Raw genomic sequence first — 51,439 nt, 5'->3', positions numbered from 1 at the left:
ACCGTGAACAGGAATTCAGCGGGCAATCCTTCTGAGGACTTGGCCTCAATCTGGTCCATCGCTGAACGAGAGGCGCTTAGGTCGCCGACAATGTGTTCGCTCTTGCGTGCTTGCTCGATGCTGATGGAGCGGATGGCACTCGCGGCTTTACGCAAATCGATGGGACTGTCATCGGCCGCGAGGGCTTGGAGATTCGATGCCCAATCCTCAATCCAGTCGCTGAGTTCTTTCTGCGCGAACTGAATGGAGGCTGCACGCTCCAGTGCCCGGAACGCAGCAGTTTTTCTCAAATTCAGGGTGGCGGTGAAGTCGCCGTGCCCTGGTGACTTGGTGTCGCCCAGGTTGAAAATGACTGTGCACGACATTGCCTCGGCGTCCACAAAACCAGACGCGACAACCTCGGCGCTTTGCGTCATTACGTAATTGCCGAAGTCCAGCAGCGAATGAGTGGTGAGCGCGCCGCGGAACCGGCTACGAGCAGCTTGAAATTTCTCGATGCTGTGGATCTTCTGGTCAGACGGCAATACTAGCGCTGGGGTGAAAGTATCCAGCGGCTTGGCATAGGCCAGTACGGCGGTGTCCTGAATCAACTGAATTGCTTTGGCTTCCATTGAATCGACTTCCTTTGGTGAGAGGTTTGGAATCGAACGGTTTAGGACTTCGCGTGAATCGGCGCGTCGTCGCGGTTGAATAGCTGACCGGCGCGGGGGGCTTCGGCGAACAAAGTCAGGCGCCCGCCCTCATTGACGTGCATCGGGGTGTCGAGGGTGGTGTCCTCGGTACGACTGCCGCGCTTGGTCGGCACCTTGTAGGCGAGCTTGTGATTGATGGTGACTTGATGACTGTTGGCGATCTGCTTCAAGGTGAAGGTCAGCGTGACCGAGCCGACCTTACCGTTATCAACAACTCCTGATGCCACTTCAGAAAGGGCGTGACCGATCTGATTGGCGAAGACGCCTGCGTTGAGTTCGCCGATGAATTCGGCCGTATCCGTAGGTTTCATGTGCTGTGCCTATTGATGTGCGATTTGTTTGCCTCTGGACGGCAGAGGCGACCGTTGAAATCAAGCCGCTTGCTTCGCCGCTTGGGCGTCGAGGAACTCGGCCAGGTCGTGCAGGTACACCACTCGTTGAGCGCGAGCCGACCCGTGCAGCCGCTTCACGACCAGCGCGATACGACCTGCCTTGATCTCGGCCAGTAGGTAGCGGTCGGTGCGAATGTGTGCGAAGTACTGTTCCCGAACTGCCGCCAGGGTCGGGCATGGAGTAGCGAACTGACGTCGCAATTGTTCAAGTGTGTTGCTCACGCTGCGTTCTCCCCGAACCCCTCCGATGGGGGCAGCAACTTGAAGCGAATCAGCTCGGCGAGGCCTTCCTTACTTTTGCCCATTGCAGCCGCACAAATGTTGCCCTTGGCGTCAGCCACCACCGCGCCGAATGGGTACTCAGGCGAGTTGGTCGGAGTAACGTAGGCGACTTGCCCGTCAAGGATCACGTTGTTGACGCAGCGAAATACCTCGGCCAGCTCGGTGCTTAGTACGGGCATGCTTTCCAGTAATTGGATGGCTTCCGTCGAGGCGCCAACGAGCGTTGCGCGGCTGACTACCCCCGGGCAGTTCAAGTAGATCGGGATCAGCTTCAGGGCGCCGAGGGCTTGCGTGTAGGCATTGAGGTTGTTGGTTTTCATGCAGCGGCGTCCTTTTTGGTAATGATGATTCCTAGCTTCTTGGCCAGCCATTCGATCCCTTCTTCTTTCACCATCACCACGGAGTAATGACGGCACTTGTTGAGGGACGGAATCACGGTGCTGCGCGGATCCGAATACAGATAGCCGCGATCACGGTGCTGGCTGGCTAGATCGCCACTGCTGTTGAGAATGCCCAGCTCGCGCAACCTGGTGCGGAAGGCGCGGGGCTTGAGTCCGAGCAATGCAGCGGATTCGTCCAGGGTGCGGTTTGTCATAACGCTGCCTCAGGCCGCCGCCGCACGGGTGTGCAGGGTGTCCACAATACGGTTTAGGTTGGTGAACAACTCTTCGAAGGGCCCATCATTCGGTAGCCAGATATCTCCCGGCGCGCGCACGACACCGTTTTCACTGCTGTGCTGGTTGACGGTGAGAGCAGCTATCCGCTCCATGTGAATCACCACGCCGCCACGCTTACGGATGAAGTCCGCTTCGTTTTCGAACCGCACGTCGCTGACTACAAAGCCGCGTGTTTCGTCGTGGGTGCGAGCGAGTAGGTCGAGGTTCTGTTCCGCAAGCAGCAGCCAGAGTTCGGGATGCACGTTGTTGCGACCCCACTCGGTGCCAAGTGATTGCATTAACTGGCGAGGGGATCGGCCGAGCCATGGCAGCGGCAGTTCCTTCTGAGCACCTTCGAAGTCGCAAGGGCTCAAGTTGAGGATGTGCATCAGACCGTCACGCAGTGGGTCAGCGAACGCGTAAGCCTGGAATCCATGGTGGCTTACCAGATGCTGCGCGGCGGTGTCTTTACCAGAGCGGGCGACGCCAGCGAGGCCAATTAATAGAGGCTTCATGCTGCATCACCCCCGAACGGTCCGCATCCGTGAGTGATGACATTTACTTTTGCCGGTGCTAAGCGAGTGCCAGGCGCGACGATTACCAGTAGGCCGGTGCGTTTTTGAATCTCTTTCACGGCTTCTGGGTTAGTGCAAGCTGATGGGTGTAGGTACACCGGGCAACGAGTGTTGCTGTGCTGTGTTGTTTGCATGTTCGTACTCTTTGGTGAGAGATTTACGATGCAAACGATACAAATACGTATTGATTCAGTCAATACGTATTTGAATTGATTTTTTCACGATGCAAAAAAAGCCCACATCGCTGCGGGCCTGTTTTGGGGTTATGTATTAGAAAATTTCTAGCTTCGAAAATACTACGCCACAAATGATTGCGTCGGCCCCTAACTCAATGATCGGCTCTGGCCATGCTGGATTCAGCGGTTTCAGAAACCGGCGGCTGCCCTCCATCACCAATTGCTTGAAAGTTGCTTCTTGGCTATCCATGAGCTTCGCAATCACAAGAGAACCATTTTCCGCATCTTTCGCGGGATCAACAAAGATGATGTCTCCGTCTCGAAAGGATCGACGTTCATGTTGATTGAACATGGATAGTCCACGTACTCGCAAGGCATAGCTTTGGCTGCTATGGGAAGCGGCGCATGGCAGCCATATCTCTGCATCATCAAGGGTCCTAACGTCTTCAATCTCACACCATGCGCCTGCCTGAACCCATGAGATGAGAGGGACGTAGCCTTTAATAGCTGGCCCAGGTTCAACGTTGGTCTCATTCGCAGATGGAGCGCCCTGATCAATCATCGGGTCTTTGTGTTCGCCTCCCTTCCAAAGCCAGTTGCTACTGACCTTCAAAGCTTTGCTGATCTTTTCGATATTTTCATGGCGTGGGCTGGTTACCGCGTTCGTCACAATTCTATGAATCGTCGGTTGCGGAACGCCGGAGCGTCGGCCGAGTTCGCCTTCTGACAGCCCCAATTCCTGCATGCGTTGGGCGATGCGGTCTCCGATCACTTTTTCTCTGCCTTGATTCAAAAACGTATCGCCGAGTGTATTGAATCATTCAATACGTTTGTGTATTGTGGCGACCAATGCGAAAGCGCATCGGTGAACGATATGACTATCCAAGAAATGCTTGCGGAGCTGCTGCGGTCTGGTTTGTCCCAGAGAGTTATTGCAGATCGCGTAGGAACAACACAGCCGACGATCAATCGCGCCGCGAAAGGTGCAGATGTTCGGTACGTAACGGGTAAGGCAATCGAATGCCTATACACCCAAGAGAAAGAAGCGGCCGATCTTAAGTCGGCAGCTTAAAAGGTGCTGAGCTGGGGCCTCTCACCAAAGAATCCCCCAGCCCAGCTACGACGATACACAGCACATGCACATCGGTCGTGGTCGTAGGATAGGGTTTACCCTGAGCTATGGCTACACCGTAAATAGGGGATTTACGGTTATGAGTCGCACAGATCTTTTGCCGGACGCTGGTCCGGTCCTGCCTCTACGCCAAGCGATCTATCGCGCTGGTCGTGACTATAAGGGCGGAATTACCGCCCTTGCCTTTGAAATGGTGTTGGACAACGACACCCTCCAGAAAAAACTCAAGCTCGATGAAGAACGCCGCTGGCTGAATCCAGATGAGCTTGAGGAAGTGATCAGGCTAACCGCTGATCCACGCCTGCTGGACGCATTGATGCGTCCAGCAGGTGCGGTTTGGTACCGGCCCGTGCCCGTACCGGCAACCCGTGATGCCTTGAAAGCGGTTGGTAAGCTACTCGGGGAAACCGGTGAATTCGTGGCCAAGATGCACGACGGCGCGGCGGACAACGTCTGGGAGCTTCATGAAGTCGTGGATCTCGAAAAGTACGGGATGGATGTGATTCGCGAAGTCCTTGGCATCATGGCCGGTGCTCGTCAGGCGATGGAGGATCGCATCAATGGCTGATGATATCGACCGCGCAAACGAGCAGGCGCAATACCTGCTTGATGTTGCTATTCATCGCAATCGCCGCGTGCCATCGAGCCGCGTCAGCGCGCAGTTCTGTGACGACTGCGACGAACCAATCCCGTTGCTTCGACAGCAGAAGGTTGAAGGTTGCGAGACCTGCGTCTCTTGTCAGGAGTTGCGGGAGGCCCGGCGATGAGTGAATCGGGCAAAGGAACAGCCATCGCTACATGGGCAAAGCGTTACATCAGTACTTTTGACTTGGCACTCGTATCGATTGATCCAGGTGAAAAAGCTCCGAAAGGCCTAGGGTGGAATAAGCCCGGAGGCTATATCACCGACGCCGAGACGGCCGAGGCGTTCTGGCAACGAAACCCAAATCACAATCTTGGCGTCGTATTGGGGCCGAGCCGCGTTTGTTCCTTGGATGTTGATGACGTTCAATGGACGCGACATGTTCTGTATGAACTGTTGGGTCTTGATCTTGATGCGATGGCAGTGGTGTTCCCAACCATCGTCGGGAATCCCCTGCGATTCCGGGTGGTGTTCAAGGTGCCGGAAGGCATCGAACTCACGCGTCACTCACTTTCATGGCCGAATGAAAAAGACCCTGACGGTACGATTTTCAAAGGGTTGATGGACAAGGCCAAGGCCGCGAAAGAGCAGGGTGATATAGCAGGAGAAGCTGCTGCACGAAAAGAAGCCGAGCCGTTCAAACGCTTCACGGTCTTTGAATTACGTGCGGGATTGGTGCAAGACGTATTCCCACCCTCGATTCATCCCGGTACCGGCAAACCCTATATCTGGAAAACCGCACCAAGTGCTACTGAGGGGCTGCCGACGCTGACCCACGAGCTGCTTACCATTTGGCAGAATTGGGAGTTTTTTAAGCGAGATGCTGAAGCTGCGTGTCCATGGGCGGTTGCGCCACCGAAGCCACCGGTCAAAGCCCAAAAGCGTCCTGCACTCGGTGGCGGCAAACGGCCCTCGGTAATTGATGAATTCAACCGTTGTCACGATGTTGCGGAGCTTCTTCGCGCCCATGGGTACATCAAGCGAGGCAATAAGTGGCTGTACCCTCAAAGCAGCACCGGTCTGCCAGGGGTAACGATCAGTGAGGGCAAGGTTTACTCGCACCACGGTGCTGATCCTCTCGCGAACGGACATCAGAACGACGCCTTTGAAGTGTTCTGCTTACTCGAGCACGGCGGCGACCAGTCGAAGGCTGTGAAGGATGCTGCGCGAATGTTGGGCATGCAACACGCCGCCCGTCCAGATCCGAATGATCTTCCCCCGACCCCATCGGGTGAATTGAGCGGACCGATCTCCGACGAAACATGTCTGTCCAGCGAGGCCGCTCCTGCTCCTGACGGGGGGGCGGGGGAGGTCATAACGCTGGACCACATTCTTCGTCGTTTTGCGTTGGTCGAGGGCACCACGCACGTGTGGGATTGCGACCAATCGAAGGTAATGAAGAAGTCGGCCTTCGAAGCTCGTGTGGGCAAGCCTCTGGCCAAAGCCTGGTTGGACGACACCGGAAAGAGGCTGATATCTGACGACCATGTTCGCGACATCGAGCAGGCGCGCCGCATGGCTGGGAAGAAAGGCGGCGCATTCGGGATGTCTCCAACCGATCGCTACGTTTACATTGATGGCACCAAAGACGTTTGGGATCGCGAAAAGAAGCGGCGTATAGCCGAGGGCGCGGTGAAAATGGCCCTGGGTGACACTTACCCGTTGTGGCTGAACAGCAGCGAGCGGCGCACCGTTGACGTTGAACACATTGTGTTTGATCCGACAATGACGAAGGATCCAGCGGTGTACATCAATACCTTTGACGGGTTGCCGCTTGAGCCAGTGAGGGATGACGCATCCTGTGCAAACCTGCGCTGGCTGATCTCATTTCTTTGTAACCATGATGAAGCCGCAACCGATTGGTTAACTCGCTGGCTGGCGTATCCGCTGCAGCACTTGGGCGCCAAGATGGACACCGCTGTGTTGATGCATTCGATTATGGAAGGTTCAGGCAAGAGCCTTTTGTTCGCTGACGCGCTCGGCATGCTATACGGCCAATACGCGGCGACTGTTGGTCAGACGCAGTTGGAAAGCAGTTTCAATGCGTGGCAAAGCCGCAAATTGTGGTCGGTCTTTGAAGAGGTTGTCAGTCGCGATCAACGTTACAACCAGGTGGGCAAGATCAAGCACTTGATCACTGGTAAAACGGTGCGGATGGAGTCGAAATTCATTAATGGCTGGGAAGAAGCCAACCATATGAACGCGGTGTTTCTCAGCAACGAGATTCTTCCGTGGCCAATCAGCGACAGTGATCGGCGAATGCTAGTCATGTGGCCTATGGAGACCCTGCCAGTAGCCCGGCAAAAGGCGATTGGTCGTGAGCTGGAACAGGGTGGGGTGGCGGCGCTCTACGGTTGGTTACTGTCGGTCGATCTAGGGGACTTCAACCAGCGCACGCGGCCACCATCGACCGAAGCGCGTGAGCGTTTGGTGGCCTTGAGTAGGGCGGGCTGGCAAACATTCTTGCACCTGTGGAAGTACAGTGAACTGGGCCATGGTCTTTGGGGGCCGTGTCTATCGACCGACCTTTATTCGTTGTTTCTCGAATGGTGCCAGCGCAACAAAGAGCACGTGATGAGTCAGACGAAGTTCTCTCTGTTCATCAGTTCCGAGGTGGATAAATCGCGAGCAATTCCTTGGACTGACGGCAATAACCGTCGCTTCGGCGCTTTTTTCTTTCCAGTGGATCTGGATGCTTCCCTGCCCCCATCACTCAAGGCGGCAGAGCTGGGCAAGCAGGTGGAAAACTGGCGGGCCAAGGCCAAGCTGGCGGGCTGGCACGTGGACAGCTGGGATCACATCAAGGCGCTTGCAGCATGACTATTTTCAAAAGTGTGTTGGGTGTGTTGAGTGTGTGTCGGGTTGATTTTGAATACCCCACACAATTTGAGCGCCCGAAATACATGCCTTCGCGGGTGTTGTGTGGGGTGTGTTGGGTTTTGTGTCGCGCACGCGCATGCATGACGTTCTTTGCAACGAATTCAACGGAAGGAATTTTTTCTTATGCGAAGACTGATAAACCCAACAAACCCAACAAACCCAACACACTCAACTCAAGTTTGATGGAAGCATTGAATTTAAAGGGATTTATCTGTGTTGGGTTTGTGTCGGGTTGCGGTTTTTCTGTGTCGGGTTGGGTTTTACGGGGGCAGAGCAATGATTGAGGCGATGGAGTTGTTGCTGAAACATTGGGGCGAGCAATGCCGACACGGCGGTGAAGCCGGAGGCATGGGTAGCCCGATGGCGACGATCATGGAGTGGGGCGGTTGTGCGCCGCGGGGCACACCCGGTTCTCGGATCCTTCTCGGCGGTGGTGCGGGTCCAGATGCAATTGCGCAGGAAATTGGTGCCGCCCTTTCCGAGATTGCCCGGCAAGATGGTCGGGGTGAAAGGTTGCAACAGTTGGCGGTTATGCGTTATGGCTTTGACCCTACACCGACATGGGCAGCGCAGATGCACGAGCTGGGCTACGTCTCAAAGGCGAAGCAAACCTACTACGATCTTGTGCACCGCCTTCATGTCCGACTCTTTGAGGTGCTGGCCGAGCGCAAGGACGCACGTAAGTGGCTTACCGTTGGTCGGGGCGCCTTACCTCAAAGTCTCCTCAAGGTTGCGTCAAAGTTGCGTCAAGTTGGATAACCGAAAATGCCCCCTTTTCGGTTCCGTACTCAGGGGGTAAAAAGTCCCCACGATATGGATTCTGCGCCTTGGCGCTTCCCCGAGCACGTGCTGTGCACTTCGTCCTGGCGTATGCCGCGACATTGGAAACCCTGCCCTCCGGCGGGGTTTTCTTTTTTGTGTTCGGCATGCTCCTTCACTTGAGGCACAACATGACAAATGAGCAGCAAGCGCTGGCAGAAATGCCGATCTGGTTGGTGATCGTCCTGGCTCTGGTCGGCGGCGTATCCGGTGAGATGTGGCGAGCAGACAAGGATGGTGCCCGGGGCTGGGCGTTGATGCGTCGGCTTGCGCTTCGATCCGGTGCCTGCATTGTCTGCGGAGTCTCGGCAATGATGCTGATGATCGCGGCGGGCATGTCGCTCTGGACGGCGGGCGCCTTGGGTTGTCTCACGGCAATGGCCGGTGCAGACGTTGCCATCGGCTTGTACGAACGCTGGGCAGCCAAGCGGCTTGGCGTGTGCGATGTCCCGCCGAATGGCGGCGGACCGGCCTGAAACCGCCGGGGACCCTGGGGTTATTCGGAGGGTACGGGGTCGGAAACCCGCGGGATCTTGCGACTGGCCGGTTTTTTCACGTTGGTTGACAGAGGTTGACAGAGGTTGACGGCCCTAGGTTGACAGGAGGTTTACATGACCGTTTTGAGCCGAACGGAATACGCGGCCAGCAAAGGTTGGTCCCGCCAGTACGTCGGCAAACTGGCCAAGCAAGGCCGATTGATTTACGCCTCGGATGGCAAGATCGATGTCGAAGCCACCGATCAGTATTTAGAAATGACGGGCGATCCAGCGCGCAGCAATTCGGGTACCCGAATCGCACCGGTCGCCACTACATCGGTCCAGCAGCCATGGATCGCTCCCGCACTTCCCACTCCCGCCCCTCAAGCTACGCCGGACTATCACCAGGCTAAAACACGGTTGGCTCTTGCGCAGGCTGAGAGGGCCGAAGCTGACCTTCAAAAAATCACCGGTGAGTTGGTTGATAGAGAAGTCGTCGACGAAGCTGCTTTTGCTACTGGGCGCATGACTCGTGATTTGCTTTTGAGCTTGCCACCCAAACTCGCCCCCGTGTTGTCGGCTATGACCAGCGCCTGGGACATTGAAAAGCACTTGCTTGGTGAGATTCGACAAGCGCTTGAAGAGGCTGAGCGCCTGTCTGCCGAAGACTTCAGCCACGCCTTGACCCTCGGGAACTGATCCTATGGACGCCAAACTTGCAGACGGTGCCGAGGTTTACCGGGCGGCGTACTTCCGTGGCCTGCGCCCAGAGCCTGAGCTGTGGGTAGATCAATGGGCTGACGAATACATGCGCATTCCGCGAGACACAGGTGCTGCTGAACCTGGACGGTACCGCACCTCCCGGACCCCATATGCTCGCGAGCCTATGCGTTGCCTGTCGCCGGCACATCGCAGCAAACGAGTAGTCACTATGGTGGCTTCGCAGTTAATGAAAACCCAGATTGCGCTGAACTGGATCGGTGGGCTGATCCATATGGCACCGTCAAATATCCTTACCTTGCTACCCAGCTTAGGCCTGGCCAAACGGGTGTCATCACGGATCGGAAAGACCATCAAAGCCACTCCTGTTTTACGTGAGCGAATCGCGACCGGTCGTGATGCAGTTAACACGATGGACACCAAGGAGTTTGAGGGCGGATCGCTGTATGTCACTACAGCTGGCTCTGCAGCAAACTTGTCAGAGTTGTCGGCTCGCTACATTTACGGCGATGAAATTGACCGCTGGGAAGTCGACATCGGGGAGGAGGGGGACCCCATCGAGTTGGCGGAGACGCGAGCGTGTTTAGGACTGAGATAAATACCAGGGTAGCTGTGAGGTAAACCCGAGATAGTCCGGGATTCGATGGTCCATGGTGGTATGGGGATTGTAATTGAGTTGCAGCCAGTGCAATTAGATATGACCCCGGTCTGTTGCTGGTGACCGGGGTGCAGTGTAGGCAGGTGAGGCTCTTTTGTTCCGGTGTCTACTCATCCAGCTGGGTGGTGAACAGGTCGCCCTGGTCACGAGCGATTACTGCCTGTCGCATCCTTTTAACCACCTTGTAAACAAACGCCAGCGAGATGTTGTGCTTCATGGCGATCTCACGATGGTTGCGCCCCTTCCACTCATCAAAAATCTGTTGATGCAGTTTAGAAGCCTGTACGTGAATACCTTTCGGCATGTACAGCTGCTGTCCGCCCCAAACCGTAGCCATCTGCATGGCTACCTCAATACCGTGTGCTTCGGCGAGTTCATCACTGACGTGAAGTGTTTCTTTCGCTGACTGGGCAACATGGTCTGCCAAGGTCTGGAGCAGCTCACCTGCTGTGCTGCTGGGCTCTTTCATACACCCTCCTTATTGGTCACACGGCTCTGCCATTGCTTCAAGTTTTCAATGACTCGGCTGGCCTGGACGGCGTTGAGCCATTGCAGTGCGGAGACCTTTGTCATGTTCAACACAAACTTACCGAGAGCTTCCTCGGAAGGATCGCGGACGGCACCCAGACCATGCAGCGTCAACCACAGTGAACGGATCTTCTTGGACTGCTCGTCGTTGGCCTTAGGCCGCTTTCCTGCCGAGTTTGGACGAACCTTAAAGCCCCGCTGCTTGAGCTGTTCCAAAACCTTCACCAGATTTGGAACGCTCAAGTCAGCGGTCGATGTCGCGCCGTCCAATCCCTTCATTCCAGCCAGCATCATTCGATAGGTGTCGTCATCCATGCGCAGCTCGCGCCGTGCAACATGAATCAGCTTGATGTAACGCAGTCGGTCTGGATTGGAAGACGTCATAGTGTTCATGTCATCCCCCCATTGTCAGAAGTGCGCGTGGCTGATGGTTCACAGCTTTATGCAACTGGGCCGACTTACCTGCTTGGTAACCGGCTGTTGATGCGCCCTCATCACGCGCCTTGACCTTGCGACGTTTGAGATCCGCCTTTTCCAGATCCGGATGATGCTTGGCCATGTAGGCCTCGATTGCCTCTGCGACGTTGTCCTCTACACCGGCAAATTCATCGACCTTGTGATACACGGCATCAATCCAACCATTGGCAAAGTGATCACCCCTTGCCACCTTCGTGGAGCGCTTGCACCGCTTCTGTGGTGGCAGAGCGAGAAAGTCTCGCCGAGCCTTCTGTAATTGCCGCTCCAACACCTCGTAGGCATACCCGGTAAGTTCTGGCGCCGCAGCACAACCAACGAAGATGAAACCACCACCGCTGTACCAGCTGTGGGTGATCAGCATGCGTGTCCCGAAAGCATGAGCGCAGACATGCGCAAGCCGTACGCGCCAGGTCGGCGGCTGCCCTTCAGAACCCGCAGCGATCTTGACTTCACCAGCCATGCTGGCCAGCACATCGCCCATCTCCAGGTTGTACAGCTCCATCAGCTTATGGGCCTGACGCAGAGCGATCTCGGCCTCATGTGGATTGCTGGTTTTGGACTTGGCCATCTCCAGACACTTTTTGATCTTGTCGAGGGTGCGGTTCTCTTCCATCTCACACCCCCGCAATATCGAGGCTAATGGCGCGGTACTGATCCGAGTCGCCGATCCGCTCATAGACGCGGATATAGGATTTGGAGCCGACCACCTGGCATGCTTCGCCGATTGCCTTCATAGCGCGCTGCCAACGCTCGTCCTTGATATCCAGACGGCGCAACGCAAGCACCCGAGCGGTACGAATCTCACCTTGGGAGTCGGTGCGGAATGCGTCATTGGCCAGGGTGGCTACCTCTGGCCGAGCACCTTGTGTCCAGTCGCGCAGGCATTCGTCGATTAAAGCGCGTGCAGCCTGCAGACGTTCATCGAACGCAATTGACTCCTGCACTGAACGCTGGATTTTGAAGCGGCCATCGAAGCTATAAAGAGTGACATTACCCTTCTTGCCGCCGAGTTTAATGTCGTACTGCTCGGCGCTCAGTTCGATAAAGGCCTCAATGTCACCAAACGCGACTGCCTTGAAGTCGACCAGTTCGGTGTTGAGTTCGCTGGCGCGATCCACCAGATGACGTACCAGACGATCCCGCTCGATGTCGATGGGCTTGATCAAGCTTTCAGGCACCAGTCGTCCCTGGGCATCTTGCCAGAAGCCAGCTGGCACCGTGTTGCGTTGGGTATCAGTCATGGTTCTCTTCCTTTAATAGAGCTTGGAGTTGCCGCGCAGCTCGCTGGGACGTTTCTTCAGCACCCATGCCGCTCACTTGAACAAGCACGCGTTCAGTACCACCGGCTTTGTCGTAGATCGTGATCATCCAATCACTCACTCGGTTGTAACCAATTTCAAGCCACAGAAAGGGCCTCACCGACAGCGCCTGGTCAAAGGCATCCAGAAAATCAGCTAGCCGAATGACGTGCTCTGATGTGGAGTGGGATGGAGTCATTGGTCCTGCTCCTTCACCAAGCTGTACCAAGCGACATCAACGCCACGTAGCCTCACGGTGTTGCAGGTAAACCGCCCCGCAGGCGAGTAACGCATTGCGCGTAACTCATGACCGAAGCGCCGCGAGAACACCTCGACGCTGGCCGGATCGATAAAGATCTTGTTGTCTGGAAACGCCAGAGCTTTGATTACGATGCTGGCTTCGCGCATGTCACGAGTCAGATCGTTGAAGGCCGACAGTTTTTCGGAGAAAGCCTCGGCCAGAATGCTCAGCGGCTGCGCCGCTGGCGGTGGTACCAGGTGCAATGCGACCATGTCACACCCCCTTCACGACATCGGCGGTGATCATTGGCACACCCAATTGAGTGGCTAAATTCATCGCTGCGATCATCAGGTTGCCGATAGCCAGCGGGTACAGCAGCGAAACGGTCTCGTCGCGAACGCCGCGTCGGCTCGGCTGAGACAGTCGTGCAGCAATTGCCTGAATGCCGGTGGCATCAATAACTTCACCGAGTGCTTTGCCCGCCCGGTCAAAACGAAACTTCAAGAACTCTTCCAGACGGCTGCCTTCGATGGGCGTCAGGGTGACGCGCTCGCAACGCTGAACGACTTCACGGACGTCGGCATTGCGTTCGCTGAGTTTCACACCCAGCTCCGGCTGCCCGATCATGATGATGCTGACCAGCTTGGTGAACCCGACCTCCAGTTCCAGAATGCGCTTGAGGTGTTTCAGCGTCGGGATCGGCAGGCTGTGTGCTTCCTCAATCACCAGGCAGTGGCGGTAACCGGCCGCATGCGACTCTTTCAGAGCCTTGTGCAGTTGAGCAAAGCGAGCCTCAGGGCTGCTCTTGGGTTTCGCCAGTGGGGCGACAGCCGCCATCATCGACTCAGCAATGTGAGTGCTTTTCAGGGATTTACCCTTGGTGTCGTTGTCTTCGGAAGCCAGGACATAGGGCTCGATGATGATCACCGGGTCATTGTTCTCAGCAATACGGTTCACCAGGTCACGGCGAAGAGTGCTTTTACCTGCACCAGATTCGCCCTCGACCGCGAGGAACCCGCCGTGGCGAGCAGTCTGATACATGATCTCGCGGACATAGCGGATGTCTGGACTAACCCACATGTCCTGGGCGCACTGCAGCTCATCAAACGGATCGCGGAACAGGCTGAAGGCTTTGCGGGTATTTGGCTGCAAGGTCTGTTTAGGCAGTAACATAGGTTCGTCCTCCCCGGACGGCTCTTTTTTAAGGGCCGGATCTGCCGTGTTGGCGCACGGCAGATCCACTTCTTCAAAGGCGTTGGCGATATCGGCATCGTTGGCGCCGGATTCGGTCAGAAACACACGAATGCGCCCCTGCAGTTCGTCGCAGTCCAGGCTGCGCGGCCAGTGGCCGTGGTTCAGCAGCTGGGCCACCGTGGCTCCGCTGAGACTCAGCGACTCGGCTAAGGCCGATTGAGGGCGGCCCACCCCCTGTAAAATTTGCTTAAGCTTCAACATCACTCACCTCCAACCGCAGCCAACACCAGGCTGAACGGCTTGCGCATGACCTCAACAGGTCGTTTCAGCTCAGCCTCAATGGCATCAAGCCGCTCTTGTGGAATTCCCTCCGGGTACTTCTGTTGCAGCCAGCTGAAGCTTTCGGCGGACCAGAGATTGGCCAGGCGTGGTTGCAGCCACTTTGCCGCCTCGACATGGGTCAACAGTGCGTGCTCCACGGTTGGAGCATTGACGTTTAGCGATGTACCGCGACGAGGCAGATACGACGGAAGCACGGTGTCATTGACGTGTTTGTGCGGATCGATCAGGCCACCGAACGGCACAGCCTTGGCCTTGCGAGCGGCTTCGGCGTCGGCTTGATTGCTGGTGCCGGTGGCGAGCTGTTCCAACACCTTGCGCGATACCTGAGCCGGGGTTTCGGCATGGCTCTTGTATTGCTCACCAATCGTTGCCGAGGTTTCGGCAAAGCCAAACTCGTCCATCTCAATCCGTTCGATGACGTGGTAGTTTTCGCGGCCGTCTTCACCGATCAAGACTGCGATGGCAGCATCCTTGTCGCGCCAGCAGTTGCGGGTGATCAGCAGCTTCTCACCGACCATTACGCCCGGTACCGAGCTGACATCGAACTGAGCGCCACGGAACGAAACACGCAACAGGTTGCTGACCTTGCGGTACTCCGGCGTGCTGACCGCCAGTTCCCGGCAGACCTCAATGCTCGGAGCCAAGCGCAACTGTTCCTGCTTGATCAACTGCCACACACCGTACCGGGTGCGCCGTGTGCGGGTGTGAATCGCGGTCGCGTTGTAGTAGCGCATCCACTGGCCCGCCCAGGTGTTGATCTGTTCCAGGCTGTTTGCCGCCTGAAACTTCAGCGCACTCTCAAACTCACGTTCAACAATGTTGTGAGCCTGTTCGACCTGGCCTTTGGCCCGTGCATTACCGACCTGGTTGATGATCAAGTCGATTGACATGGCACGACACAGGTTGCGAAAGATGCCACTGGTCATGGCAGCACCTGGGTCGGTCATCAGCATCCAGGGCACGCCATGAAACGGATCTGACTCATGGCGCTTCTGCATCGCATTGATCAGCACGTTGCAAAGGTTCTCGGCCGACTCAGCGCCCAGCACGTACTCCAGGTACAAGGTGCCGCTGGTGTGATCGGTGATCACATACCGCCATAGCCGCTGGCGCTCGATCTTTTTCAAGTTCCCCGGCTTGCCGTCATAGAACTCGGCCTTATTCATTACCCGCGCTCCATCGTCGGCGAGGTAGAACTGAGTCGAGATCGATGCGTCCACCTGCCAAACATGGTTGGGGTGATTGCTGGCCAGCGATACCGCAGGTGCGTCGTGCAACAGTTGTTCCGGGTGCAACTTGTAACTCTGAAGTGCCCGACTGATAGCGCCGCTGGTCAATGGGCGAAACAAGCCAGTGGCTTCATCCACTCGACCAGCCGCAATCAAGCCATTGCTGCGCAGCCGTTCAACTGCGCGCTCGATAGTGGACAACTGTTTGTTGTTGGCGCGGATCGACTCCAGGAGTACGGCTGATATCAAGCGTGCTTCTTCCAACGGCAAGGCGCTGTTACCTGCATCACTGCGACGTTTACGCGGCTTGGCCACTCGGACCTCCTTCAGCTTGCGCTGAAGTGTTTGGAGGGAAACACCCAGTTCAGCCGCGCCCGCCTTGTAGACGGCTGTACGCTGACCGTGCGGTGCGTTGTCGGCGCGCAGGGCGATCTGCGCCAGTTGCTGGGTCTGTACTGGGTTCATAAATTAAGCCTCTGCCTGATTCAGCCATACCGGGGTGTCACCCTGGTGTTCGGGCAGGTGAAACTCGCTGCGCACCGATGCCAAGGTAATTTCGAGTTGGTGAATCAGAGCAGCTTTAAAGGTGCGATGGTCTTCACCACTTTCTGCGGCGTGCGCCTCCAGTTTGGTGAAGCCTTCGCGCAACGAACCCAAGATGTTGGCTTCCGCTTCGTATGCAACGGCTGCGACTTCCTGGCGTAATTCTTTCGCGGCCTCATCGGCAGGCATCGACTGAATGCGTTTGCGGGTTTTCTCCAGCTCTTGCTTGGTCTTGTCCAGTTCGGCGGTTTTCTTCGCCATGACTTCGCTTTGCGCTTCGTAGTCGGCGTTAGTCTCATCAAGGCGCTGAGTCAGCTCATCTTTTTCCTTGGCGTGCTTGGCGATGATCTCTTCGGCGAGATCAACAAACGCGTCCTTGTCACCGGCTTTGGCAACTTCGATTAATGCGGCTTGTGCATCTTCAGGCAGACGTCGGTACTGTCGCATTTCGCGGTATCCGATGCCCATGCGGGACATTGAGTCGAGCGCGTCTTCACCGAACTGACGAAGATTATTTATATCTTCGTTGACCTTAGGCGCCGAGGTTCCAAGAAGGCAGCAAAACTCCTCCCACGTACCAGTTAAACCGCGACCGTCGCGGTTATGCATACCTGCCAACGCCCGATAGAGCTTGTTTTCTTTCACATAAGCCATCTTGGAAACCGCGACCGTCGCGGTAAATTTTCCAATTGAATCTGCCATTTGTGCTTGGCCAAGCAGCTGATTGACCATGTCACGCTCATCGCTGTGCGAAGCCAGCATCGTCGTCATCATGTTCTGATCAGCAGTCAGTGCAGCACCATCCAGTGCGGGCAGATCAATTGCCTCAGCGACTTCCTGTAGTTTGCGTCCCATATTTCTCCCCTTAGTTCATTGAACCAGCAGCGATACGTTGATTAATTTCCTGCATCCGGTCAGTCAGCCTGGCCATGTGTTCGGCATGGGCTTGGGCGATTTGCAACATGCCTACTGAGTGGGCGAATCGTCCGTTATCCAACTTCACCGCCAGCCCTTCTTCGATCAGGGTTTGCATGGCGCGGGTGATGTTGCTGGGACTGTCCTTGGCCAACTGAGCTAATTCGTTATTACTGAGGCCGGTTACCGTGTGGCCCTTCAGCGCCTTGAGGACGCGCAATACCCGTGCAGCGGCTGAGACGGTACGGCTCATGGCTGCTCCTCCAGTTCAAGTTGTGGCTGTTGGGTTTGGCTGACGTTGCCCCGGTGCCAGGCAAGTCCCTCCATCGCCGCCTGAATGGCAGCAAGGGTTTCATCGGCTTCGCAGTTGTTGGCATAGAAGGCCAACAGCTTTCCGGTTGCGGTGGTCAGCATTTCCTGCAGGGCTTGAGTGTCCTGCGCTGTGCACTTGCGGCCGGTGGGAATGACGATGGTCAGACGCCCCGAGCTAGCCGCGATCCAGCGGGTGACGAAGTCGCAACCGCAGGCCCGTTCATAAGGAAGGATAAAATTGGCCGGCATGCGACCAGTCTGCAGCCACTTGTAAACCGACCAGTGATCGGTGACCCCCATCTCATCGGCGATGCGTTCCACGCCTTTGTTGTGAGCCTCCTTTGCGAAGTCCTTACACAGCTCCATTGCATGGCGCAGGGAAGTCGGTTGGGCGTTCTTCCAGCGACGACGGTTCATTGGAAAGCCCTCGGCGGAACCATTTCCAAACAATTCCCGCGTTTGCAACTAGGCAAAAGGATTACTCCAGGTGCAATCTTTTCGGGTACATTCGCCGACATGGATACGAGATATGACCGACCGAATTGAAAAGCTGGAAGCGCAGGTGAATGCTCTGGCACAAGGCTGGTTACGCCTTGTTGCGATGCTTGAGGTTGAAGGACTGGTAGCACCTGAACGCATTGATCAGGTTTTGCGACCAATTCGCTGGCCAGGGCAACCGATAGAAAGCGAGGCAATGCAGACGCTGGCATGGCTATGCGATCAGTTGAGCGCAGCACGGGACGTTCGCCGGAATTCCGTTGCAAAGTAGCCATTACGCTGCCAACGCTACGGAGGGCTTAAGGCCGAGCTTCACCGCTATATCGTGAGCTTTGCCGTAGTGGGCTTTGGCCTGGCCATTGAGTACGCGGTACACCTCATTACGGGTGTAACCGTTTTCGATGGCCCATTGAGTGATGGTTTTGCCGACTTGGCGGAAGTTTTCTTTCACCTGGTCGGCGGTTAGGGCTTTGGCATGGGTGGCCATGGTGGTGGCTCCTGTGATGCAAAGATGGTTAGTGTTTGTGTGGCTGATTATGAGAACTCTAGTTCTCATAATCAAGGGGTTTATGTGAACTTTTATTCTCTTTCTACGGAAAGGCTCAAAGCTGAACGGAAGCGACTCGGCCTCAATCAGGCTGGCGCAGCAGAACAGTGCGGTGTATCGAGAGAGATTTGGGGGCGTTACGAGCGAGGATTAGCAGTACCAGGCGGTGAGGTTCTTTTTTCTTTTGCCAACGCTGGAGCGGATGTTCAGTACATCCTTACAGGTGTGCGCTCCTCTGTGTCCTCTGTTGAGGAGCACTTGGTGCTAGAACGGTTTCGCTCCAGTCCTCAGAACCTTAAAGATGCTGCGCTACGGGTGTTATTGGGGGAGTCGTCAGACGAAAATACGCAGCAGACTTTCAAAGATGTTGGCCAGTACATTCACGGTTCGGTCAATCAATCGGGCGTCACGTTCAATGTCGGCGGTAGTAAAGGGAAGAAATAACCATGAGCCAGGACTTCCATGGTGGTGTAGGTCAAGTGGCCGAAGGCGACATTAACAACTACGGCATCAACATTAATCTTGCGGACAAAACTGAGGCGCGGGGGCTGGTATCAGCCCAGCGCAAGGAGTTGCATGAAATACGCGCCAGATGTGAGGAACTGGGCGATGACCCTCGCGATGTTTGGCGCAGCGTGCATGCTCAGCTCGGAGTAACCACGATTAGCGAGATCACTGCCGAGCAGTTTGTCGATGCGCGAAATGTGATGAAAGCAAGGCTTGAGTTTCTGCAAGAAGAAGCCGACAAACGCCGCCTAGTGGGCAAGGTCTTGCGGGCTATAGCGGAGAAGGATGCGAAAGCCGAGATGAACAATTTCTGTGAGTTGAGCTTCGGTCGCACTCAGCTCAAAAACCTTCAGAAATCGCAGCTTCAACAAACGTTGGAGTATGTTCAGTGCTTTCAACCTACGAGACAGCTAGACGTGACTCAAATCACGCCCAGAGTAATCTCGATCAGAGAGTTCTTGGTCGCGCATAAACAGCATGCAGCTGCTTTGTTTTGTTTTGGTGTTCTGGTCGGTGGAATCTGGTTTTGATAAAGCTTTAGAGTCTGGTTGCAAGTTAATGGGTTATTCGTACAGGGAGTGTGGTCGATGAAAAAAATTTTTAGCGTGTTGGTATTGGCGATGGCTGTAACTGCTCACGCGGAGCCTTTCAAGGCGGCAAGCGCAGAGTCGTTTGAGCAAGCGACCAAGCAAATGAATGCCCTGAGCAAAGCCATGACTGACGGAGCTGCCATATTAAAGAGTGGTGATCTAGCTGCCGTTAGCGCTCACAGCAAGTACATCTCCTCGTTGGTGGATTCCGGTAAGAGCGAGTTTGGCAACACTATCTTTGAACCGCTAGGCAGCTGCTTCGCGGCGGGCAACTCCTCTCGTACTTGGTGGAATGCCCAACTGGCTGCCACTCACAACGGAGGTATTGAAAAAATCCCTGGCTCGATCAAAGGTGCTCTTGATGAATATCAGGAGAAGCGAGATGACTGCCTTCACTCTGCTAATCCTGTGACTTCAGCGAAGGCAGATGCAGAAAGCGATGCTGATCTGAAGCAAAAAACTGGTGGTGGTCGGGAGTGCCTCACTGTCTTTACTGTTGATCCCGCGACCAAAGAAGTCGTTGCGAAACCCAAGCCAGCCCATTGTAAAAGCTGAGTCAGGTGGGCTCGTAAGATCGCAACGGTAATGGCAGATGCTAGTCAGGCGAAGGCTGTGACTGAATGGTTGTGCCAAACAAACTAAGAGTGCAAATATGGGAAATCAGTCATTCAATGGCGATGTGGGACAAGTGTCTGGCGGCGACATCCATAACTATGGCGTGGGTGATCTGACCAGCCAAAGCCGCGAGCAAGTGGCAGACCTACTCATTCATCTGCGCGAACGCCTGAAGGACGCTCGCAGAAAAACTATATTCAATCCCATCGTGGGGTGGATGGTCTTAGGTGCGTTGACGTTTCTCATAGAGCTATTTTCCGGCATCGTTCTTGGCTATCCAATCCTGCTCGCGGCAACCATCTTGTTTGGGATGATAGTGCCGTACTTTCTGTTCTTACGAGTCGAACGTAAGTACGGCCCTATGGTTTATGCGTATCGAGAAAGCATCGCTACCGTAGAGATCTTTCAACACAGCCGAGGCTGGGCTTAGTTAAACAGAACGTAAATATCACCAGGCCAGCAATCTCTTTAAACTCGATTAAAAGCCCTCCTGTACCACGCCGCCCATCATGGCGGCGTGTGTATTTCTGGCGTCCGAAAGTGGCGGCGCCATTACAGGAGGCGTCCCATGCGACCCGAAACCCCTCGCGGTATCCGCAATTTCAATCCCGGCAACATTCGTCATGCCAAGGGCGTTCGCTGGCAAGGCATGGCCGTTGCTCAGTCTGATACCAACTTCGTTCAGTTCAATGGCCCACGCTGGGGTATTCGGGCTATTGCCCGTGTACTGATCACCTACCAGGACAAGCGTCTGGCCGCTGATGGCAGTCGGATCGACAGCGTGCGCGAGATCATTGAGCGGTGGGCCCCAGCTTCGGAAAACGACACCAAGGCCTACACGCTGCAAGTCGCCCGTGCCATGGGTCTCGACCCAGACTTTGAAGGCGTCGACGTGTATCAGTACGACACCATGCGCGCCTTGTTACTGGCGGTTATCCACCATGAGAACGGCTCAGGTCCACTGCCAGGCGGTCAGTGGTACGGCGAGTCAGTCATCGCGGATGGGCTGGCGTTGGCCGGCATCGAGCGTGGTGTCCAGCACGGTGCGGGAGTCCCCGCATGAAACTGATCTGCGATTGGCGATGCTGCTACAAACTCTACAGCGTCCAACTCGGCGTGCTGATTGCCTTGTTTGGCTTCGCTCAACTTGAGCTGCTGCCGTTGTGGCAGGCGCAGCTTTCACCCAGGGCTTATGCCGCGTTCAACAGCGGTTTGGGCCTGCTGCTGTTCGTCGCTCGCCTGATCAAACAAGGCCCTGATCAGGAGGTTCAGCCATGAGACTGAATCTGTTTGGTCGAACCTTCACGGCGCTGATGGCGGGCTTGTTCGGAGCCTGGCGCTGGACCATTCCCAGTACAGCCGCTGGCACCTGGATCAGATCCAGCGTCATGCCTCCAAGCTCCCATGGCAAGACCGGCATCACAGCGGCCAAGCGCCGCGCACGTAAATCACGCAATCGCTTGAGGCATCGTCATGGGCGCGCTTGAACAGCTTGTCTGGCCGTTACCGGCTCGCCTGACTGCGGTGGCTTTGGCTTGCACCCTCAGTGCAGCGGCAGTGGGCTCAGTGGCCTACGGCTTCGGGTTTCGTTATGCCGAATCGTTGGGCGCCACCGGTATGGCAAACCTCAAGAGCACTCACGCGCAACAGGCGCTGGCCGTCGAAACCGCCAACCGTGTGCAGCTGCTGCAGCAAGTCAACCGAGCCACCGAAACCGAGGCCCTGCTGTATGCCACGGTCGACCGTTTCACAGAAGAAAAACGCCAGCTCCAGGAGCGCATTCCCCATGTCACAACCCAATACATTGCCGCGCCTGGCGCTGCTGCTGAGCCTATCCCTCGTTGCGTGTTCACTGCTGGCTGGTTGCGCGACTACAACACCGCACTTGGTGTGCCCGCCTCAGGATCAGGCACCGCTACCACCACTTCTGAAAAAGCGACCTGGCCCGCCACCGGCACTGACGCCGAACTACTGGAAAGCGGCGTCACTCCCGCCGACATCCTTGCCCACGCCCAGGATTACGGCGTGTGGGCCCGATCCAACATTGCCCAACTCAATGCCCTGCTGGATCTCCAAGAAAAGGACTGAAGCCCTATGGATGTAGCTGAACACGCTACAGAAGAAGACGACATCGATGAGGCTGTACTGCGAGTGCGCAACAGCGGGTTGCAGCGGCGCTCGGGCCATTCGGCTTACCGCTGCGAGGAATGCGGTGACGCCATTCCCGAAAATCGTCGCCAGGCGGAGCCTGGTACCGAACATTGTTTTGATTGCATAGACGCCTTGGAACACTTGGCCGCTTGGGGTTTTGAATGAACTTGAACGAACTGAACTTCGGTTTCCAGACCGTGCAGTGGCTGATCCTCACGGTACTCGGCATCTACACATGGATGACCAAACGCCAGGCCGCCAGCGCCCAGGAATTGCTGGAGCTGCGCACCCGCATCGTCGCCCTGGAGGAGCACGTCCGACACCTTCCAGACCAGACGGCCGTGACCGATCTGTTAGGCGACATGAAAGCCGTACGTGCCGAACTGTCGGGGGTCAAGGATGCGCTTGGCCCTTTAGCCCGTTCGCTGGATCGGATCAATGATTACTTGTTGCGAGAAAAAACATGAGCCAATACGCCGACTTTATCCGCCAGGACGTTCGCCTGGTGATCCTGCGCCTGCTGGTCGAGATGACGGCTTATCGCGCCAACAGCTCCGTACTGACCATGGCGCTGGACAGTTACGGTCACACACTCAGCCGTGACCAGGTGAAAACCGAGCTGCATTGGCTGGCCGAACAAGGCGCTCTGACGGTTGCCGATGTCGGCCCGGTGCTGGTGGCCACGCTCAGCGAGCGCGGCCAAGACATTGCTGCCGGGCGTGCTCGCGTTCCTGGTATCAAACGGCCGGGGGCATAACCATGGCGGGCAAGTCCTCCATCAATCGTCTGCCGTCGATGGTCAAGGCCTATATCCAAAAGTTGTTGCGCGAAGACCGCATGACTTTGGACGACATGCTGACCGATATCCAGGCGCGCTTTCCCAACGAAAAAGCCCCCAGCCGCAGTGCGCTGGGTCGCTTTAAACTCGGTTTCGACGAACTGACAAGCAAGGTTCGCCAACAGCGCGAGATGGCCGAAGTCTTTGTTGGTGCCTTCGGCGAGGATGCCTCGGACAAAACCGGCGTGCTGTTGGTGGAAGCCATCTCGACACTGACCTATCAAGCAGCCATGGGCGCTCATGAAAAGGACGAGGTGACCATCGCCGAAGTTTCGGCGCTGGCTCGCGCAGCCAAAGCCACCATGGAGGCGCGGACGATGAGCGTGAAGGAGCGTCAGGTCATCGAGAAAGCGGCCCGCGAACGTCTGCTCCAGGAACAAGCCGCAGAGCTGGATAGCGCCGTGAAAGCCAAAGGCATGACCGAAGATCAAGCCCTGTTCTGGCGCCAGAAATTCCTGGGCGTGAAGCGATGAAACCCTCTGCCAGCACACTGCGCGTCATCGAGTGGGACGAGCTTCCACCGAGCGTCCGGGAAATTCCGTCGGGGTACAACCCGTTGGATGAGGGCATCTTGATGGCCCACCAGTCGGAATGGCTGGGTATCGATGCACAAATCAAACTCTGTGAAAAAGGGAGACGCACCGGCATTACCTTCGCCGAGGCATTGGACTCGGTCATCACCGCGGCTTCGCAAAAGTCTGCGGGCGGCATGGACTGCTTTTACATCGGCGACACCAAGGAAAAAGGCCTGGAGTTCATTGGCTATTGCGCCAAGTTCAGTCGGGTGATGGCGGAGGCCCAGGCGTCGGGCGTCAGCGAGATCGAGGAGTTTCTGTTCGACGACCAGGACGACGCGGGCAACACCCGGCAAATCAACGCCTACCGCATCCGATACGCCTCGGGCTTCAAGATCGTTGCGTTGTCCAGTAACCCGGCCGGTGTGCGTGGCTTGCAGGGCAAGGTCATCATCGACGAAGCCGCGTTTCACCGTGACGTGTCGGCCGTGCTCGATGCCGCCACCGCGCTGCTGATTTGGGGCGGTCGAATCGTCATCATCAGTACGCACAACGGCAAGGGCAACGCGTTCAACCAGATGGTCAACGACATCCGGGACAAACGTTATGGCGACAGCGCCGAAGTCTACCGGGCCACCTTTGACGATGCCGTGGCCAACGGTTTGTTTGAGCGCGTGTGCTACATGGCCGGCAAGGTGGCCACAGCAGAGGACAAGGAAGCCTGGTACAAGAAGATTCGCAACGCCTACGGCCCCCGCAAGGCGCAGATGCGCGAAGAGCTGGACGCCATTCCCCGCGACGGCAACGGTGTGTGCATTCCCGGCGTATGGATCGATGAGGCCATGCGCCCCGGCCGAATCGTACTGCGCCTGGCGCTGCAAGACGACTTTACCCAGCAGCCCGTTCAACGCCGCGATGCCTATGTTGAGGACTGGATACAGCGGAATCTGGCGCCGCTGGTAAGCCAGCTCGCTCCAGATCTGCGCCACTACCTGGGCATGGACTACGCCCGCCACCGTGACTTTTCTATCGCTTGCCCGATGTCGGTCGACCAGTCCCGCCACCGGGATGTGCCCTTTGTCGTAGAGATGCACCGTGTCCCTGCGCGCCAGCAGAAGCTGGTGCTGTTCTACACCCTGCGCGGGTTGCCTCGCTTTAGCGGCGCGGCGCTCGATGCTTCGGGCAACGGCGAAACGCTCGCCGAAGAGACCGCCGACGAGTTCGGCCACAACCTCATCAAACAGGTCAAAATCAGCCGGGCCTGGTACGGCGCGTGGATGCCGAAGTTCGTCGGACTGTTTGAAGACAACACCATCACCATGCCCCAGGACGACAACCTGCACCAGGACGTGCGCGCCATCGAGACGGTGGACGGCATCCCGATGATCGTGAAGGCCCGTTCACAAGACCTCAAAGACCCGGATCTGTACCGCCACGGCGACTTCGCGGGGGCCGGCTCACTGGCCAACTTTGCCACGCTGGAAGTCACCTCCGGCCCGGTATCGGTCAAATCACGCCGCCCTCGTCAGGGCAGACGCATCACTCAGGGGTACGCATGAACAAGAGAGGCTTGTGGGTCAGCCCCACCGAATTCGTCAGCTTCGCCGACGCCAAGCGCAGCTCGACGCTCAACCAACATATTGCCACTCGTGGGCGATCCAGCGCGGGCGGCTTTAGCGGCGCCAACCTGCCCAATCCCGACCCAATCCTCAAAGCCCAGGGCAAAGACATTACGGTCTACCGCGACCTGCGCAGCTCGGCGCTGGTAGGCGGCAATGTCCGACGCCGCAAGGCCTCTGTGCTCTCACTGGAGCGCGGTATCAAACGCGGCGTCGCGCCAATCAAGGTCGAGAATTTTATCCGTGATTGGCTCACTGACCTTGATCTGGATCGCATCATTCGCGAGCTGCTCGATGCGCCGCTGTTTGGTTATCAGCCCGTTGAGTTGATGTGGCAGCCGGTAGGCATGAACCTGGTTCCAGAAGACCTGCTCGGCAAACCGGCCGAGTGGTTTTTCTACGACAAGGACAACGAACTTCGCTTCCGCTCCAAAGAGGCCGGCCAAGACGGCGAACTGTGCGACCCGCAGCGTTTCATCGTGGCCAGGCAGGACGCAACTTACGCCAACCCCTACGGCTTCCCAGACCTGAGCATGTGCTTTTGGCCGGCGACCTTCATGAAAGGTGGCTTGAAGTTCTGGGTCCAGTTCACGGAGAAGTACGGCAGCCCGTGGGTTATCGGTAAACACCCACGCGGTGCCACCGATAGCGAAACTGATTTGCTGCTCGACAGCCTTGAAGCCATGGTGCAAGACGCTGTCGCCGCCATCCCGGACGACTCCAGCGTGCAGATCATCGAAGCCGCCGGCAAGGCCGGCAGCGCCGATGTTTACCGCGAGTTGTTGGAATACTGCCGCAGTGAAATCAACGTAGCCATGCTCGGGCAAAACCAGACCACAGAGAAAGACAGCAACCGCGCCAGCGCGACAGCTGGCGCCGAAGTTGCAAAGGACATTCGCGACGGTGACGCGGGTATTGTCGCCGCGTCATTGAACGCCTGTATTCGCCTGGTCGTCGACCTCAACTTCGGCACCGATGTCGTGGCGCCGTTGTACGAACTGTGGGAACAGGAGGAAATCGACAGGACACTGGCCCAACGCGATAAGGCGTTGACCGAGTCCGGGGTGAAGTTCACCAGTGCCTACTGGAAACGCACTTACAACCTGCAGGACGGCGATATCAATGAGGCGGTGGCCACCACCGAATCGCCTGAGTTTGCCGAACCGACTGTGCGGCCGCTCCTGGATCAGATCGCCCTCGATCAGGCCATTGGCAGTTTGCCCGCCGAGGTGTTGCAACAACAGGCCGAGCACGCCGTGGCGCCATTCATTGAAGCATTACAGCGCGCCCGCGATGACTCAGAGGCGCTCGGTCTGCTTGCTGAAGCGTTCCCACAGATGGACGGCGAGGCGCTTCAGCAACAGCTTGCCAACCTGTTGTTCATTGCTGACACCTGGGGCCGGTTGAGCGCCAGCGCTGACCGGGAGGATTGATATGGCTGCCTCGGATAAACGTCTTAGCCCCACCGACCTCAAGGCTATCTTTGGCCTTGAGCCCGAAAAGGCCATCGCTTACCTCAAGTTCAAGGGTTACGCGATCACCTGGAACTGGCAAGACATGCTTGATCAGGCGCATGACCAGGCCTTTACCGTGGCCAAGGCGATGCGCCTCGATCTACTATCGGATATTCGGGCAGCGCTTGAAACCGCGCTGCAGGACGGCCAGACCCTCAAGCAGTTCATCACGAACATGCAGCCGACTCTGGAAGCTCAAGGCTGGTGGGGACAACAGGTCATTGTCGACAGCGAGGGCGTCGGCGAGCTGGTGCAATTGGGTAGCCCACGCCGGCTTAAGACGATCTATCAAACCAACCTCCAGAGCGCTTACATGGCCGGCCGCAAGGCCAGCATGGAGGAAACCACCGACACCCATCCGTATTGGATGTACATCGCCATCCTGGACGGTAAGACACGACCGAGTCACCGGGCGCTGCACGGCCAGGTATTCCGTCACGATGATCCGATCTGGTCGGCGATCTTCCCGCCCAACGGATTCAACTGCCGCTGCCGTGTTGTTGCCTTGAGCGAAGCCGCAGTGAAACGTCGGGGTTTGAAGGTCGTGTCGAGCGAGGGGCGTATGTTCACCGAGACCGTGGAAACCGGCACCGACAAACGTACCGGCGAGGTCAGAACAGCGCCGGTCACAGGCATCCGTACCACCGACGCGGCAGGCAAATCCGTAACATTCCGCACAGATCCAGGATTCAACCACGCACCCGGCACTGGCCTTGCCGACATGCTCAAACGCAAACAGGCAGCCGCTTAGGAGGTTTTTAATGTTCACCGTCGAACTGGACCACCAACGATTGCAGACCGCTCTACGGAAGGTTGAGTGGGCGGTGGGTGATCTGGCGCCACTGATGCGCGGCATCGCTGCCGAGCTGGGCAGCCAGACTGAAGAAAACTTCGAAGCGGAAGGTCGCCCCGATTGGGCCGACCTGTCAGATGTCACCACCACACGCCGCGAAAAAAATGGCAACTGGCCTGGCCAGATGCTGCAGGTCAGTGCGGCTGGTTTGGCGGCCTCGGTCACCACTCACGCGACCGATAGCTCGGCACTGGTCGGTAGTAACAAACCCTATGCAGCGATGATGCAGTTCGGTGGGGACAAGTCTGACTTCCCTCATCTGTGGGGCGACATTCCAGGTCGTCCGTATTTACCGATGAACGCCGATGGCGAACTGCAGCCTGAAACGGAGGAAGCTATTCTTGAGTTGGCTGTGAATCACCTGGAAAAAGCCGCCCGCCTGTAACCCCTCTAGAAGCCCCCAGCAGACCTAGCAGCTCCGGTTCATCATCACAGCCACTGAAAAATCGTCGTAAAGGCTTTATAAAGGCTCATTGGGCCTCTCTTGGTGCGGGGCCGCGCATAGAAGGGAGATTGCGGTGAGCCAGATGAACAAAATGGAGCAAGAGGTCGTTTATCTTACTGCCGTGGTTGAGCTGATTAGCTCAATGGTCAATAGAGCCATGTTCAGTGTCAACGGTGAGGGGGAGCACAAAAACGTTTGGTTCGAGTCGTCTACTCATAGGCAATTTTTTTCAATCGCGTTGGTGGATTTTTTATCCACCACAGACAAAGATGCCCCTGTGCCGAAGACCTCCTATTTGAACGCACTACGCACCATTGCCAACGATCCGAGCTTTGAACAATCTGGATCGGTGGCACACCTGAAACAGACCGTTGATAATTTTTCGAGCTGGCTGAATACAGAGATCGAGGTAGACGCTTGGCTCCCGTCTATTGATCAGCAAGTAGCTCTGCAAATATCTCGAAGCTTGCTACTGAAAATCGGCGGCAATCTATCCAAGCATAATTTCCTACGCTCGGTGGGCGTTGCGAAAGATCTGCAGCGCCTCCTGTCGAACGCCGGAGCAGACGTGGAACTGCACCAAGCGATTCTCGCGCAGCCGGAGATTTATGAAGTCTTTCACATCGATGTCGCCGCCTATCACGCAAGCACAATTGCCGAATTCCTGAATGAGCTTTGGTGGGGCATCCAGACCTATCTCACACCCGAATTTCATCGAAGCATAATTCGTGAATACGACGGCACTGGCAGATATCGGTATCAGTATCCAGCTGAGATAGCGCACCCCTTTGGTAAAAGTTGCTATTGGAATCTCCTGAATCAGATTCGCTCGGGACCGATCTTTGAGCGTTTCAAAATCACTCCCCACCTCAAAGGTAATTACTGAGCTATCAGCCAGCTCACTCTTTAAACTCGATTAAAAGTCCTGGGCCATTCATTGGCCCAGGCTGTGCGCATCACCTCCACGCAGCGCACAGCCATGAAACCACTGCACATCTTCAAGCCCGGTTCGCACACTGCAATGAGCGGCGTCAGCTTTGACTTTAGCGAGTCTGATCTGGCTGCCACAGTGGCAGCGTATGACCCAAGCCTTCACGAAGCCCCGATGGTCATAGGCCACCCGAAGCATGACGCCCCAGCCGCTGGTTGGGTCAAGTCGCTTACGGCTACCGCTCAAGGCTTGATAGCCGAACCACAACAGGTCGACCCGGCATTCGCTGAGCAAGTGGCCAAGGGCAGCTACAAGAAAATTTCCGCCTCCTTCTATCACCCCAGCGCCGCCAACAACCCAGTGCCGGGCGTGTATTACCTGCGCCACGTTGGTTTTCTCGGCGCTCAGCCGCCAGCAGTGAAAGGCCTGCGTCCCATTGAGCTGGCCGACGGCGAGGAAGGCGTTGTCGAGTTCGGTGACTACGGCCACGAACTCAACTCCGACATGTGGCGCCGTTTGCGCGAGTGGTTCATCGGCAAATTCGACAAAGAAACCGCCGACCAGGTGGCCCCGTCGTGGGCCATCGACAGCCTCGCCGAGATCGCCCGACAGCCTGAATCAGGAGATCAACCCGCTTTCTCCGAACCCACCCGATCCACCGAGGTAACCAACATGTCCGACAAAGACCCAACCGCCCTTGAGGCGGAGAACAAACGACTGAAGGCCGATATCGCCAAGCGCGACAGGGCCGCCCGAAATGCCGCGCAGGAAGCCATTCACGGGGCGAATGTCGAGTTCGCCGAAAAGCTGGTTGCTGCGGGCATGAAGCCGGTACACGCCCCGGCCGTAATTGCGGCGCTGGACTACGCCGATTCCAGCGAAACCCCGCTGGAGTTCGGAGAAGAGGATGCCCGCGAGCCATTGAGTGACGGCCTGAAGGCGATCTTCAGCGATCTGGCCGGTGGCGTCAGCTTCGCGGAAGTCGCCACCAAAGACCGCGCCGGCAAAACCGTTCCCCAAACCACTAACCCACTGCTGGCCGACGCTGAAGCCCGCTCGAAACGATAGGAGGCCCCATGGCCACGTTCACTCAACCGAAAGATCCAGGCGATTTACTGCTGGTCGAGGTCTGCCCCGGCTGGACGAAAGACAAAGTCATTTTGCTAGGTGGGGCGAATTACCCATTTGGCCAGGTTCTGGCGAAAGTCTCCGGCAAATACCAAGTGCTTGATCTCGCCGGCACTGGCGCGGCCAAAAAATCTGCGGCGGTTTTGATTGAAGCGGTGGACGCAACGGCCGGTGACAAGCCCGGCGTGGTGGTCTCTCGCGGCGCCGTCATCGACCCCACCGAACTGGCGTGGCCAGCCGGCGTCACCGAACCCCAGAAGGCCACCGCCCTGGACGAACTCAACGCCCTTGGCATCGTTGCCCGTACGGCCCTCTGATCAGGAGTACTCCATGAATCTGCAAGACATGTTCAGCATCGCCAACCTCACCGCCGCCGTGAACAAGCTTCCCGCGATTCCCGGAAAAGTCGGCGCTATGGGGTTGTTCGACGAAAAAGGCGTTACCAGCACCAGCGTGGTGATTGATGAGCGTGAAGGTCGTCTGGTCCTCGTGCCCAACACTTCGCGTAATGATGATCCAGCTCCAATGAAGGGTGGAAAACGTAAGCGCCGCAGCTTTGAAACCTTGCACCTGCCTATCAGCCGACCAATCCTTCCGAGCCAGTTGCAGGGGATCGCTGCATTCGGTGAGGAAAGCTCCGCAGCCCCTGTGGCTACCGTGATCAATGACAACCTGCAGGAGCTGAAGAACAGCATTGAGGCCACCCGCGAATTCCAACGGGTTGGCGCTTTGCGCGGCAAGCTGCTTGATGCGGACGGTTCTGTTCTTTTTGATCTGTTTGACGAATTCGACGTTGTACAGAAGAAAATCACGGTTGCCTTGAGCAACGCCGAGACTGATGTTCGCAAGGCTTGCCTGGGTGCAAAACGCCACGCCGAATCCAAGCTAGGCGGTGTGATGGTTACGGGCTTCCGCTCTTTCTGCGGGCCTGATTGGTTCGATGCCTTCACAGGCCATGAAAACGTCAAAAAAGCCTTCGAGCACTATCAGGAAGCTCAGGACCGTATCGGCGGAGACATGCGCTCCGGCTTCACTTTCGGTGGCATCGAGTTCATCGAATACGACGTCACCGTCAGCGGCCAGCGATTCATTCCGGCCGATATCGCCCAGGTGTTCCCGGTGGCCCGTGGCGTGTTCCGTATGTTCAACGCCCCGGCCAACTACAACGAAACCGTCAACACCTTGGGCCAGCCGTTCTACAGCAAGGCTGAAGAACGCAAACTGGGCAAAGGCTGGGATTTGGAAGCCCAGGCCAACCCACTCGCCATGTGCTTGTTCCCTGAAGCACTGGTCGAGTTGAAGGCAGGCTGACCTATGCGCTACTGCACCCGCGCCGACATCGGCAACGCCGTACCAGAGATGACGCTGATTCAGCTCTCCAACGATGATCCGGCTGCCGAGCTACCCAATGAAAGCGTCATTGAGGACGGCGTCCGTCAAGCGGAAGAGTTGGTGGATGGCTACCTTCGGGGCCGCTACAACCTGCCGCTCGATCCGGTGCCGACGGTACTGCGGGATGCAGTGGTCTACTTGGCGCGGCACTGGCTGTATCAGCGTCGCCCCGAGGGCGCATTGCCCGACGCGGTAAAGGACAGCCGCAAGGACACCATCAAGCTTCTGGAAAGCATCCGCGATGGCGTTGTCACCTTGGGCATGCCCAGTGGTCAGGCTACGCCAGAGCCTGGTGAGATTCGTGTCCGCGCACGCCGCCAGCAATTCGGTAGCGATCTATGGGAGCGCTACTGATGAGCGGAGCCCCGCCCAAAACCCAAACCGAACAGTTACTCGATGCGATGCGTACCCGACTGCAGGATCAGTTCGGCAAGGAGTTGATGGTCGAGCTGTTTCCCGAGAATCCAGCGGGCTACCGCCTTAACCATCCTCGTGGGGCGATCTTGCTGGCTTACGGAAAATCAACCTTCGGTGGGTCCGAAGCCGGTGATGCGATGTTCCAGGCACGCAACATTGTCATCAGGTTGACCCTGGTGTTTCGTCAACTCAATGGCAAGGACGGGGTGATCAGCTACCTGGATCAGATCCGCACCTGTCTGACTGGATGGTTTGCACCACATTGCGATCAGGCGTGCCGTCCTATAGCAGAGCAGTTCATCGGCCAAATGAGTGGACTCTGGCAGTACGGTCAGGACTTCTCCGTACGGGCCACTCAAGTGCAGCCCCCATACCCAACCGGTCCAGCGCTACCACCCAACCTCCAATTTGAGGAACCCCTATGAAGCTTACCCGTTACATCTATACCGGGCCGCCAAGCGCCGCCTCTCTGCGGGTAGGCGAAGCCCGCGAATTGCTTGAAGTGCAACTGCTTCCTGGCAAACCCGTCGGGCTGCCGGCCGATCACGAGTACACCTTGGTGTTGTTGGAACTCAAACACCTGGTACTTGCACCACCTGACGCGAAACCTGTCAGCAAGACTGCAGTTGCGCCTCAGAATTCTGGACAGGAGTAAGGCCCATGTCTGCTAACTATTTGCACGGCATTGAAACCACCGAAGTCGAGCGTGGCCCTCGGGCTATTCGGGTGGTCAAGTCAGCGGTGATCGCCCTGGTCGGCACCGCGGCTATCGGTCCGGTCAATGAGCTGACCTTGTCCTTGAACGATAAAGACGCGGCTCAGTTCGGCGCGCATCTCACCGGCTTCAGCATTCCCGAAGCTCTGGAGGGCATTTATGATTTCGGCACCGGTACTGTGCTGGTTATCAACGTCCTCGATCCGGACATCCACCGCACCAATGTCGCTGACCAGGTGAAACAGTTCGGGGATAACGACCTGCTCCAACTGGAGCATGGAGCGTTGCAATCACTGGAACTGAAATCCGCCGAAGGTGCTGCCTCGTACGTCCTCGATACTGACTACACGGTGACCCTGCTCACCGGTCGGGTGAAGCGCCTGGCGACGGGAGCGATTCCAGCCAATGCCCAGGTGAAGGCCAGCTACACCCACGCCGATCCAAGCAAAGTTACACCTGCCGACATCATCGGTGGGATCACCGTTGCCGGACGTCGCACGGGGTTGAAGGCCTTCCAGGACAGCTACAACACATTGGGTTTCTTTGCGAAGATTTTCATCGCACCAGGTTTCAGTACCTTGAACTCGGTGGGTGTCGAATTGGCTGCCGAGGCTATCAAAGTAGGCGGTGTTGCCTATCTCGACGCACCTATTGGCACCACGGTGCAACAGGTGATCGCCGGTCGGGGTCCAGCAGGCTCTATCAACTTCAACACCAGCAGCGACCGCGTGCGTCTGTGCTATCCGCACGTCAAGGTGTACGACGCTGCAACTGATGGTGAGCGTCTGCAGCCGCTGTCGATCCGCGCTGCAGGTCTGCGGGCCAAAGTCGACAACGACAAGGGCTATTGGTGGAGCAGCTCGAACCAGGAACTGCTGGGTGTGATTGGTCTGGAGCGGCCATTGACCGCTCGGGTGGATGACGCGAGCAGCGAGGTCAACCTGCTCAATGAAAATGGCATCACCACTGTGTTCAATTCGTTCGGCACCGGCCTGCGTTTGTGGGGCAACCGAACTGCCGCCTGGCCTACCGTGACGCACATGCGCAACTTCGAAAACGTTCGTCGCACCAAGGATGTGGTGGACGAATCGATTCGTTACAGCTCACTGCAGTTCGTGGATATGCCCATCATTGGCTCGTTGATTACCAGCATCACGGAAAGCGTCAACTTGTTCCTGCGCAAGCTGACTATCGACGGGGCTTTGGTCGGCGGCGAGTGCTGGTATGACCCAGCACGTAACCCACAGACAGAGCTGGAACTGGGCCATGCCCTGTTCAATTACAAGCTGACTGTGCCGTTGCCATTTGAGCGTGGCACCTTTGAAACTGAAATCACCGGGGAATACCTGGTCAACCTGGGAGCCGCATAAATGGCAGGCTTTAGTGCACACCGCGTTTCCAACGCCGCGATCTATCTTGATGGCGCGAGCTTCTTCGGCCGCGCTGAAGAGATCGACCTGGGCTCGATCAAAACCGTGACCAGCGACTTTCAAGGGCTGGGCATGGTTGGCTTGATCGAGCTGCCTGACGGGATCGATAAGCTGGAAGGCAAGATCACCTGGAACAGCATGTACTACGACGCCGCAGTCAAGCTGGTCACGCCATTCAAAAGCGTCCAGTTGCAGTGCCGCTCCAACGTCCAGGTCTTCAACAACGGCGGCCTGGTTGACGAGATCGCGTTGGTCACGATGATGACCATCACCGGCAAGGAATATCAGCTGGGCAGTCATAAACCGCGAGACCCGACCAAGTACGAGACGCCATTTTCGGCGACGTATGTTCGTCAGGTGCTCGATGGGCAAGAGGTGGTTTTGCTGGATTACCTGGCCAACATCTTCCGCGTGGGCGGTGAGGATCAGCTTTCCAAGTACAGGCAGAACATCGGGCAGGCGTAATAAAAAAGGCCGCTGATTTCAGCGGCCTTTTCTTGTTAGCGGTAATAAATAGAGGTGAGGCAGCGCGGGGTTGCGTTCAGAAGAGTGAACGCTTTCTGTGTCAGCGTCACGTCACCAAAGCTACCAAACCTCTTGTTCGTTCCCGTCAGATACTCCTCTGCGTACAACCAATTGACGCAATGGTCAAAAAACTTCTCGTCAGTGCTCGGCTCCTGTTCGGTGAGCTGGCCCGCTCCGCCTATCGTCTCAGGTTCCGGCTGAGGGATTTCCTGAATAGGACCGAGGTCCGAGAAGGCTAAGTTCAACGGCTCTGGAAACGACTCCAGTAACCGGGCGAAAATTGCACTAACAACTTCGTCGAATTTCTTTGAGTTCGTGATCTGCATACTGACTAATCCTTGTGCATCGATTATTTAGACTGGGCATCAACAAGTGAATATCTGTAATCAATTGCTACAGATATTCCTGACATATGACCTCAGGTGAACCATCGCTGTGCTTTCGGAAGCATTCAGCTTCCCGTTCAGGGCTGTTGACCGAGACTCTCCATTAGGCAGGTAGACAGTTAGCGTGTCGCCATGCACGGCATATTGAGCGGTGTATTCGACACCATCATGTTGTAGCGAAATTTCTTCTTCCATCGATGCGCTCCCCATTTCACCTCGAAATGTTCTCTTTAAACTCGATTAAAAGCCAGCGCCACAACCTGGTGCGATGCTCATGGCTCGTTCATAGCAGTCGATCAGACCGACAACCTGGAGCACCAAAGATGGCCGAAACAATCAGCTTGACCCTCAAATTTCCTTTCAAGAGTGCCAGCGGCGAGACGATCTCGAAGCTGTCCATCAAGCGCCTCAAACGCAAAGACATCAGCGCCGCGCAGGCCGTCACCAAAGACGAAGGCGCGCTCGAAGACATGCTCGTGGCCAAGATGCTGGGCATCACCTTGGAGGACCTCGGTGAATTCGATATCGCTGACTCTAAGTCAGCCACCGAGGTGTTGCGGGAAATGTCCAATGGAGGAGACCTTGCTGCAGTCCTGGGACGAGGCACTTTTGCTGGTGCTGAGGATGCAGCCGTCTGAGATTGTCCGACTGGACATGGTGGACTACTGGCGGTGGGTTGAAACCTGTAAACGTGAGATCAATCGTCGCATCGAACTCGCCGAGCAAATGAATGGCTAATCACGACCACTAGTCCGGTCACCACTCCCGCCAACAACGCGCCGCCCGCTGCAACAGGGGCGGCCGCTAGGGCCAGCAATGGCAGACCCAGACAGAACATCAGAACCGCTGCCCACAATGGCAGGCTCGCCAGGCAGAGCCAGGCAAGCCAGATCACACCGACGCCGATGGCGAGTGCATAGAGGGTTTTAGCGGTGCGTAAAGCGGTCTTCTCAAACATGCTCACAGCGTAGCAAATTATGGCTAATGAAGTTCTGGTTGGACTAAAGATCGGGGCCGCAGTATCGGGCAGCCTGAGTGCTGCATTCGGTTCGGCCAAGTCGACTGTGCAGCAGCTTGGTCGTGCTACTGATGGATTGACGGCCAAACAGAAACTCATCGGTACCGAGCTGGCGGCATCCCTAGCGCGTGGCGGCACCGGCATTGAACGCATGCGTCGGCAGTACGACCAGGTCGGCCGCACGATTGATCAACTCAAGGTCAAGCAAGAGCGTCTCAACACCAGTATCGCCAGGGGCGAAACTCTCAAAAACAAACGGGGTGAGCTGCGTGGCCAGGCCATGGAGACGGCTGGAACAGCGGCTGTAATCGGTGCGCCAGTTGTTCAGTCGATGCGTACTGCTATCGACTTCAAAGACAAGACCAATGACATCGCAATCACAGGCGGCTTCAATGCAGAAGAGGAAGCGCAGCTCGGCAATGTAATGCGAGGCGCCGCACTCAAGTGGAATCAAACTCAAACTGAAGTCGCTGCAGGCACGGCAGTGTTAATCGCTGGCGGGATCTCCAGTGCCAAAGAGCTTGCTGCATACGCGCCGGTCATGGCCAAAGCTGCTACCGCCACACGTGCCAGCATGGATGACCTCGGCTCTGTAGCCATCGCGTTGAATGACAACCTCGGTATCGGCGCCGCAGGACTTGAACGTTCGATGAACATGCTGGCCTTTGCTGGCAAAAGCGGTCAGTTCGAACTGGCGGACATGGCCAAATGGTTGCCGCAGCTCACGCCTCAGTTTGCAGCCCTTGGTGTGACTGGTGAGCGCGCAGTCGCCGAAATTGGTGCTTCTCTACAGATCGCCCGCCGAGGTGCTGGCAGTAATGATGAAGCGGCCAACAACTTCAAAAACTTCTTATCAAAAATAACTGCTCCAGACACCCTTAAAGCGTTTGAAAAGTCTGGTATCGACCTTAAAAGCAGCATGAAGAATTTGGTCAGCGAGGGGCTTTCTCCTGCTGAGGCAATGATAAAAATCCTGACTACTCATCTCGGAACCAAAGCACCCGCAGCTGCTGCCGAATACGGAAAAGCGCTGGATCTTAAAGACGATAAAGAGCGGCAGACTGCGTTAGCTCGATTGGATGAGGCTTATAAATTAGGTGAGCTCTTTGCTGACCAGCAGGTACTTTCATTTATTCGGCCTGCACTGGCTAATCAGAAGGATCTTAGTGGTATCCAGAATGGTAGTAAGGATGCGGCCGACAAGGGTGTGGTCGATACGGACTGGAAAAAACGGATGGAGAGCCCGAAGGAGCAGCTAAAAGCGCTGACGATCAATCTTTCGGAGATAGGAATAACCATCGGCAGCACCCTTTTGCCGGCCCTCGTCGACGTCACGCAAGCTGTCATCCCAGTTATGCAATCATTCGGCACTTGGGCCGGTGAGAATCCTGCACTTATCAAAGGTGTCATCGGCCTGGTCGGCGGCCTGTTGCTCGGCAAGTTGGCCTTCATCGGCGTTGCCTACGGGGCCAACCTGTTGCTTTCGCCCTTCGTGGCCATGAGCACCACCATCACAACACTGTCTTCAAAATGGACCTTGCTGCGCGGCATGTGGCAGATGGGTAGGTTCGCACCATTAATCAACGGTATGAGCAAAGGTGCCAGCGCCGTGACTTGGCTTGCTCGGGGCAGCGTGGTACTCGGTAAGGCTCTGGGCGGCAAGTTGCTTTTCGGTCTGCGAGTTGCAGGCCAGGCGATTCTGTGGCTCGGTCGAGCCTTGATGATGAACCCCATCGGTCTGCTGATCACGGGCATCGCCGTGGCGGCTTATCTGATTTATCGCTACTGGGAGCCGATCAAAGGCTTTTTTGCCAGCTTGTGGACGGAGATCAAAGCCGGCTTCAGCGGTGGTCTTTCCGGAATTTTGGGTTTGCTCGTTAACTTTTCTCCGGTCGGTATGTTCTACAGGGCCTTTGCCGGGGTGATGAGTTACTTCGGAGTTGAACTACCGGGCAAGTTCACCGAGTTCGGCGGCATGGTCATTGATGGTTTGGTCAACGGCATCAGCAATGCTTTAGGTGCTGCCAAAGAAGCTGTTATAGGTGTCGGGACTTCGGTCAAAGGCTGGTTTACCGAGACACTCGGCATCCAGTCTCCGAGCCGTGTGTTCATGGGCTATGGCGCGAACATCAGCGAAGGCGCCGCCATTGGCATCAGTGCGCAGTCAGACCTGGTGCGAAAAGCAGCACTTGGCATGGCCGCACAATCAGGCGTCGACCTTGCGCCGCCGAATCCGGCTGATGTCTCCAGGGCGAGCATGATGGGGAGCGCTGGAGGCGTCTCTGCTGGAATGGGTTCCGGCATGGGCGGCGGGCCGAGTTTCACTTTTTCACCTCAGATTACCGTGCCTGGTGGGGCCGACACACAGCAGCAGGTTCAACAAGGGCTACAGGCGGGTTATGTCGAATGGATGCGAATGATGGAGCGCTACATGCACGACAAACGCCGCCGTAGCTATGGCCCATCTGATGAGGGGATCGTCTGATGTTTGCCATCCTGGGCGATATCGAGTTCACCGTAGCGGGTGGCATCAGCGGCATGGAACAAAGTGGATCGGCCGACTGGGCAGAACACGCACGTATTCAAGGGAAACCCTTGCTGGAATGGATCGGTGAAGGTCTGGATGAATGCAACCTGACCATCGAGCTGCACCCGGTCCTGGGCGACCCCGAGGAACGGTTACGAACCCTGCGCCTGGCCAAGAGCAAACATGAGCCTCTGGCCTTTGTGATGGGAAGCGGCGAGTACCTGGGTGCCTACGTCATCACCAACATCTCCAATGCCATCCGTCGTACCACAGCCGTGGGCCAGATCAAGGCTGCAACGGTTCAACTGAACCTGAAGGAATACACCGGGGCTTTCACTCGCAAGGTCGCCCGGCCGGGGCTGCTCGATTCAGCCTTGAGTGGTACATCTGCAGCGGCGGCCGGTAAGCCCGGACTTATCTCGCGGCTGATGCCAACCCCTAGTACCGTCCAGTCGGTGATTGGTTATGCAAAAACGGCCGGGAACATCCTGAAGGCAGGCCAGAACTTGTATGAGACGGTCAAGAGTGGCAACGCCTCGATGATCCTCGGTCAAGTCCCGCAGTTGCTGGGTGTTACAGCCAGGGCTATTGAACCGCTGCAAGGACTGAAATCTGTGGCCGGACTACTGGAAGATGGTTCCGATCTGTCGCGACTGGGTGAGAACGTATTGGGTAGCGTGATGGGGGCTCGATCAGCCCTCAATCCGGTTGACCTGGGCAACATTGTTGATCGGTTCTCCGCGTCCCAAGCTTCGCTTGGTCAGGCGCTCACCACAATGGATGGCGCCCGGACCCGGTTAGCCGGGCTGGCGGCACAAGTCCTGACGAGGAAGTCCTGATGTTTATCACGCATGTCACGACTGAAGGTGAGCGTTGGGACCAGTTGGCCTGGCGGTACTACGGTGATGCTCATCGCTATTTGCCGATCGTTGAGGCCAACACCCATGTGCCGATTACCGCTGCTTTGCCAGCGGGTTTGACCCTGGCCATTCCCATCCTTGAACCCGTGGCCACCACCGAGGATCTTCCACCATGGATGCGATGATCCCCAAGCAAGTACCGGAAGCACGCTTCGTGCTGGCCTATCAGCAGAGCAACATCACCCGCAACGTCAGCCAGCACTTGATCTCCTTGTCCTACACCGACTATCTCACAGGCCAGGCTGACAGCCTGGAGGTCGAACTGGAGGACACCGAGGGTAAATGGCGTGATGCCTGGTATCCAGGGCATGGCGACAGCTTGACTCTATCCATTGGCTGGGAAGGTGAGCCGTTACGCGCTGTTGGACGGTTTGAGATCGATGAGGTTGAGCTGAATTGCCCGCCCTCGACGATCACCATTCATGGCCTGGCCACTGGCATTAAGGCGGCATTGCGGACCACCGAACACCACGCTTATGAAAACACCACACTGGATGCCGTGGCCAACCAGATCGCGGCACGTCAGGGGCTGGAGCTAATCGGCAGTATCGAGCCGATCAAGCTCGACCGGCTGACTCAGCAGGAGTCCGATCTGACCTTTCTGCGCAACTTGGCGGCCGAGTATGACTACGCCTTCAAGGTGACCGGCAACCGTATGGTCTTTCATGCGATCAGTGAGTTGGCCAAGAGCGCTCCGGTGGCAACTCTGGTGCTCCAGGACTTAAGCAGTGTGAACCTGCGCGACCAGATCAAGAGCGTCCCTCAAGCCATCGAGGTAAAGCACAAAGAGCCCGCGAAGAAAAAGCTGATTGCCTACAAAGTCGAGAATGGTGAAACCGTCGCGGTGCCCAGCAGCGTGAGCAAGGCCACCACCAGTGGTGATACCAAAAAGAGCCGCAAGCGCAGTGCCTCGGCCGAAGAGTCCAAGGCAAAAGCCAAGGCCGAGCTGGCCAAGGCCAACCGCGAACGCACCACAGGCAGTTGGGGCGCGATGGGCCGACCCAACCTGCTCAGCGGCAATGTGGTGACCTTGGTAGCGGCGGGAAAACTCGGCGGGAATTACCTGATCACGTCTTCGCAACACCGAATGACTCGGAGTGGCTACACCGTGGACAAATCAGTCTGCCGCATCTCCGCGCCCTCGATCACATTGGCCCAGGAGAACACCAAGCCGGACCTGGCTTTGGCAACTTACGGCATTCAGCAAGAAGTGGTGGCCTGATAATGGAGAGCCAAACATGATGGGTGTTGAGTTGGAATATGGGGAAGTCAGCGCTGTGGATCAACTAACTTGCCGTATCCGGGTGCGCCTGGATGATCGCGATGGGGTTGAGAGCTACTGGCTCAATGTGCCTCAGCGCAACACGCAAGGTACGAAGCGTCGGCCTTTGATGCCCGAACTGAATGAGCAGGTCGCAGTGTTACTGGACTCTGACGGTGTGGGCGGTGTCTATCTGGGCGGGATCTACTCATCGGCCGAACCGCCGCCTGTTGTCGATGAGGACACAGACTATGTGCGCTTCAGCGATGGGACCGTCTCGACGTACGACCGCGCGGCCGGGGTGATGACGTTGGATTGTGTGGGGGCTTTGCTTTTGAAATGTGGCCGGAACATCACAGTTGAGGCGGCTGAGCCGGTGGTGGTGAAGGCTCCTTCGGCCACATTGGATGTGCCGCAGGTCACCTTGAATGGAAACCTGCAGTTGAACGGCAACCTGATGGTGGATGGCAACGTCGACGCAACAGGAACAATTATGGATACCGGCGGCAACTCAAAAAATCACACCCACTAACTAGATGTCCCGCCGCTTGGTTACAGGGGTTAAAGCTCGAATTGCCTCTAATTCCTTCTCTGCGGTGATGCAGTGACGAACCGCCATGTTCAACAGGCTGAAGAGCGTTAGTGCGACTTCGGGAGTGTCATTGAGGTTGACGGTTCCTGGGTGTAGTGACTCATTACCCAATATTCGAATAGTGTCGAACGCTATCAGCGCACGGCTAGGCAATCCCTTTTCTACAAGCTCTCCAATCTGGTCATGAATTTTGCCTGGTTTACCGAGAAGCTCCTGACAGAGCTTTTGCACGCATAGTCGCAACAGAGCCGCCGCCGCACGAGGAGAGTGCGTGAAAACCAGCCTAGCTTCTTCATAATCGACTTTTATGTCGGCGGGCATATCGTGCTCCGCCTCGGGCGCAACACACTTCAAAGGAAAAATAAGGGTTGGACGACCTCCTAGGCGCCCGTCCATAGGTAGGGCAGACATTGGCCGGTCCTCATCAGTAATCCACACACTTGGATCTTTGCAGGCATCGCAGATTGAAAGAGCAATAGACGCGTACTCATCACCGTTCAGAAGCAAGTCATTCCATTTCATGCCTGCGAAGGCGCCACATCGTGGGCAATTGAAGCTCTCCTTTCTGCAGACTGGCGTACCGTCGATTTTGCTCATTGATCTCACCCCTCATCCCATTGTTTCCGCTAATGCTAACCTGCATTGGTCTTTAAACTCGATTAAAAGCCAGTGTCAGCTGGTTTTCTCATCATGGGTGCATGACGACGCCCACTCCCTACACCAGCATCACCGCCGCCCACTGGCAGCCCGCCCTCGGAACATCCGGCGAGGTGGTCGAGGGCTTGCGCGATATCGACCAAGCCATACGTATCGTCCTGACTACATCCAAAGGCAGTGATGCCCATCGGCCGGACTTCGGCAGTGACCTTCATTTATATATCGACTGGCCTGTCAACCGAGTAACCCCGCACCTGGTGCGTGAGGCGGTCGACGCCATTCGTCGTTGGGAAACCCGAGTCTCGGTAGTCCAGGTACTGGTCGTCATTGAAGACTCACGCATTATTTTGCGCGTGCAGTGGCGTGTCGCGGACAGTGTCGCCCAGTTGACCGAGGTGCCCTATGCGCGAGCTGCCTAAACCGGTATTCATTAAGATCGATCCGGCTGCCACTGAGGCCGATCTGATTGCTCGATACGAGTCCAAGGCGAACAAAACCTTGTATCCAGCCCAAGTCGAGCGGCTGTATATCGACCAGATCGCCTACGCCGTGACACGTCTGCAGATGGGTATTCAGAACGCGGGTGAGCAGCTGCTGGTTCGGTTTGCCAAAGGGCCGATCCTCGACTATCTCGGTGAGTTGGTCGCCACTCCCAGGCTGTTGGCTGTTCCTGCGCGTTGCCCGCTTCGATTCAACATGCCGGTAGCGGTGCTGCAACCCTTGCTGATTCGGGCCGGAACTCGGGTCAGTACCCAAGACGCCAAGCTCACCTTTCTCACTGACCAGGACGCCATCATTCCGGCAGGCCAGACCCAGGTCAGCGTCACTGCTACCTGTCTGACCGCTGGTGAACTTGGCAACGGCTGGGCTGTTGGCCAGATCAGCAGCGTTGGTAATCCGCCAGTCGCAGGCCTAACCGCGACGAACACCAGCGTCACTGCTGATGGAGCCGAAGATGAACAGGATGACCGTTATCGCGAACGGATCATCCTGGCACCTGAAGCCTTCAGCAACGCTGGCAGCCGTGGGGCCTATCGCTACCACGCCCTGGCGGTCCATCAGTCGATCATTGATGTCGCGGTGCAAGGACCGGACGAGGGGCAGTCAGATGGCCACGTCGCACTGTTCCCCCTAACCACTACTGGATTGCCTTCGCAAGAGCTGCTTGACCAGGTCAAGAGTCGGGTGAGCGGCGAAAAGTTACGGCCACTGTGTGACACCGTCCACTCCTACGCGCCCATCGAGGTCAACTATGAGATCAAGGCGCGCATCACCTTTTACGACACGGCAACTCGTGCTGAAGCGATGAAGGCTGTCGACGTGGCTGCCGTTGCTTATGCCGCTGAGCGGCGTGCGGGGCTCGGGCGAGACCTTGTCCAGGAGCAACTGACCGCGCTGCTGCAAGTGAATGGCGTTTATCGGGCAGACCTGGAGTTCCCGAATGCTTTGCGCGAGCTGCAGGGACACGAATGGGCGAACTGCACCTTGATCCAGCTGGAGGATGCAGGGGTGGTTAATGGCTAAGCAACAACTGCCACCAGCCCTAGCCGGTGACGAGCGTTTTGCATTGCTGTGCGAGCTGCTCGACGAAACGTTGGACAACCTCGATATCGACTCGATGTTGGTGTACCTGGTCGACCTGGTAAAGCCCCAGTCACTGCCGAATCTGGCTGACCAATTCTCCCTCCTCGATGAGGCTGCCTGGTTGCTGGCTGAGTCAGAAGACGCCCAGCGTAACCTGATCAAAAACTCAGCCCAGCTCCATCGCTACAAGGGCACGCCCTGGGCGATTCGTGAGGTCATTCGTCTGCTGGGCTTCGGCGAAGTGACGCTCCAGGAGGGACTGAGCAATCAGGTCCGCGATGGTTCGATCACCAGGGACGGAACTCATGTTCATGGAGATCCCAGCACTTGGCCTCTCTATCGAGTTTTTCTCAAGCGCGCCATCACTAATGACCAGGCTGCGCTTTTGCGTCGCCTCCTACTATCCGTCGCTCCGGCTCGTTGCCGCTTGGTGTCGCTCGACTACCAGTCAGTGGCTATCCGGCATAACGGCTTTGCTCGTCGCGACGGCCAATACAACTATGGGAGCAGCTAATGGCCGATTTACCCGAATCAAATGAATGGACAGAAGGCATCTACCAGCTTGAGACATCCGACCCGGTATTGGGCGGGCCGGAAGGTATCGACAACCTGCAAGGTAAGCAGCTAGCGAACCGAACGAAGTGGCTCAAGGATCAGATCGCGAAGATCGTTGATGGTACGAACGCAATCGGCAAGGCAATCCAGCTGAAGACGGCTCGAACATTGGAGTTCAAGGGCGCAGCAACGGGAAGTGGTATTTACGATGGGAGCGCTGACACCGAGATCACGTTGACGTTGGCGGACAGCGGTATCGTTGCCGGCTCATTTACCAAAGTCACCTTTAATGCGAAAGGCTTGGCAATCGACGGTAGCAACCCGACAACCTTAGCGGGTTATGGCATTGATCCCGCTACAAAAGCTGAGGCCGAGGCTGGAGATAACGCCAAACCTCTCACGGCTCAAGGCGCTCTTTGGGTGTTGGGAAAGGTCAAGGGGTTTGCCAAGTTCACGGTTAATGGAAGTTTCACTGTGCCGACAGGCGTTACGCAGATCTGGCTGAGTGGATGTGCGGGCGGAGGCGGCGGCGGGAGTGGTAGCGGTGGTACAAACTCTTCGCGCGGCAGTGGTGGCGGCAGCGGTGGCGCTGGCCAGAGCATCCAGAAGGAGCCGTATGCAGTCACCCCAGGGCAGGTTATCCCGATCACAATCGGCGCCGCTGGGTCGGGTGGCGTTGGCGTAGGCACGCAAAATGCCGTGGGGAACGTGGGAACAAACGGCGGGAATACAGTTGTTGGCACGCTAGTCACACTGACGGCTGGGGGTGGCGGTTCTTACGGAACAGATGGAACAGGCGGGACTCGTGGCGCCGGTTGGCCGAATGGCTCCCACGGTAGTGATGGAGTCCTTGCGGGCGTTGGGGGTGGTTCTGGCGATGGCCATGTCGGTGCCTCGGGCCCCTTTGGCGGTGGTGGCGGCGGTAGTCGCGCCGTCGGCAGTTCGGCCTCAAATGCCAGTGGGTATGGGGCGGGCGGCGGTGGCGGCGCGGGTGGTGGGGCTCCGGGCACGCCTTCTTCAAACGGCGGTAATGGCTCACCGGGTTTGGTGCTGATTGAGTATTGAGGGTAAAGATATGACAAAGCAGATCATTTATGACGTGCGCACGGGCTTAATCATCGAGTGGCAAGATCTTGAGGTGTTCGGCTATGCCGAGCCGCCGCCAACCGCAAGGCTGCTCTCGGTGACGTCGGAGCAGTGGGCGCGACAAGATTCGTTGCGCTGGGTGGTAAGCGGCGCTTTGACGTCAGTCGAGCCGGCCGCGCCGGAGCCGGTAATCGTTCCGCGAACGCAAGAAGAAATCGAGGCGCTTCGCCTGCTGGCATACGCGGAGCCAATTACGGGTTCTGATCGCTACTTTGCCGAGGCCCAGCGGATGCAGTTGATGCATGAAAGTGGCTGGGAAGTAGTGCTTGAGAAGGCCATTTCTCGTTATCAAGCAATTCAACTGGAATACCCATGGCCAGTTTCAAGTGACTGAGCATTCATGAACGATCACCTGGAGAACCGCGCAGTCCTGCTTTTGATATTCTGTTGCAACAGATGCAAAAGAATCAGAGGTTATTTATCTCACATCAGGGCGCGGATTTTTCGCGCCCGGCATCACGAGCGAGTACTTTCGGTCGCAACGCTAAGTTTTATTTCTCCAGTTCGCCAACGATCAAAGGCGCTTCGCGGATTGCGGATCTCTTTGAAGGTAGCGACCAGCGTCACTACTACGTGCCCTGTCCAGACTGCGGTCATATGCAGGTACTGGAATGGGAGCATCTTCACTACAGCGACGATTTCAGCACCGTGCATTACAAGTGCGCTGGAGCCGAATGTGATGTGCTCATTGAGGAACACCATAAAGGTGAAATGCTCGCCAAAGGCGAATGGCGTGCGCACGCTGAGGGCGATGGCGAGACGGTAGGATTCCACCTTAACGCACTCTATTCACCGCCCGGCTGGATGGACTGGCGCACCCTGGCTATGCAGTTTGAGAAAGCAAAAATCGCTCAAAACAAAGGCGATCTCGAACCTATGCAAGTGTTCTACAACACTCGCTTGGCCAAGGTTTGGGACAGTGCGCAAGAGCAAACCAAGGCCGAAGTTCTGATCGCTCGGGCGCGTCTCGAAACCTATACTCTCGGTACGATGCCGGTCGGTGTATTGATGCTGACCGGCGCTGTCGACGTTCAGGCCAACCGTTTGGAACTGATGGTGATGGGCTTCGGCGTCGGCATGGAACGCTGGGTTGTGGATCACCAGATCATCTGGGGCGACCCGGCCGACGAGCGCACCTGGTCCGTTCTGGACGAGAAACTCAAGGCCCGATATCGGCATCCCTGCGGTGTCGGTTTAGCCATTCTCGCCACTGGCGTTGACTCCGGTGGTCATCACACCGACGAGGTCTATCAGTTCTGCCGCGTTCGCCGCTGGCGCAATATCTTCGCCATCAAGGGTGCGAGCAAGCCGGGTCGACCGGTGATTGCACAGCGCCCATCCATGGTTGACGTTACATGGAAGGGCCAGACCGAACGCAACGGCGCCGAGTTGTGGTTCGTCGGTACCGACACCGCCAAAGACTGGATCTACAACCGCTACCCGTTCCCGGACGGTCCTGGCTCGCTTCACTTTGCCAATGACCTGCCGGACGAGTTCTTCGCCCAGTGCGTGGCTGAACGCAAGGTCGCTCGTTACGTGCGCGGCCACAAACGTATCGAGTGGATCAAGGGTAAAGCAGAGCGTAACGAAGCCCTCGACCTCATGGTGTATTGCTTGGCGATGGCGCATTACTTGGGCATCAATCGTTATCAAGAAAATGACTGGGAACGCGTGCGACATTCGTTGGCGCAATCTGGATTGTTTGATGACACACCGGTTGCGAAGACCGTTCATGACGCGCGCATTACCACGGCAGTTCCACCAGCGACAGTTGTCGCTTCCGCGAAATCCGCACCCCGACCTGCTGCACCGGTCGCGACACCGCGCCCTGTGGCACCCCCTCAACGCCGCAGCTCTGCCAGCGGTTATCTGAAGAGACGCTGATATGTCCTTTACAAAAAAGCACCTCGACGCAGTTGAGGCGGCCATTGCTCGCGGTGAGAAAACTGTGCGCTACACCGACCGTACCGTCGAATACCGCACGGTCGATGAACTGCTCAAGGCGCGCGAGGAAATACGCTCGTCGTTGGCAAGTGCAACTGGGCCACGTTCGCGCGTCGTCCGGCTGTACCATGCTGGGAAGGGGGTCTGATGGCCCGACAGTTTCCAACGCTGACCCGTAACGGATTTGTGCTGCCGTCCAACATCAAGGCCAGTTACGAAGGCGCCGGTGAAGGGCGCCGCTCCACTGGCTGGGACGCTCCCGACAACGGGATCAACAGCATCAACACTCCCGCCCTGCGCAATCTGCGGTCGCGTTCGCGGGCGGCGGTTCGCAACGACCCTTACGCCTTCAACGTCATCGACAAGCGCGTCAGCAACCTGATCGGCACGGGCATCACCCCTCGACCCACAACCGACGATGATGCTTTGCGCAAGCTTCTGCAGGAGCTGTGGGGGGATTGGGTCGATGAGTCGGACGCGGATGATCGCACCGACTTCTACGGCCAGCAGGCGCTGGTAGCACGCACGGTTGAAACCTCGGGCGAGTGCTTCGTACGGTTGCGTCCGCGCGGGCTTGATGAAGGCTTGGCCGTTCCGCTGCAGCTGCAGATCCTCGCACCGGAATTCGTGCCACACGACAAATTCGAGACCACCAAAAACGGCAACGTCATCCGCGCTGGCATCGAGTTCACCCCCGGCGGCAAGCGGGTGGCGTACTGGATGTACCTGTCGCATCCGCGCGATGCAGCGTCGCTGAACGCCGGCTACAACCAATTGGTCCGCGTGCCTGCCGCCCAGGTGCTGCACATCTTCGAACCGGTGGAGCCTGGTCAGTTGCGGGGTGTGCCGCGATTGTCGCCGGTGCTCAAACGCCTGCGCAGTCTGGACAACTACGATGACGCAGTGCTGTTCCGTCAGGAAGTGGCCAACCTGTTTGCCGGTTTCATCAAGCGTCCGGCGCCGGACTCGGGACCCCTTCCCAGAGATCCGGTGACCGGTCAGCCGCTCGATCTGGATCGAGATGGCTTCACCCCGATGGTCGCGCTCGAACCCGGCACCATGCAGGAACTGGGGGCAGGTGAGGAGGTTGAGTTCTCCAAACCACCGGACGCCGGCAACAACTACCCGGACTTCATGCGGCAGCAATTGATGGCTGCAGCGGCGGGTAGCGGTACGCCTTACGAGATCCTCACCGGCGACATGCGCGGGATCAACGACCGAGCGCTGCGGGTGGTGCTCAACGAGTTCCGACGTCGCCTGGAACAGCTGCAGTTCAGCGTTTACGTCCATCAACTCTGCCGCCCGGTACGGGCGGCGTGGATGGACATGGCGGTGCTGTCTGGCGTCCTGGTGCTGGACGATTACGCACAGAAACGCCGCCAGTACCTACGTACCCGTTGGGTGCCACAAGGCTGGGCCTACATCCAGCCAGTACAGGACGTGCAGGCACGCCGGATGGAAGTACAGGCCGGGTTTTCTTCTCGTAGCGAGATGGTGCTGCGCACCGGCTACGACGCCGAAACGGTCGATCTGGAAAACGCCGCCGATCTGGCACGGGCCACAAAACTGGGCCTCAACTACAACACCCTTGATGCCGTCGAAGACACCGACGACAAGGAGCAACCATGAGCAAACAAGCGCGACCGCGCATTTACAACCGCGCGGGCAAGCGCGTCGAGGTTCAGGACAAGACCTGGTATGCCCTGCAGGCCAGTGGAGAGGCCACCGAGCGAGTGATCGAGGTTTTTGTCTATGGCGAGATCGGCGCGTGGGGCATCACTGCCAATCAGTTCGTGCAGGATCTGCGCGCCATGGATGATGGTGTGTCACCGGTGATCGCCGCGTTCAACAGCATCGGCGGCGACTTGTTCGATGGTTTGGCCATGCACAACGCGCTGTCGCGTCTGGGCGAGCGCTGTACCGGACGGATCGATGCGCTCGCCGCCAGTGCTGCCAGTGTCGCCGTGTGCGGTGCGCACCGGGTGGTGATCGCTTCCAACGCGATGTTGATGATCCACAACCCGTGGACCTACGCCGCCGGTGATGCGGAGGATTTCCGCAAGGTTGCAGACGTCCTCGACCAGACCATGGAAGCGATCATTGCGGCATACAAGGCCAAAGCGCCCGACATTGATGAGGTAGAGCTGCGGCGTCTGGTGGCGGCTGAAACCTGGCTGACCGCCAACGAAGCGGTGGCTTTGGGCCTGGCTGATGAAGTGGGTGACGGCGTCAAGGTCAAAGCCTGTCTTGGTCAAGGTGCGGTGCTGCAACGATTCCAGAACGCACCGGCTGAATTGCTGGCCCAGCTCGAAGAGCCGCCTGAACCGGATCCCGAACTTGAACCTGTCGATCCGCCATTGGTGCCGCCTGTAGTCGACTCGGCCAAGTTGGCATTGATGATCACTCAGCGCTGCACGGCGGCGGGCATCAGCAACCTGATCGAGCCGCTGCTCAAGTCCACCCAGCTTGAAAGCGAAGAGATCGTTTTGGCGGGGCTGGCACGCGCCAAGGCGGTGAACGACCTCTGCGTGGCCGCGCGTCTGCCGGAATTCAGCGCCGAGTATGTCGCGGCCGGTCTGGATGCGGCGGCGGTGCGGGCGCGTCTGTTCGACAAGATTGTCACCAGCGGTAAGGGCTTTGAAATCGACAACAGTCTGCCGCTGGCGGACGACCCGGCACCCAAGGTGCTGGCCAAACAACCTGACCCCAACTCGATTTGGGCTGCTCGCCAAGCGGCTCAAACTGGAACCGCGCACGGCGCGAAAGGAGCACGAGCATGACCATCAAACAGGAACCGATGCACGCAGGTGAATTCCTGCTGTCCGAGGGCGCCGGCACGATCTCGCGCGAAGCGATTAATGTCGCGGCGGGTCCAGCATTGTGGCCGGGACAAATTCTCGGGCTGGTGACCGCCACCGGCGAATTCGCACCGTACAACCCAACGGCAGAGGACGGCAGTGAAAACGCTGTCGCAATTCTCTACGGCCCGCTCGGCGAATCCGACGTGGTGCGTCGCGGTCGCGCCGTGGTGCGGTTGGCCGAGGTCAGCGAAGCGCACTTGACCGGCCTCGATCTGGCTGCCGAGAAAGCCTTGGCCGCACATTCGCTGATCGTCCGCTAAGGCGTTTCCTTCTTTTATATGCATCCCGCCGCGTGCGGGATTTTTCGTTTCTGGAGAGTACCCATGGCCGATATCGCCATTTTTGACGACGAAGCGTTTACCGTTACTTCGCTGACCGCTGCACTCAATGATCAACCGTACCTGCCAGGGCGCATCAGCGCCTTGGGACTGTTCCGCGAGGAAGGCATTACCACGCTGACCGTTCAGATTGAAAAGGACGGCGACACCTTGGCACTGGTGCCCGCTGGCGAGCGTGGCGGTTCTGGTCTGGTGGTTGCGGCGAGCAAGCGCAACCTGATCCCGTTCAACACCGTGCACCTGCCTGAGCGCTTCACGATCAAGGCCGACGAGATCCAAGGCATCCGTGCTTTCGGTACTCGCACTGAGTTGCAGGCGGTGCAGGACGTGGTCAATGCGCGCCTGGCTAAGGCGCGGCGCCAGTTGGACGCCACACACGAGTTCCAGCGTATGGGCGCACTGAATGGCCAGATCCTCGACGCCGATGGCTCGACGATCCTGCTGGACCTTTACGACCGTTTCGGTGTGCAACGCCAGAAGCTGCCCATGGGGTTGGCAGATCCAAGCACTGAGCTTCGGGTTAAATGCGGTGAAGCACTGGACATGCAGGAAGACGCGCTCGGCAGTGTGACCAGCACCGGTTCTCGCGCCTTCTGCGGCAAGAACTTCTGGAACAAGCTGATCGTTCACAAGTCGGTCAAAGAGACCTACCTCAACAGTCAGCAGGCAGCAGCTCTGCGCGGTGATGCTCGTGAAAGCTTCGAGTTCGGCGGCATCATCTGGGAGCGCTACCGTGGCAAGGTGGCCGGAGTTTCCTTTGTCCATGACGACAAGGCGCTGCTGGTTCCCGAAGGCGTGCCGGATCTGTACATCTCGGTGTTTGCCCCGGCTGACTACATGGAAACGGTCAACACTCAGGGCATTCCGTACTACAGCATGATCGAGCCGCTGCCCTTCAACAAAGGCATGGCCGGTGAGGCGCAGTCCAACCCGCTGCACCTGTGCACCCGACCACGTGCCCAGATCCTGCTGGAGCTCTGACCGTGGGCTTTCGCGACCTGGTCGCCGAGGTCGACGCGGTGGTGTTCGAAACGCTGGGCGATACCGCGCGGATCGAGGGTCGCGACGAGCCAGTGTTCGGCATGTTCGCCGCGCCCTGGCTGCAACCCAAGTTCGGCAAGCTCAACACCGGGTTGCGCGAGCCGCGCTTCGAGATCCGCGTCAGTGATTCGCAAGGCCTGGAGCAGGGGATGCTGGTCAGCGTTGACTTACCTGCCTTGGATGGCGGCGGTGACTACGA

General features: G+C 57.2%; 73 protein-coding genes and 2 pseudogenes (1 of these 75 cut by a window edge). 52 read left to right on the top strand and 23 right to left on the bottom strand.

Annotated features, from left to right (window positions below):
* The 7 genes from ACIOZM_RS21680 to ACIOZM_RS21650 form a co-directional block, all read right to left on the bottom strand.
* On the bottom strand, positions 1-611 hold the 5' portion of the coding sequence (locus ACIOZM_RS21680) for a DUF2303 family protein (RefSeq protein ID WP_401216982.1). Its footprint begins 202 nt before the window's first position; the window shows 611 of its 813 coding nt (coding positions 1-611); the start codon lies at positions 609-611; the stop codon falls past the left edge of the window.
* Between the two features lie 41 nt (positions 612-652).
* Entirely contained in the window at positions 653-1,003 is a 351-nt protein-coding gene (locus ACIOZM_RS21675; RefSeq protein WP_401216980.1) for a hypothetical protein, read from the bottom strand.
* 60 nt (positions 1,004-1,063) lie between these two features.
* The gene (locus tag ACIOZM_RS21670; RefSeq protein WP_073473050.1) at positions 1,064-1,306 is read right to left on the bottom strand and encodes a pyocin activator PrtN family protein; all 243 of its coding nucleotides are present in this window, start codon (positions 1,304-1,306) and stop codon (positions 1,064-1,066) included.
* Complete coding sequence (locus ACIOZM_RS21665) at positions 1,303-1,686, bottom strand: hypothetical protein (protein WP_401216978.1); 384 nt, start codon at positions 1,684-1,686, stop codon at positions 1,303-1,305. Before ACIOZM_RS21665 ends, ACIOZM_RS21670 begins: the two co-directional genes overlap by 4 nt.
* Positions 1,683-1,961, bottom strand: coding sequence for a hypothetical protein (locus tag ACIOZM_RS21660; RefSeq protein WP_095667284.1), 279 nt, complete (start codon positions 1,959-1,961; stop codon positions 1,683-1,685). The genes ACIOZM_RS21665 and ACIOZM_RS21660 overlap by 4 nt, the downstream gene beginning before the upstream one ends.
* A gap of 9 nt (positions 1,962-1,970) precedes the next feature.
* Entirely contained in the window at positions 1,971-2,537 is a 567-nt protein-coding gene (locus tag ACIOZM_RS21655; protein WP_401216977.1) for a deoxynucleotide monophosphate kinase, read from the bottom strand.
* Positions 2,538-2,867: 330 nt separating this feature from the next.
* A complete protein-coding gene (locus tag ACIOZM_RS21650) occupies positions 2,868-3,566 on the bottom strand; it encodes a LexA family transcriptional regulator (RefSeq protein WP_241662888.1) in 699 nt (232 codons plus the stop codon).
* Between the two features lie 418 nt (positions 3,567-3,984).
* On the opposite strand from ACIOZM_RS21650, the gene ACIOZM_RS21645 reads away from it, so the two are divergent.
* The 8 genes and pseudogenes from ACIOZM_RS21645 to ACIOZM_RS21610 form a co-directional block, all read left to right on the top strand.
* The gene (locus tag ACIOZM_RS21645; protein ID WP_119427029.1) at positions 3,985-4,473 is read left to right on the top strand and encodes a phage regulatory CII family protein; all 489 of its coding nucleotides are present in this window, start codon (positions 3,985-3,987) and stop codon (positions 4,471-4,473) included.
* Complete coding sequence (locus ACIOZM_RS21640) at positions 4,466-4,672, top strand: TraR/DksA C4-type zinc finger protein (protein ID WP_134785633.1); 207 nt, start codon at positions 4,466-4,468, stop codon at positions 4,670-4,672. Before ACIOZM_RS21645 ends, ACIOZM_RS21640 begins: the two co-directional genes overlap by 8 nt.
* Positions 4,669-7,368 (top strand): DUF5906 domain-containing protein, encoded by a 2,700-nt coding sequence (locus tag ACIOZM_RS21635; protein WP_401216974.1) that lies wholly within the window; start codon positions 4,669-4,671, stop codon positions 7,366-7,368. The genes ACIOZM_RS21640 and ACIOZM_RS21635 overlap by 4 nt, the downstream gene beginning before the upstream one ends.
* Entirely contained in the window at positions 7,365-7,712 is a 348-nt protein-coding gene (locus ACIOZM_RS21630; protein WP_401216972.1) for a hypothetical protein, read from the top strand. The genes ACIOZM_RS21635 and ACIOZM_RS21630 overlap by 4 nt, the downstream gene beginning before the upstream one ends.
* Positions 7,705-8,187 (top strand): hypothetical protein, encoded by a 483-nt coding sequence (locus tag ACIOZM_RS21625; RefSeq protein WP_401216970.1) that lies wholly within the window; start codon positions 7,705-7,707, stop codon positions 8,185-8,187. The genes ACIOZM_RS21630 and ACIOZM_RS21625 overlap by 8 nt, the downstream gene beginning before the upstream one ends.
* Positions 8,188-8,378: 191 nt before the next feature.
* On the top strand, positions 8,379-8,723 hold the full coding sequence (locus tag ACIOZM_RS21620; RefSeq protein WP_034156347.1) for a phage holin family protein: 345 nt from the start codon (positions 8,379-8,381) through the stop codon (positions 8,721-8,723).
* A gap of 135 nt (positions 8,724-8,858) precedes the next feature.
* Complete coding sequence (locus tag ACIOZM_RS21615) at positions 8,859-9,422, top strand: hypothetical protein (protein ID WP_401216969.1); 564 nt, start codon at positions 8,859-8,861, stop codon at positions 9,420-9,422.
* A 4-nt stretch (positions 9,423-9,426) separates the two neighbouring features.
* Positions 9,427-10,020: pseudogene (locus tag ACIOZM_RS21610) on the top strand (phage terminase large subunit family protein); the annotation flags it as partial.
* 187 nt (positions 10,021-10,207) lie between these two features.
* On the opposite strand, the gene ACIOZM_RS21605 reads toward ACIOZM_RS21610, so the two are convergent.
* Genes ACIOZM_RS21605 through ACIOZM_RS21555 form a run of 11 tightly spaced genes read right to left on the bottom strand, consistent with a single transcriptional unit; the run spans position 10,208 to position 17,597 of the window.
* Complete coding sequence (locus tag ACIOZM_RS21605) at positions 10,208-10,570, bottom strand: Mor transcription activator family protein (protein WP_401216968.1); 363 nt, start codon at positions 10,568-10,570, stop codon at positions 10,208-10,210.
* A complete protein-coding gene (locus ACIOZM_RS21600) occupies positions 10,567-11,022 on the bottom strand; it encodes a gp16 family protein (protein WP_401216967.1) in 456 nt (151 codons plus the stop codon). Before ACIOZM_RS21600 ends, ACIOZM_RS21605 begins: the two co-directional genes overlap by 4 nt.
* 1 nt (position 11,023) lies before the next feature.
* Positions 11,024-11,719, bottom strand: coding sequence for a DUF2786 domain-containing protein (locus ACIOZM_RS21595; RefSeq protein ID WP_401216965.1), 696 nt, complete (start codon positions 11,717-11,719; stop codon positions 11,024-11,026).
* Position 11,720: 1 nt separating this feature from the next.
* Positions 11,721-12,347 (bottom strand): DUF3164 family protein, encoded by a 627-nt coding sequence (locus tag ACIOZM_RS21590; protein WP_401216963.1) that lies wholly within the window; start codon positions 12,345-12,347, stop codon positions 11,721-11,723.
* Positions 12,340-12,603, bottom strand: a complete 264-nt coding sequence (locus ACIOZM_RS21585) for a hypothetical protein (protein WP_401216962.1) — start codon at positions 12,601-12,603, stop codon at positions 12,340-12,342. The genes ACIOZM_RS21590 and ACIOZM_RS21585 overlap by 8 nt, the downstream gene beginning before the upstream one ends.
* On the bottom strand, positions 12,600-12,917 hold the full coding sequence (locus tag ACIOZM_RS21580) for a hypothetical protein (RefSeq protein WP_401216961.1): 318 nt from the start codon (positions 12,915-12,917) through the stop codon (positions 12,600-12,602). Before ACIOZM_RS21580 ends, ACIOZM_RS21585 begins: the two co-directional genes overlap by 4 nt.
* A gap of 1 nt (position 12,918) precedes the next feature.
* Positions 12,919-14,100 carry an ExeA family protein gene (locus ACIOZM_RS21575; RefSeq protein ID WP_401216960.1) on the bottom strand — a complete coding sequence of 394 codons (1,182 nt, stop codon included), beginning with the start codon at positions 14,098-14,100 and terminating at the stop codon, positions 12,919-12,921.
* Complete coding sequence (locus ACIOZM_RS21570) at positions 14,100-15,875, bottom strand: integrase (protein ID WP_401216958.1); 1,776 nt, start codon at positions 15,873-15,875, stop codon at positions 14,100-14,102. Before ACIOZM_RS21570 ends, ACIOZM_RS21575 begins: the two co-directional genes overlap by 1 nt.
* Before the next feature lie 3 nt (positions 15,876-15,878).
* Complete coding sequence (locus ACIOZM_RS21565; protein ID WP_401216957.1) at positions 15,879-16,808, bottom strand: hypothetical protein; 930 nt, start codon at positions 16,806-16,808, stop codon at positions 15,879-15,881.
* A gap of 10 nt (positions 16,809-16,818) precedes the next feature.
* Positions 16,819-17,121: a helix-turn-helix domain-containing protein gene (locus ACIOZM_RS21560; RefSeq protein ID WP_401216955.1), complete on the bottom strand. Its 303-nt coding sequence runs from the start codon at positions 17,119-17,121 to the stop codon at positions 16,819-16,821.
* Positions 17,118-17,597, bottom strand: coding sequence for a hypothetical protein (locus ACIOZM_RS21555; protein WP_401216953.1), 480 nt, complete (start codon positions 17,595-17,597; stop codon positions 17,118-17,120). Before ACIOZM_RS21555 ends, ACIOZM_RS21560 begins: the two co-directional genes overlap by 4 nt.
* 112 nt (positions 17,598-17,709) lie before the next feature.
* On the opposite strand from ACIOZM_RS21555, the gene ACIOZM_RS21550 reads away from it, so the two are divergent.
* Positions 17,710-17,949 (top strand): hypothetical protein, encoded by a 240-nt coding sequence (locus ACIOZM_RS21550; protein WP_401216951.1) that lies wholly within the window; start codon positions 17,710-17,712, stop codon positions 17,947-17,949.
* A 3-nt stretch (positions 17,950-17,952) separates the two neighbouring features.
* On the opposite strand, the gene ACIOZM_RS21545 is transcribed toward ACIOZM_RS21550, so the two are convergent.
* On the bottom strand, positions 17,953-18,165 hold the full coding sequence (locus ACIOZM_RS21545) for a DNA-binding protein (RefSeq protein ID WP_401216950.1): 213 nt from the start codon (positions 18,163-18,165) through the stop codon (positions 17,953-17,955).
* A 39-nt stretch (positions 18,166-18,204) separates the two neighbouring features.
* Between ACIOZM_RS21545 and ACIOZM_RS21540 the strand changes: the two genes are divergently transcribed.
* The 25 genes from ACIOZM_RS21540 to ACIOZM_RS21420 all read left to right on the top strand — a co-directional run bounded on the left by ACIOZM_RS21540 (position 18,205) and on the right by ACIOZM_RS21420 (position 34,350).
* Positions 18,205-18,669 carry a helix-turn-helix domain-containing protein gene (locus ACIOZM_RS21540; protein ID WP_401216948.1) on the top strand — a complete coding sequence of 155 codons (465 nt, stop codon included), beginning with the start codon at positions 18,205-18,207 and terminating at the stop codon, positions 18,667-18,669.
* A 2-nt stretch (positions 18,670-18,671) separates the two neighbouring features.
* On the top strand, positions 18,672-19,262 hold the full coding sequence (locus ACIOZM_RS21535; RefSeq protein WP_401216947.1) for a hypothetical protein: 591 nt from the start codon (positions 18,672-18,674) through the stop codon (positions 19,260-19,262).
* Positions 19,263-19,319: 57 nt separating this feature from the next.
* On the top strand, positions 19,320-19,877 hold the full coding sequence (locus ACIOZM_RS21530; RefSeq protein WP_401216945.1) for a hypothetical protein: 558 nt from the start codon (positions 19,320-19,322) through the stop codon (positions 19,875-19,877).
* Between the two features lie 97 nt (positions 19,878-19,974).
* The gene (locus tag ACIOZM_RS21525; RefSeq protein ID WP_401216943.1) at positions 19,975-20,367 is read left to right on the top strand and encodes a hypothetical protein; all 393 of its coding nucleotides are present in this window, start codon (positions 19,975-19,977) and stop codon (positions 20,365-20,367) included.
* 138 nt (positions 20,368-20,505) lie between these two features.
* A complete protein-coding gene (locus ACIOZM_RS21520) occupies positions 20,506-21,000 on the top strand; it encodes a structural protein (RefSeq protein ID WP_401216941.1) in 495 nt (164 codons plus the stop codon).
* Positions 20,997-21,215 carry a hypothetical protein gene (locus ACIOZM_RS21515; protein WP_401216939.1) on the top strand — a complete coding sequence of 73 codons (219 nt, stop codon included), beginning with the start codon at positions 20,997-20,999 and terminating at the stop codon, positions 21,213-21,215. The genes ACIOZM_RS21520 and ACIOZM_RS21515 overlap by 4 nt, the downstream gene beginning before the upstream one ends.
* The gene (locus tag ACIOZM_RS21510; protein WP_401216938.1) at positions 21,212-21,424 is read left to right on the top strand and encodes a hypothetical protein; all 213 of its coding nucleotides are present in this window, start codon (positions 21,212-21,214) and stop codon (positions 21,422-21,424) included. The genes ACIOZM_RS21515 and ACIOZM_RS21510 overlap by 4 nt, the downstream gene beginning before the upstream one ends.
* Complete coding sequence (locus ACIOZM_RS21505; RefSeq protein WP_401216936.1) at positions 21,411-22,025, top strand: lysis protein; 615 nt, start codon at positions 21,411-21,413, stop codon at positions 22,023-22,025. The genes ACIOZM_RS21510 and ACIOZM_RS21505 overlap by 14 nt, the downstream gene beginning before the upstream one ends.
* Positions 22,026-22,031: 6 nt before the next feature.
* Complete coding sequence (locus ACIOZM_RS21500) at positions 22,032-22,253, top strand: TraR/DksA C4-type zinc finger protein (protein WP_401216935.1); 222 nt, start codon at positions 22,032-22,034, stop codon at positions 22,251-22,253.
* Complete coding sequence (locus ACIOZM_RS21495; RefSeq protein WP_401216933.1) at positions 22,250-22,555, top strand: DUF2730 domain-containing protein; 306 nt, start codon at positions 22,250-22,252, stop codon at positions 22,553-22,555. The genes ACIOZM_RS21500 and ACIOZM_RS21495 overlap by 4 nt, the downstream gene beginning before the upstream one ends.
* Positions 22,552-22,845: an ArsR family transcriptional regulator gene (locus ACIOZM_RS21490; RefSeq protein ID WP_401216932.1), complete on the top strand. Its 294-nt coding sequence runs from the start codon at positions 22,552-22,554 to the stop codon at positions 22,843-22,845. Before ACIOZM_RS21495 ends, ACIOZM_RS21490 begins: the two co-directional genes overlap by 4 nt.
* 2 nt (positions 22,846-22,847) lie before the next feature.
* Positions 22,848-23,399 (top strand): phage protein Gp27 family protein, encoded by a 552-nt coding sequence (locus tag ACIOZM_RS21485; RefSeq protein WP_401216930.1) that lies wholly within the window; start codon positions 22,848-22,850, stop codon positions 23,397-23,399.
* On the top strand, positions 23,396-25,000 hold the full coding sequence (locus ACIOZM_RS21480; RefSeq protein ID WP_401216928.1) for a hypothetical protein: 1,605 nt from the start codon (positions 23,396-23,398) through the stop codon (positions 24,998-25,000). The genes ACIOZM_RS21485 and ACIOZM_RS21480 overlap by 4 nt, the downstream gene beginning before the upstream one ends.
* Positions 24,997-26,493 (top strand): DUF935 domain-containing protein, encoded by a 1,497-nt coding sequence (locus ACIOZM_RS21475; RefSeq protein ID WP_401216926.1) that lies wholly within the window; start codon positions 24,997-24,999, stop codon positions 26,491-26,493. The genes ACIOZM_RS21480 and ACIOZM_RS21475 overlap by 4 nt, the downstream gene beginning before the upstream one ends.
* Before the next feature lies 1 nt (position 26,494).
* Entirely contained in the window at positions 26,495-27,325 is an 831-nt protein-coding gene (locus ACIOZM_RS21470) for a phage minor head protein (protein ID WP_401216924.1), read from the top strand.
* 10 nt (positions 27,326-27,335) lie between these two features.
* Positions 27,336-27,812, top strand: coding sequence for a phage virion morphogenesis protein (locus ACIOZM_RS21465; protein WP_401216922.1), 477 nt, complete (start codon positions 27,336-27,338; stop codon positions 27,810-27,812).
* 142 nt (positions 27,813-27,954) lie between these two features.
* Positions 27,955-28,758, top strand: a complete 804-nt coding sequence (locus ACIOZM_RS21460; protein WP_401216993.1) for a hypothetical protein — start codon at positions 27,955-27,957, stop codon at positions 28,756-28,758.
* A gap of 93 nt (positions 28,759-28,851) precedes the next feature.
* A complete protein-coding gene (locus ACIOZM_RS21455) occupies positions 28,852-29,871 on the top strand; it encodes a phage protease (protein WP_401216920.1) in 1,020 nt (339 codons plus the stop codon).
* Between the two features lie 8 nt (positions 29,872-29,879).
* Positions 29,880-30,248 carry a head decoration protein gene (locus ACIOZM_RS21450; RefSeq protein ID WP_401216918.1) on the top strand — a complete coding sequence of 123 codons (369 nt, stop codon included), beginning with the start codon at positions 29,880-29,882 and terminating at the stop codon, positions 30,246-30,248.
* Positions 30,249-30,261: 13 nt separating this feature from the next.
* Positions 30,262-31,242 (top strand): major capsid protein, encoded by a 981-nt coding sequence (locus tag ACIOZM_RS21445; RefSeq protein WP_401216916.1) that lies wholly within the window; start codon positions 30,262-30,264, stop codon positions 31,240-31,242.
* 3 nt (positions 31,243-31,245) lie between these two features.
* On the top strand, positions 31,246-31,677 hold the full coding sequence (locus tag ACIOZM_RS21440) for a gp436 family protein (protein ID WP_401216914.1): 432 nt from the start codon (positions 31,246-31,248) through the stop codon (positions 31,675-31,677).
* Positions 31,677-32,165: a Gp37 family protein gene (locus tag ACIOZM_RS21435; protein WP_401216913.1), complete on the top strand. Its 489-nt coding sequence runs from the start codon at positions 31,677-31,679 to the stop codon at positions 32,163-32,165. Before ACIOZM_RS21440 ends, ACIOZM_RS21435 begins: the two co-directional genes overlap by 1 nt.
* The gene (locus tag ACIOZM_RS21430) at positions 32,162-32,395 is read left to right on the top strand and encodes a hypothetical protein (RefSeq protein WP_401216911.1); all 234 of its coding nucleotides are present in this window, start codon (positions 32,162-32,164) and stop codon (positions 32,393-32,395) included. Before ACIOZM_RS21435 ends, ACIOZM_RS21430 begins: the two co-directional genes overlap by 4 nt.
* A gap of 5 nt (positions 32,396-32,400) precedes the next feature.
* On the top strand, positions 32,401-33,825 hold the full coding sequence (locus ACIOZM_RS21425) for a phage tail sheath subtilisin-like domain-containing protein (RefSeq protein ID WP_401216909.1): 1,425 nt from the start codon (positions 32,401-32,403) through the stop codon (positions 33,823-33,825).
* Positions 33,826-34,350 (top strand): phage major tail tube protein, encoded by a 525-nt coding sequence (locus ACIOZM_RS21420; RefSeq protein WP_401216907.1) that lies wholly within the window; start codon positions 33,826-33,828, stop codon positions 34,348-34,350. It begins immediately after the preceding gene.
* Positions 34,351-34,385: 35 nt separating this feature from the next.
* Here ACIOZM_RS21420 and ACIOZM_RS21415 read toward each other — a convergent pair whose 3' ends face one another.
* Together ACIOZM_RS21415 and ACIOZM_RS21410 are read right to left on the bottom strand one after the other, a co-directional pair.
* Entirely contained in the window at positions 34,386-34,736 is a 351-nt protein-coding gene (locus tag ACIOZM_RS21415) for a hypothetical protein (protein ID WP_401216905.1), read from the bottom strand.
* Between the two features lie 60 nt (positions 34,737-34,796).
* Positions 34,797-34,991 carry a hypothetical protein gene (locus ACIOZM_RS21410; protein ID WP_401216903.1) on the bottom strand — a complete coding sequence of 65 codons (195 nt, stop codon included), beginning with the start codon at positions 34,989-34,991 and terminating at the stop codon, positions 34,797-34,799.
* A 128-nt stretch (positions 34,992-35,119) separates the two neighbouring features.
* Between ACIOZM_RS21410 and ACIOZM_RS21405 the strand changes: the two genes are divergently transcribed.
* The gene (locus ACIOZM_RS21405) at positions 35,120-35,434 is read left to right on the top strand and encodes a phage tail assembly protein (RefSeq protein WP_401216901.1); all 315 of its coding nucleotides are present in this window, start codon (positions 35,120-35,122) and stop codon (positions 35,432-35,434) included.
* 59 nt (positions 35,435-35,493) lie between these two features.
* On the opposite strand, the gene ACIOZM_RS21400 is transcribed toward ACIOZM_RS21405, so the two are convergent.
* A complete protein-coding gene (locus tag ACIOZM_RS21400; RefSeq protein ID WP_401216899.1) occupies positions 35,494-35,754 on the bottom strand; it encodes a hypothetical protein in 261 nt (86 codons plus the stop codon).
* 19 nt (positions 35,755-35,773) lie between these two features.
* Here ACIOZM_RS21400 and ACIOZM_RS21395 point away from each other — a divergent pair, with 19 nt between their 5' ends.
* Genes ACIOZM_RS21395 through ACIOZM_RS21375 form a run of 5 tightly spaced genes read left to right on the top strand, consistent with a single transcriptional unit; the run spans position 35,774 to position 41,054 of the window.
* Positions 35,774-38,299 (top strand): phage tail tape measure protein, encoded by a 2,526-nt coding sequence (locus ACIOZM_RS21395; protein WP_401216897.1) that lies wholly within the window; start codon positions 35,774-35,776, stop codon positions 38,297-38,299.
* Positions 38,299-39,180, top strand: a complete 882-nt coding sequence (locus tag ACIOZM_RS21390) for a phage tail protein (RefSeq protein ID WP_401216896.1) — start codon at positions 38,299-38,301, stop codon at positions 39,178-39,180. Before ACIOZM_RS21395 ends, ACIOZM_RS21390 begins: the two co-directional genes overlap by 1 nt.
* A complete protein-coding gene (locus ACIOZM_RS21385; protein WP_401216894.1) occupies positions 39,180-39,386 on the top strand; it encodes a tail protein X in 207 nt (68 codons plus the stop codon). The genes ACIOZM_RS21390 and ACIOZM_RS21385 overlap by 1 nt, the downstream gene beginning before the upstream one ends.
* Positions 39,374-40,483, top strand: coding sequence for a phage late control D family protein (locus tag ACIOZM_RS21380; RefSeq protein ID WP_401216892.1), 1,110 nt, complete (start codon positions 39,374-39,376; stop codon positions 40,481-40,483). The genes ACIOZM_RS21385 and ACIOZM_RS21380 overlap by 13 nt, the downstream gene beginning before the upstream one ends.
* 19 nt (positions 40,484-40,502) lie before the next feature.
* Entirely contained in the window at positions 40,503-41,054 is a 552-nt protein-coding gene (locus ACIOZM_RS21375) for a phage baseplate assembly protein V (protein ID WP_401216991.1), read from the top strand.
* Here ACIOZM_RS21375 and ACIOZM_RS21370 read toward each other — a convergent pair whose 3' ends face one another.
* Positions 41,055-41,711, bottom strand: a complete 657-nt coding sequence (locus ACIOZM_RS21370) for a DUF4145 domain-containing protein (protein ID WP_401216890.1) — start codon at positions 41,709-41,711, stop codon at positions 41,055-41,057. It lies immediately after the preceding gene.
* Positions 41,712-41,812: 101 nt separating this feature from the next.
* Between ACIOZM_RS21370 and ACIOZM_RS21365 the strand changes: the two genes are divergently transcribed.
* From ACIOZM_RS21365 to ACIOZM_RS21310, 12 genes and pseudogenes are all read left to right on the top strand, one after another.
* Positions 41,813-42,190: a GPW/gp25 family protein gene (locus tag ACIOZM_RS21365; protein ID WP_401216888.1), complete on the top strand. Its 378-nt coding sequence runs from the start codon at positions 41,813-41,815 to the stop codon at positions 42,188-42,190.
* A complete protein-coding gene (locus ACIOZM_RS21360) occupies positions 42,174-43,295 on the top strand; it encodes a baseplate J/gp47 family protein (RefSeq protein ID WP_401216887.1) in 1,122 nt (373 codons plus the stop codon). Before ACIOZM_RS21365 ends, ACIOZM_RS21360 begins: the two co-directional genes overlap by 17 nt.
* On the top strand, positions 43,288-43,869 hold the full coding sequence (locus tag ACIOZM_RS21355; protein WP_401216885.1) for a phage tail protein: 582 nt from the start codon (positions 43,288-43,290) through the stop codon (positions 43,867-43,869). The genes ACIOZM_RS21360 and ACIOZM_RS21355 overlap by 8 nt, the downstream gene beginning before the upstream one ends.
* Positions 43,869-44,975: a hypothetical protein gene (locus ACIOZM_RS21350; protein WP_401216883.1), complete on the top strand. Its 1,107-nt coding sequence runs from the start codon at positions 43,869-43,871 to the stop codon at positions 44,973-44,975. The genes ACIOZM_RS21355 and ACIOZM_RS21350 overlap by 1 nt, the downstream gene beginning before the upstream one ends.
* 10 nt (positions 44,976-44,985) lie before the next feature.
* Complete coding sequence (locus ACIOZM_RS21345; RefSeq protein WP_401216881.1) at positions 44,986-45,390, top strand: hypothetical protein; 405 nt, start codon at positions 44,986-44,988, stop codon at positions 45,388-45,390.
* A gap of 125 nt (positions 45,391-45,515) precedes the next feature.
* Positions 45,516-46,940: pseudogene (locus tag ACIOZM_RS21340) on the top strand (terminase gpA endonuclease subunit); the annotation flags it as partial.
* A gap of 1 nt (position 46,941) precedes the next feature.
* Positions 46,942-47,148: a phage head-tail joining protein gene (locus tag ACIOZM_RS21335; RefSeq protein ID WP_401216879.1), complete on the top strand. Its 207-nt coding sequence runs from the start codon at positions 46,942-46,944 to the stop codon at positions 47,146-47,148.
* On the top strand, positions 47,148-48,629 hold the full coding sequence (locus ACIOZM_RS21330; protein ID WP_401216877.1) for a phage portal protein: 1,482 nt from the start codon (positions 47,148-47,150) through the stop codon (positions 48,627-48,629). Before ACIOZM_RS21335 ends, ACIOZM_RS21330 begins: the two co-directional genes overlap by 1 nt.
* Positions 48,626-49,780 (top strand): head maturation protease, ClpP-related, encoded by a 1,155-nt coding sequence (locus ACIOZM_RS21325; RefSeq protein ID WP_401216875.1) that lies wholly within the window; start codon positions 48,626-48,628, stop codon positions 49,778-49,780. The genes ACIOZM_RS21330 and ACIOZM_RS21325 overlap by 4 nt, the downstream gene beginning before the upstream one ends.
* Positions 49,777-50,121, top strand: coding sequence for a head decoration protein (locus tag ACIOZM_RS21320; protein ID WP_142579933.1), 345 nt, complete (start codon positions 49,777-49,779; stop codon positions 50,119-50,121). Before ACIOZM_RS21325 ends, ACIOZM_RS21320 begins: the two co-directional genes overlap by 4 nt.
* Before the next feature lie 63 nt (positions 50,122-50,184).
* On the top strand, positions 50,185-51,180 hold the full coding sequence (locus tag ACIOZM_RS21315) for a major capsid protein (RefSeq protein WP_401216873.1): 996 nt from the start codon (positions 50,185-50,187) through the stop codon (positions 51,178-51,180).
* A gap of 2 nt (positions 51,181-51,182) precedes the next feature.
* The coding region (locus ACIOZM_RS21310; RefSeq protein WP_401216871.1) for a hypothetical protein at positions 51,183-51,439 on the top strand (257 nt) is incomplete at its 3' end.

Source organism: Pseudomonas sp. NPDC087346 (assembly GCF_044744235.1).
In the GTDB taxonomy this organism is placed as follows: domain Bacteria; phylum Pseudomonadota; class Gammaproteobacteria; order Pseudomonadales; family Pseudomonadaceae; genus Aquipseudomonas.
Note: the sequence above shows the minus strand (reverse complement) of the source record. Positions and strands in the feature narration are given on the sequence as shown.

Bases quoted from the DNA above. Each gene is read 5' to 3' on its own strand.
- ACIOZM_RS21675 (WP_401216980.1), bottom strand. From the start codon at position 1,003: ATGAAACCTACGGATACGGCCGAATTCATCGGCGAACTCAACGCAGGC.
- ACIOZM_RS21665 (WP_401216978.1), bottom strand. From the start codon at position 1,686: ATGAAAACCAACAACCTCAATGCCTACACGCAAGCCCTCGGCGCCCTG.
- ACIOZM_RS21660 (WP_095667284.1), bottom strand. From the start codon at position 1,961: ATGACAAACCGCACCCTGGACGAATCCGCTGCATTGCTCGGACTCAAG.
- ACIOZM_RS21655 (WP_401216977.1), bottom strand. From the start codon at position 2,537: ATGAAGCCTCTATTAATTGGCCTCGCTGGCGTCGCCCGCTCTGGTAAA.
- ACIOZM_RS21645 (WP_119427029.1), top strand. From the start codon at position 3,985: ATGAGTCGCACAGATCTTTTGCCGGACGCTGGTCCGGTCCTGCCTCTA.
- ACIOZM_RS21640 (WP_134785633.1), top strand. From the start codon at position 4,466: ATGGCTGATGATATCGACCGCGCAAACGAGCAGGCGCAATACCTGCTT.
- ACIOZM_RS21635 (WP_401216974.1), top strand. From the start codon at position 4,669: ATGAGTGAATCGGGCAAAGGAACAGCCATCGCTACATGGGCAAAGCGT.
- ACIOZM_RS21630 (WP_401216972.1), top strand. From the start codon at position 7,365: ATGACTATTTTCAAAAGTGTGTTGGGTGTGTTGAGTGTGTGTCGGGTT.
- ACIOZM_RS21625 (WP_401216970.1), top strand. From the start codon at position 7,705: ATGATTGAGGCGATGGAGTTGTTGCTGAAACATTGGGGCGAGCAATGC.
- ACIOZM_RS21620 (WP_034156347.1), top strand. From the start codon at position 8,379: ATGACAAATGAGCAGCAAGCGCTGGCAGAAATGCCGATCTGGTTGGTG.
- ACIOZM_RS21615 (WP_401216969.1), top strand. From the start codon at position 8,859: ATGACCGTTTTGAGCCGAACGGAATACGCGGCCAGCAAAGGTTGGTCC.
- ACIOZM_RS21605 (WP_401216968.1), bottom strand. From the start codon at position 10,570: ATGAAAGAGCCCAGCAGCACAGCAGGTGAGCTGCTCCAGACCTTGGCA.
- ACIOZM_RS21600 (WP_401216967.1), bottom strand. From the start codon at position 11,022: ATGAACACTATGACGTCTTCCAATCCAGACCGACTGCGTTACATCAAG.
- ACIOZM_RS21595 (WP_401216965.1), bottom strand. From the start codon at position 11,719: ATGGAAGAGAACCGCACCCTCGACAAGATCAAAAAGTGTCTGGAGATG.
- ACIOZM_RS21590 (WP_401216963.1), bottom strand. From the start codon at position 12,347: ATGACTGATACCCAACGCAACACGGTGCCAGCTGGCTTCTGGCAAGAT.
- ACIOZM_RS21585 (WP_401216962.1), bottom strand. From the start codon at position 12,603: ATGACTCCATCCCACTCCACATCAGAGCACGTCATTCGGCTAGCTGAT.
- ACIOZM_RS21580 (WP_401216961.1), bottom strand. From the start codon at position 12,917: ATGGTCGCATTGCACCTGGTACCACCGCCAGCGGCGCAGCCGCTGAGC.
- ACIOZM_RS21575 (WP_401216960.1), bottom strand. From the start codon at position 14,100: ATGTTGAAGCTTAAGCAAATTTTACAGGGGGTGGGCCGCCCTCAATCG.
- ACIOZM_RS21570 (WP_401216958.1), bottom strand. From the start codon at position 15,875: ATGAACCCAGTACAGACCCAGCAACTGGCGCAGATCGCCCTGCGCGCC.
- ACIOZM_RS21565 (WP_401216957.1), bottom strand. From the start codon at position 16,808: ATGGGACGCAAACTACAGGAAGTCGCTGAGGCAATTGATCTGCCCGCA.
- ACIOZM_RS21560 (WP_401216955.1), bottom strand. From the start codon at position 17,121: ATGAGCCGTACCGTCTCAGCCGCTGCACGGGTATTGCGCGTCCTCAAG.
- ACIOZM_RS21555 (WP_401216953.1), bottom strand. From the start codon at position 17,597: ATGAACCGTCGTCGCTGGAAGAACGCCCAACCGACTTCCCTGCGCCAT.
- ACIOZM_RS21550 (WP_401216951.1), top strand. From the start codon at position 17,710: ATGACCGACCGAATTGAAAAGCTGGAAGCGCAGGTGAATGCTCTGGCA.
- ACIOZM_RS21545 (WP_401216950.1), bottom strand. From the start codon at position 18,165: ATGGCCACCCATGCCAAAGCCCTAACCGCCGACCAGGTGAAAGAAAAC.
- ACIOZM_RS21535 (WP_401216947.1), top strand. From the start codon at position 18,672: ATGAGCCAGGACTTCCATGGTGGTGTAGGTCAAGTGGCCGAAGGCGAC.
- ACIOZM_RS21530 (WP_401216945.1), top strand. From the start codon at position 19,320: ATGAAAAAAATTTTTAGCGTGTTGGTATTGGCGATGGCTGTAACTGCT.
- ACIOZM_RS21525 (WP_401216943.1), top strand. From the start codon at position 19,975: ATGGGAAATCAGTCATTCAATGGCGATGTGGGACAAGTGTCTGGCGGC.
- ACIOZM_RS21520 (WP_401216941.1), top strand. From the start codon at position 20,506: ATGCGACCCGAAACCCCTCGCGGTATCCGCAATTTCAATCCCGGCAAC.
- ACIOZM_RS21515 (WP_401216939.1), top strand. From the start codon at position 20,997: ATGAAACTGATCTGCGATTGGCGATGCTGCTACAAACTCTACAGCGTC.
- ACIOZM_RS21510 (WP_401216938.1), top strand. From the start codon at position 21,212: ATGAGACTGAATCTGTTTGGTCGAACCTTCACGGCGCTGATGGCGGGC.
- ACIOZM_RS21505 (WP_401216936.1), top strand. From the start codon at position 21,411: ATGGGCGCGCTTGAACAGCTTGTCTGGCCGTTACCGGCTCGCCTGACT.
- ACIOZM_RS21500 (WP_401216935.1), top strand. From the start codon at position 22,032: ATGGATGTAGCTGAACACGCTACAGAAGAAGACGACATCGATGAGGCT.
- ACIOZM_RS21495 (WP_401216933.1), top strand. From the start codon at position 22,250: ATGAACTTGAACGAACTGAACTTCGGTTTCCAGACCGTGCAGTGGCTG.
- ACIOZM_RS21490 (WP_401216932.1), top strand. From the start codon at position 22,552: ATGAGCCAATACGCCGACTTTATCCGCCAGGACGTTCGCCTGGTGATC.
- ACIOZM_RS21485 (WP_401216930.1), top strand. From the start codon at position 22,848: ATGGCGGGCAAGTCCTCCATCAATCGTCTGCCGTCGATGGTCAAGGCC.
- ACIOZM_RS21480 (WP_401216928.1), top strand. From the start codon at position 23,396: ATGAAACCCTCTGCCAGCACACTGCGCGTCATCGAGTGGGACGAGCTT.
- ACIOZM_RS21475 (WP_401216926.1), top strand. From the start codon at position 24,997: ATGAACAAGAGAGGCTTGTGGGTCAGCCCCACCGAATTCGTCAGCTTC.
- ACIOZM_RS21470 (WP_401216924.1), top strand. From the start codon at position 26,495: ATGGCTGCCTCGGATAAACGTCTTAGCCCCACCGACCTCAAGGCTATC.
- ACIOZM_RS21465 (WP_401216922.1), top strand. From the start codon at position 27,336: ATGTTCACCGTCGAACTGGACCACCAACGATTGCAGACCGCTCTACGG.
- ACIOZM_RS21460 (WP_401216993.1), top strand. From the start codon at position 27,955: ATGAACAAAATGGAGCAAGAGGTCGTTTATCTTACTGCCGTGGTTGAG.
- ACIOZM_RS21455 (WP_401216920.1), top strand. From the start codon at position 28,852: ATGAAACCACTGCACATCTTCAAGCCCGGTTCGCACACTGCAATGAGC.
- ACIOZM_RS21450 (WP_401216918.1), top strand. From the start codon at position 29,880: ATGGCCACGTTCACTCAACCGAAAGATCCAGGCGATTTACTGCTGGTC.
- ACIOZM_RS21445 (WP_401216916.1), top strand. From the start codon at position 30,262: ATGAATCTGCAAGACATGTTCAGCATCGCCAACCTCACCGCCGCCGTG.
- ACIOZM_RS21440 (WP_401216914.1), top strand. From the start codon at position 31,246: ATGCGCTACTGCACCCGCGCCGACATCGGCAACGCCGTACCAGAGATG.
- ACIOZM_RS21435 (WP_401216913.1), top strand. From the start codon at position 31,677: ATGAGCGGAGCCCCGCCCAAAACCCAAACCGAACAGTTACTCGATGCG.
- ACIOZM_RS21430 (WP_401216911.1), top strand. From the start codon at position 32,162: ATGAAGCTTACCCGTTACATCTATACCGGGCCGCCAAGCGCCGCCTCT.
- ACIOZM_RS21425 (WP_401216909.1), top strand. From the start codon at position 32,401: ATGTCTGCTAACTATTTGCACGGCATTGAAACCACCGAAGTCGAGCGT.
- ACIOZM_RS21420 (WP_401216907.1), top strand. From the start codon at position 33,826: ATGGCAGGCTTTAGTGCACACCGCGTTTCCAACGCCGCGATCTATCTT.
- ACIOZM_RS21415 (WP_401216905.1), bottom strand. From the start codon at position 34,736: ATGCAGATCACGAACTCAAAGAAATTCGACGAAGTTGTTAGTGCAATT.
- ACIOZM_RS21410 (WP_401216903.1), bottom strand. From the start codon at position 34,991: ATGGAAGAAGAAATTTCGCTACAACATGATGGTGTCGAATACACCGCT.
- ACIOZM_RS21405 (WP_401216901.1), top strand. From the start codon at position 35,120: ATGGCCGAAACAATCAGCTTGACCCTCAAATTTCCTTTCAAGAGTGCC.
- ACIOZM_RS21400 (WP_401216899.1), bottom strand. From the start codon at position 35,754: ATGTTTGAGAAGACCGCTTTACGCACCGCTAAAACCCTCTATGCACTC.
- ACIOZM_RS21395 (WP_401216897.1), top strand. From the start codon at position 35,774: ATGGCTAATGAAGTTCTGGTTGGACTAAAGATCGGGGCCGCAGTATCG.
- ACIOZM_RS21390 (WP_401216896.1), top strand. From the start codon at position 38,299: ATGTTTGCCATCCTGGGCGATATCGAGTTCACCGTAGCGGGTGGCATC.
- ACIOZM_RS21385 (WP_401216894.1), top strand. From the start codon at position 39,180: ATGTTTATCACGCATGTCACGACTGAAGGTGAGCGTTGGGACCAGTTG.
- ACIOZM_RS21380 (WP_401216892.1), top strand. From the start codon at position 39,374: ATGGATGCGATGATCCCCAAGCAAGTACCGGAAGCACGCTTCGTGCTG.
- ACIOZM_RS21375 (WP_401216991.1), top strand. From the start codon at position 40,503: ATGGGTGTTGAGTTGGAATATGGGGAAGTCAGCGCTGTGGATCAACTA.
- ACIOZM_RS21370 (WP_401216890.1), bottom strand. From the start codon at position 41,711: ATGAGCAAAATCGACGGTACGCCAGTCTGCAGAAAGGAGAGCTTCAAT.
- ACIOZM_RS21365 (WP_401216888.1), top strand. From the start codon at position 41,813: ATGACGACGCCCACTCCCTACACCAGCATCACCGCCGCCCACTGGCAG.
- ACIOZM_RS21360 (WP_401216887.1), top strand. From the start codon at position 42,174: ATGCGCGAGCTGCCTAAACCGGTATTCATTAAGATCGATCCGGCTGCC.
- ACIOZM_RS21355 (WP_401216885.1), top strand. From the start codon at position 43,288: ATGGCTAAGCAACAACTGCCACCAGCCCTAGCCGGTGACGAGCGTTTT.
- ACIOZM_RS21350 (WP_401216883.1), top strand. From the start codon at position 43,869: ATGGCCGATTTACCCGAATCAAATGAATGGACAGAAGGCATCTACCAG.
- ACIOZM_RS21345 (WP_401216881.1), top strand. From the start codon at position 44,986: ATGACAAAGCAGATCATTTATGACGTGCGCACGGGCTTAATCATCGAG.
- ACIOZM_RS21335 (WP_401216879.1), top strand. From the start codon at position 46,942: ATGTCCTTTACAAAAAAGCACCTCGACGCAGTTGAGGCGGCCATTGCT.
- ACIOZM_RS21330 (WP_401216877.1), top strand. From the start codon at position 47,148: ATGGCCCGACAGTTTCCAACGCTGACCCGTAACGGATTTGTGCTGCCG.
- ACIOZM_RS21325 (WP_401216875.1), top strand. From the start codon at position 48,626: ATGAGCAAACAAGCGCGACCGCGCATTTACAACCGCGCGGGCAAGCGC.
- ACIOZM_RS21320 (WP_142579933.1), top strand. From the start codon at position 49,777: ATGACCATCAAACAGGAACCGATGCACGCAGGTGAATTCCTGCTGTCC.
- ACIOZM_RS21315 (WP_401216873.1), top strand. From the start codon at position 50,185: ATGGCCGATATCGCCATTTTTGACGACGAAGCGTTTACCGTTACTTCG.